At 32.4% G+C, this 57,671-nt stretch carries 48 protein-coding genes, 1 rRNA gene and 1 other RNA gene (1 of these 50 running past the window's edge); 14 read left to right on the plus strand and 36 right to left on the minus strand.

Annotated features, from left to right (window positions below):
• Positions 1 to 77 (plus strand): 5S ribosomal RNA (rrf, locus tag BC961_RS14995); the annotation flags it as partial.
• A 752-nt stretch (positions 78 to 829) separates the two neighbouring features.
• On the opposite strand, the gene BC961_RS13805 is transcribed toward rrf, so the two are convergent.
• The 6 genes from BC961_RS13805 to BC961_RS13830 form a co-directional block, all read right to left on the minus strand.
• The gene (locus tag BC961_RS13805) at positions 830 to 1,573 is read right to left on the minus strand and encodes an LOG family protein (protein WP_121926451.1); all 744 of its coding nucleotides are present in this window, start codon (positions 1,571 to 1,573) and stop codon (positions 830 to 832) included.
• Between the two features lie 125 nt (positions 1,574 to 1,698).
• Positions 1,699 to 2,001: a thioredoxin gene (gene trxA, locus BC961_RS13810; protein ID WP_121926452.1), complete on the minus strand. Its 303-nt coding sequence runs from the start codon at positions 1,999 to 2,001 to the stop codon at positions 1,699 to 1,701.
• The gene (locus BC961_RS13815) at positions 1,998 to 2,201 is read right to left on the minus strand and encodes a hypothetical protein (RefSeq protein WP_121926453.1); all 204 of its coding nucleotides are present in this window, start codon (positions 2,199 to 2,201) and stop codon (positions 1,998 to 2,000) included. Before BC961_RS13815 ends, trxA begins: the two co-directional genes overlap by 4 nt.
• Before the next feature lie 201 nt (positions 2,202 to 2,402).
• On the minus strand, positions 2,403 to 3,026 hold the full coding sequence (locus BC961_RS13820) for a methyltransferase domain-containing protein (protein ID WP_121926454.1): 624 nt from the start codon (positions 3,024 to 3,026) through the stop codon (positions 2,403 to 2,405).
• Between the two features lie 186 nt (positions 3,027 to 3,212).
• On the minus strand, positions 3,213 to 4,625 hold the full coding sequence (locus BC961_RS13825) for an MBL fold metallo-hydrolase (RefSeq protein ID WP_121926455.1): 1,413 nt from the start codon (positions 4,623 to 4,625) through the stop codon (positions 3,213 to 3,215).
• 356 nt (positions 4,626 to 4,981) lie between these two features.
• The gene (locus tag BC961_RS13830) at positions 4,982 to 5,608 is read right to left on the minus strand and encodes a Crp/Fnr family transcriptional regulator (RefSeq protein ID WP_121926456.1); all 627 of its coding nucleotides are present in this window, start codon (positions 5,606 to 5,608) and stop codon (positions 4,982 to 4,984) included.
• 287 nt (positions 5,609 to 5,895) lie between these two features.
• Between BC961_RS13830 and BC961_RS13835 the strand changes: the two genes are divergently transcribed.
• A complete protein-coding gene (locus BC961_RS13835) occupies positions 5,896 to 6,207 on the plus strand; it encodes a rhodanese-like domain-containing protein (protein WP_121926457.1) in 312 nt (103 codons plus the stop codon).
• Between the two features lie 58 nt (positions 6,208 to 6,265).
• Complete coding sequence (locus tag BC961_RS13840; RefSeq protein ID WP_121926458.1) at positions 6,266 to 7,846, plus strand: NADP-dependent glyceraldehyde-3-phosphate dehydrogenase; 1,581 nt, start codon at positions 6,266 to 6,268, stop codon at positions 7,844 to 7,846.
• 427 nt (positions 7,847 to 8,273) lie between these two features.
• On the opposite strand, the gene BC961_RS13845 is transcribed toward BC961_RS13840, so the two are convergent.
• The 15 genes from BC961_RS13845 to BC961_RS13915 form a co-directional block, all read right to left on the minus strand.
• Positions 8,274 to 8,837: a TlpA family protein disulfide reductase gene (locus BC961_RS13845; RefSeq protein ID WP_121926459.1), complete on the minus strand. Its 564-nt coding sequence runs from the start codon at positions 8,835 to 8,837 to the stop codon at positions 8,274 to 8,276.
• A 202-nt stretch (positions 8,838 to 9,039) separates the two neighbouring features.
• Positions 9,040 to 9,330, minus strand: a complete 291-nt coding sequence (locus BC961_RS13850; protein WP_121926460.1) for a DUF202 domain-containing protein — start codon at positions 9,328 to 9,330, stop codon at positions 9,040 to 9,042.
• Positions 9,331 to 9,399: 69 nt separating this feature from the next.
• Positions 9,400 to 9,672 carry a rhodanese-like domain-containing protein gene (locus tag BC961_RS13855; RefSeq protein ID WP_121926461.1) on the minus strand — a complete coding sequence of 91 codons (273 nt, stop codon included), beginning with the start codon at positions 9,670 to 9,672 and terminating at the stop codon, positions 9,400 to 9,402.
• A 65-nt stretch (positions 9,673 to 9,737) separates the two neighbouring features.
• On the minus strand, positions 9,738 to 11,138 hold the full coding sequence (locus BC961_RS13860) for an MBL fold metallo-hydrolase (protein ID WP_121926462.1): 1,401 nt from the start codon (positions 11,136 to 11,138) through the stop codon (positions 9,738 to 9,740).
• A gap of 186 nt (positions 11,139 to 11,324) precedes the next feature.
• The gene (locus tag BC961_RS13865) at positions 11,325 to 11,708 is read right to left on the minus strand and encodes a hypothetical protein (RefSeq protein WP_121926463.1); all 384 of its coding nucleotides are present in this window, start codon (positions 11,706 to 11,708) and stop codon (positions 11,325 to 11,327) included.
• Between the two features lie 475 nt (positions 11,709 to 12,183).
• A complete protein-coding gene (locus BC961_RS13870) occupies positions 12,184 to 12,978 on the minus strand; it encodes a sulfite exporter TauE/SafE family protein (RefSeq protein WP_121926464.1) in 795 nt (264 codons plus the stop codon).
• A gap of 176 nt (positions 12,979 to 13,154) precedes the next feature.
• Complete coding sequence (locus BC961_RS13875) at positions 13,155 to 14,276, minus strand: ABC transporter permease (RefSeq protein ID WP_121926465.1); 1,122 nt, start codon at positions 14,274 to 14,276, stop codon at positions 13,155 to 13,157.
• A 32-nt stretch (positions 14,277 to 14,308) separates the two neighbouring features.
• Positions 14,309 to 15,415 (minus strand): ABC transporter permease, encoded by a 1,107-nt coding sequence (locus tag BC961_RS13880; protein WP_121926466.1) that lies wholly within the window; start codon positions 15,413 to 15,415, stop codon positions 14,309 to 14,311.
• A gap of 166 nt (positions 15,416 to 15,581) precedes the next feature.
• Positions 15,582 to 16,370, minus strand: a complete 789-nt coding sequence (locus BC961_RS13885; protein WP_121926467.1) for an ABC transporter ATP-binding protein — start codon at positions 16,368 to 16,370, stop codon at positions 15,582 to 15,584.
• A 39-nt stretch (positions 16,371 to 16,409) separates the two neighbouring features.
• A complete protein-coding gene (locus tag BC961_RS13890) occupies positions 16,410 to 17,306 on the minus strand; it encodes an ABC transporter ATP-binding protein (RefSeq protein ID WP_121926468.1) in 897 nt (298 codons plus the stop codon).
• On the minus strand, positions 17,306 to 17,671 hold the full coding sequence (locus tag BC961_RS13895; RefSeq protein WP_245980958.1) for a cupin domain-containing protein: 366 nt from the start codon (positions 17,669 to 17,671) through the stop codon (positions 17,306 to 17,308). Before BC961_RS13895 ends, BC961_RS13890 begins: the two co-directional genes overlap by 1 nt.
• Positions 17,672 to 17,698: 27 nt before the next feature.
• On the minus strand, positions 17,699 to 18,577 hold the full coding sequence (locus tag BC961_RS13900; protein WP_121926469.1) for an HlyD family secretion protein: 879 nt from the start codon (positions 18,575 to 18,577) through the stop codon (positions 17,699 to 17,701).
• Positions 18,578 to 18,602: 25 nt separating this feature from the next.
• Entirely contained in the window at positions 18,603 to 19,853 is a 1,251-nt protein-coding gene (locus BC961_RS13905; RefSeq protein ID WP_121926470.1) for a TolC family protein, read from the minus strand.
• Between the two features lie 3 nt (positions 19,854 to 19,856).
• Positions 19,857 to 20,468, minus strand: a complete 612-nt coding sequence (locus BC961_RS13910; protein WP_121926471.1) for a TetR/AcrR family transcriptional regulator — start codon at positions 20,466 to 20,468, stop codon at positions 19,857 to 19,859.
• A 170-nt stretch (positions 20,469 to 20,638) separates the two neighbouring features.
• Positions 20,639 to 22,105: a glycoside hydrolase family 130 protein gene (locus BC961_RS13915; protein WP_121926472.1), complete on the minus strand. Its 1,467-nt coding sequence runs from the start codon at positions 22,103 to 22,105 to the stop codon at positions 20,639 to 20,641.
• Positions 22,106 to 22,915: 810 nt separating this feature from the next.
• Between BC961_RS13915 and BC961_RS13920 the strand changes: the two genes are divergently transcribed.
• Entirely contained in the window at positions 22,916 to 25,297 is a 2,382-nt protein-coding gene (locus BC961_RS13920) for a glycosyltransferase (protein ID WP_121926473.1), read from the plus strand.
• Positions 25,298 to 25,678: 381 nt separating this feature from the next.
• Here BC961_RS13920 and BC961_RS13925 read toward each other — a convergent pair whose 3' ends face one another.
• From BC961_RS13925 to BC961_RS13940, 4 genes are all read right to left on the minus strand, one after another.
• Positions 25,679 to 26,200, minus strand: coding sequence for a PRC-barrel domain-containing protein (locus tag BC961_RS13925; protein WP_121926474.1), 522 nt, complete (start codon positions 26,198 to 26,200; stop codon positions 25,679 to 25,681).
• Positions 26,201 to 26,223: 23 nt separating this feature from the next.
• On the minus strand, positions 26,224 to 26,802 hold the full coding sequence (locus BC961_RS13930) for a hypothetical protein (RefSeq protein ID WP_121926475.1): 579 nt from the start codon (positions 26,800 to 26,802) through the stop codon (positions 26,224 to 26,226).
• A gap of 530 nt (positions 26,803 to 27,332) precedes the next feature.
• Positions 27,333 to 27,729: a transfer-messenger RNA gene (gene ssrA, locus BC961_RS13935) on the minus strand.
• Between the two features lie 94 nt (positions 27,730 to 27,823).
• Positions 27,824 to 29,023 carry a serine hydrolase domain-containing protein gene (locus BC961_RS13940; RefSeq protein WP_121926476.1) on the minus strand — a complete coding sequence of 400 codons (1,200 nt, stop codon included), beginning with the start codon at positions 29,021 to 29,023 and terminating at the stop codon, positions 27,824 to 27,826.
• A 248-nt stretch (positions 29,024 to 29,271) separates the two neighbouring features.
• Here BC961_RS13940 and BC961_RS13945 point away from each other — a divergent pair, with 248 nt between their 5' ends.
• The 6 genes from BC961_RS13945 (at position 29,272) to BC961_RS13970 (ending at position 37,771) form a co-directional block, all read left to right on the plus strand.
• Positions 29,272 to 30,474 carry an NAD(P)-dependent oxidoreductase gene (locus BC961_RS13945; RefSeq protein WP_121926477.1) on the plus strand — a complete coding sequence of 401 codons (1,203 nt, stop codon included), beginning with the start codon at positions 29,272 to 29,274 and terminating at the stop codon, positions 30,472 to 30,474.
• A 280-nt stretch (positions 30,475 to 30,754) separates the two neighbouring features.
• Positions 30,755 to 31,753, plus strand: coding sequence for an LLM class flavin-dependent oxidoreductase (locus tag BC961_RS13950; protein WP_121926478.1), 999 nt, complete (start codon positions 30,755 to 30,757; stop codon positions 31,751 to 31,753).
• 138 nt (positions 31,754 to 31,891) lie between these two features.
• The gene (locus BC961_RS13955; RefSeq protein WP_121926479.1) at positions 31,892 to 33,181 is read left to right on the plus strand and encodes an anthranilate synthase component I family protein; all 1,290 of its coding nucleotides are present in this window, start codon (positions 31,892 to 31,894) and stop codon (positions 33,179 to 33,181) included.
• A gap of 240 nt (positions 33,182 to 33,421) precedes the next feature.
• Positions 33,422 to 34,732, plus strand: coding sequence for a tRNA lysidine(34) synthetase TilS (gene tilS, locus BC961_RS13960; RefSeq protein ID WP_121926480.1), 1,311 nt, complete (start codon positions 33,422 to 33,424; stop codon positions 34,730 to 34,732).
• Complete coding sequence (locus BC961_RS13965; RefSeq protein ID WP_121926481.1) at positions 34,732 to 36,768, plus strand: protein-disulfide reductase DsbD family protein; 2,037 nt, start codon at positions 34,732 to 34,734, stop codon at positions 36,766 to 36,768. Before tilS ends, BC961_RS13965 begins: the two co-directional genes overlap by 1 nt.
• An 88-nt stretch (positions 36,769 to 36,856) precedes the next feature.
• A complete protein-coding gene (locus tag BC961_RS13970; RefSeq protein WP_245980962.1) occupies positions 36,857 to 37,771 on the plus strand; it encodes an NAD(P)-dependent oxidoreductase in 915 nt (304 codons plus the stop codon).
• Here BC961_RS13970 and BC961_RS13975 read toward each other — a convergent pair.
• The 5 genes from BC961_RS13975 to BC961_RS13995 form a co-directional block, all read right to left on the minus strand.
• Complete coding sequence (locus BC961_RS13975; protein ID WP_121926483.1) at positions 37,758 to 38,558, minus strand: aspartate dehydrogenase domain-containing protein; 801 nt, start codon at positions 38,556 to 38,558, stop codon at positions 37,758 to 37,760. The two genes, BC961_RS13970 and BC961_RS13975, sit on opposite strands and share 14 nt — an antisense overlap.
• Before the next feature lie 136 nt (positions 38,559 to 38,694).
• A complete protein-coding gene (locus BC961_RS13980; protein WP_121926484.1) occupies positions 38,695 to 39,768 on the minus strand; it encodes an alanine racemase in 1,074 nt (357 codons plus the stop codon).
• Positions 39,768 to 40,919, minus strand: coding sequence for an alanine racemase (gene alr / locus BC961_RS13985; protein ID WP_121926485.1), 1,152 nt, complete (start codon positions 40,917 to 40,919; stop codon positions 39,768 to 39,770). The genes BC961_RS13980 and alr overlap by 1 nt, the downstream gene beginning before the upstream one ends.
• Positions 40,909 to 42,051: an amidohydrolase gene (locus BC961_RS13990; protein ID WP_121926486.1), complete on the minus strand. Its 1,143-nt coding sequence runs from the start codon at positions 42,049 to 42,051 to the stop codon at positions 40,909 to 40,911. Before BC961_RS13990 ends, alr begins: the two co-directional genes overlap by 11 nt.
• Positions 42,052 to 42,057: 6 nt before the next feature.
• Entirely contained in the window at positions 42,058 to 42,492 is a 435-nt protein-coding gene (locus BC961_RS13995; protein WP_121926487.1) for a GNAT family N-acetyltransferase, read from the minus strand.
• Positions 42,493 to 43,117: 625 nt separating this feature from the next.
• On the opposite strand from BC961_RS13995, the gene BC961_RS14000 reads away from it, so the two are divergent.
• Positions 43,118 to 44,965 carry a CocE/NonD family hydrolase gene (locus BC961_RS14000; protein ID WP_121926488.1) on the plus strand — a complete coding sequence of 616 codons (1,848 nt, stop codon included), beginning with the start codon at positions 43,118 to 43,120 and terminating at the stop codon, positions 44,963 to 44,965.
• Positions 44,966 to 45,047: 82 nt separating this feature from the next.
• Here BC961_RS14000 and BC961_RS14005 read toward each other — a convergent pair whose 3' ends face one another.
• From BC961_RS14005 to BC961_RS14015, 3 genes are all read right to left on the minus strand, one after another.
• Positions 45,048 to 45,425, minus strand: a complete 378-nt coding sequence (locus BC961_RS14005) for a PH domain-containing protein (RefSeq protein ID WP_121926489.1) — start codon at positions 45,423 to 45,425, stop codon at positions 45,048 to 45,050.
• Positions 45,426 to 45,434: 9 nt separating this feature from the next.
• Positions 45,435 to 46,742, minus strand: coding sequence for an amidohydrolase family protein (locus tag BC961_RS14010; protein WP_121926490.1), 1,308 nt, complete (start codon positions 46,740 to 46,742; stop codon positions 45,435 to 45,437).
• A gap of 128 nt (positions 46,743 to 46,870) precedes the next feature.
• On the minus strand, positions 46,871 to 49,861 hold the full coding sequence (locus tag BC961_RS14015; protein ID WP_121926491.1) for an amidohydrolase family protein: 2,991 nt from the start codon (positions 49,859 to 49,861) through the stop codon (positions 46,871 to 46,873).
• Positions 49,862 to 50,134: 273 nt separating this feature from the next.
• Here BC961_RS14015 and BC961_RS14020 point away from each other — a divergent pair, with 273 nt between their 5' ends.
• The 3 genes from BC961_RS14020 to BC961_RS14030 all read left to right on the plus strand — a co-directional run bounded on the left by BC961_RS14020 (position 50,135) and on the right by BC961_RS14030 (position 54,322).
• Positions 50,135 to 51,670 carry a YifB family Mg chelatase-like AAA ATPase gene (locus tag BC961_RS14020; protein ID WP_121926492.1) on the plus strand — a complete coding sequence of 512 codons (1,536 nt, stop codon included), beginning with the start codon at positions 50,135 to 50,137 and terminating at the stop codon, positions 51,668 to 51,670.
• A 1,040-nt stretch (positions 51,671 to 52,710) separates the two neighbouring features.
• Positions 52,711 to 53,535 (plus strand): hypothetical protein, encoded by an 825-nt coding sequence (locus BC961_RS14025; protein ID WP_121926493.1) that lies wholly within the window; start codon positions 52,711 to 52,713, stop codon positions 53,533 to 53,535.
• An 88-nt stretch (positions 53,536 to 53,623) separates the two neighbouring features.
• The gene (locus BC961_RS14030) at positions 53,624 to 54,322 is read left to right on the plus strand and encodes a hypothetical protein (protein ID WP_121926494.1); all 699 of its coding nucleotides are present in this window, start codon (positions 53,624 to 53,626) and stop codon (positions 54,320 to 54,322) included.
• Between the two features lie 361 nt (positions 54,323 to 54,683).
• Here BC961_RS14030 and BC961_RS14035 read toward each other — a convergent pair whose 3' ends face one another.
• The 3 genes from BC961_RS14035 to BC961_RS14045 form a co-directional block, all read right to left on the minus strand.
• The gene (locus BC961_RS14035; protein WP_121926495.1) at positions 54,684 to 55,988 is read right to left on the minus strand and encodes a DEAD/DEAH box helicase; all 1,305 of its coding nucleotides are present in this window, start codon (positions 55,986 to 55,988) and stop codon (positions 54,684 to 54,686) included.
• Between the two features lie 259 nt (positions 55,989 to 56,247).
• A complete protein-coding gene (gene ypfJ / locus BC961_RS14040) occupies positions 56,248 to 57,108 on the minus strand; it encodes a KPN_02809 family neutral zinc metallopeptidase (RefSeq protein ID WP_121926496.1) in 861 nt (286 codons plus the stop codon).
• 82 nt (positions 57,109 to 57,190) lie between these two features.
• Positions 57,191 to 57,671 carry the end of a PAS domain S-box protein gene (locus BC961_RS14045; RefSeq protein WP_121926497.1) on the minus strand. The gene runs 3,530 nt beyond the window's last position, so the window shows 481 of its 4,011 coding nt (coding positions 3,531-4,011); its start codon lies off the right edge, out of view; it ends in the stop codon at positions 57,191 to 57,193.

Genomic DNA, 57,671 nt, shown 5'->3' on the forward strand with positions numbered 1-57,671 from the left:
CCTTCCCGAACAGAGTAGTTAAGCCCGCCTGCGCAGATGGTACTGCAGTTATGTGGGAGAGTATGTCGTCGCCTTTCTTTAAAAACCCTATTCATTTATTTGAATAGGGTTTTTTGTTTTAAAATTTTTAGAAAAATTAAGTAAAGACTTTCCGAACAGAGAAGTTAATCCAGAAACTTCGGGACGACTGCGCAGATGGTACTGCAGTTATGTGGGAGAGTATGTCGTCGCCTTTCTTTAAAAACCCTATTCATGTATTTGAATAGGGTTTTTTGCTTTAAATTTTGTAGAAAAATTAATTAAAGACTTTCCGGACAGAGAAGTTAATCCAGAAACTTCGGGATGACTGCGCAGATGGTACTGCAATTATGTCGGAAAGCGCGTCGTCGCCTTTCTTTTAAAACCCTTCATCATAAAGATGAAGGGTTTTTTCTGTTCGAACTGGTTGGGACTTTAGAATCTAATAAAATTTTTATTAAATGTCTAGTTTCTATTTTTATTACTAAATGGCAATTTTAGTTTTTCCAAATTTTATAGATTATTTATCACTACATATATAACTGCAATTTTCAAGTTTACTATTCAATATGCGTCATCTTAAACTCAAAACTAATTAGATTGGGCAAAAGTTCCATAGCAATACATTATAAAATTCTTCAGTCTTCTTACTTTATTACTTTTGAATCGTCCACAGTAATAATTTAATAGGAATTTTTTTTTTAAAAAAAGTACTAAGCTCAATATATAGAAAAAATCATTTCTTAAAGTATTCAAGTTTTATGAATATAACTAAATGATTATAATTTTTATGACTGGTAAATTGATAATTTTATCTAGTCTTCTCTCCTAACCACCACTTTGGTTTATATTCTTTTCGCTTTAAACCAAATTGTTTGATTGCGTGATTTCTTAAATGATTAATGACCTCTTCTTCAGAATCTGTTACAAACAGTAAATTCATATCTTCTGGGCTGATACTTTCATCATCAACCATCTTTTGCATGTGATTAATAATATCCTCGTGATAAACTGAATTAAAAATAATTATAGGGAAATCGTCAATAATATTATTTTGAACCAAAGTAAGTGCTTCAAATAATTCATCCAAAGTTCCTATTCCGCCTGGCATCACTACAAAGGCATATGAATACTTTACTAATATTACTTTTCTAACAAAGAAGTAAGGGATATAAATCCATTTATGCACGTAAGGATTTGGTTTTTGTTCTCTAGGTAAAACAATATTTGTTCCAACAGAATAGCCACCATTTTCGTATGCTCCTTTATTTGCAGCCTCCATAATACCCGGACCTCCGCCAGTCATTATAGTAAATCCTAACTTTGCTATTCCTGCAGCAATTCTTTCAGTACTTTGGTAATGATCCGTCTCTGGGCCAAAGCGAGCAGAACCGAAAACGGTAACGCACGGGCCAATAAAATGCATCTTTTGAAATGATCTTATAAAGTGATATCCTACTTGGAACACAAACGAAAGATTTTTTAATCTAGAAAGAGGTTCTTTAACAAATAATGATTCCGTTTTTGAAAGACGGTATTGTTTTTCCTTTGCCATAAAAGATTATAGTAGTTTAAATAGTAAAGGTGAGTTTTAGAATTAAGTTTCTATAAACATCTTTATCCAATTAGAGTAATAGCTTTTTTAATAATGACTCTAGAACAGATTTTTTAATTAAAATTTTATTTATTGCTTTTCTCAAGAATATTCTTAATTATTTCTTGCTTAGTTAGTACGCCTGACTGTCTCCATAATTGTTGCCCTCTTTGATAAAGAATCATCGTTGGGACACCGCGAACTTGATACTTAGAAGCAATCTGTTGGTTTTTATCTACATCTACTTTAATTATGGATATTCTTTCGCCTAAACGATCTTTAACTTCTTTTAATATGGGTCCTAGCATTTTACAAGGTCCGCACCAAGTGGCGAAAAAGTCTATTAAAACTGGCTTTTCGGAATTAATAATTGTATCAAATTTACTCATCTTCTTTTATATTTTTTGTTTGGCACAGCGCATCCGTTCGCACCACATCCTGAGTTAAAAATTACTTGAATCAAGAAAAATAAACCAAAAGCTATAAAAAACCATTGATTTAAAATATATGCTTGAATAAATAAAAATATTGAAAATGCTAGGCGAGCGAATCGCATAGGATGCCAATTTCTTAAAAGTAAATCTTTCATCTTATTAGTATTTAAGTGTTCCGGTGTAAAAGTTAATAGTTCGTATTTGTTCCGGCATTTGTGATTTAAAAAATCGAACTCAATAGTTATTTGTATGCAATATGTACTCTATAAATCTTTAATAAGTTATTCTTTTCCTATTTACTCTTTATTTGTCTCTAAGCTTTGGATATTGCGAATCTGTTTATTTGTAAATTTTAACTAACGAATAACTCTTTTTTTAAATTCGAAAAATAACTCAGAATCAGTTCGTGGTCCGAAAGAGTTGTAACATTGATCGAAATTTAGAAACTCAAAATAGTACTTAAAAAGTTCGCGATATTCTTCTTTATTGCCACCGAAAGGAGGTCCAATTTCAAATGTTCTATTAAATAGCAATCCCGCTAATATACCTTGCTGCGATAGTAATTGATGCATTTTTAAAACATAATTTTCACGTAAATGTGGAGACAACGCACAAAAAAAAGTTTGTTCAATAATTAGATCGTATTTGCCATTATGTAAAAAGAAATCGCCTAATATTATTTTTATACTTTTATTGTTATCGAATTTATTTTTTAACTCTTGTACTAATGTTGGTGCAATATCAATGATAGTAATATTTGTAAAACCTTTATCAAGCAAATATTCTGCTTCATAAGTATTACCGCATCCAGGAATTAGAATTGCAATATTTTTGTCTTTTAAAGTATTAAAGTATGACTTAATGGGTGGTGAAACAGTTCCTAAATCCCATCCTGTATTTTTAGCTTTGTATTGATCATCCCAATAGTCTGCGTCTAATTTGTTTTCTTTAGAGTTAGTACAGCATTTGTTATTGTCCATTTAGTAAGTTTTTAATATTTTTTTACCACTAATATATTATATGTAAATAATACTTTGCTTTGTAAAAAAGGTCACATATTTATATTGCATCAAAGAAACATTTATTAATAAATGTAGCAATGCGATTATTTAAATTTATAAAAATCGCACTACTAATTTCTGCTATTTTAATAATAGAAATTTCATTTACAATACTTTACTTTGACAAACAAAGTCAGTTTTTGGTAAGGTAGTTTTAGAAATGGCATTAAAACCACCTTCAATCTCTGTGAAATTTCTATAACCACGCGCTTCTAAAATTGAGGCTGCAATCATGCTTCTATAACCACCTGCGCAGTGCATATAAAAATGTTCTTTCGAATCAATATCTTTTATCCAGTCATTTATTGTAGCAAGAGGTCTACTATACGATTCTTCAACGTGTTCTGCACTATATTCACTTTCTTTACGAATATCTATAATTTTGCTTTCGCCAACTTTTAGTTCTTTTGCAAATTGTTCCGCTGAAATTCTGTTTATTGTATCAATCTCTTTACCCGATTTTCTCCAACTTTCAAATCCACCTTTAAGATGGCCCATTAGATTATCGAACCCAACGCGACTTAATCTTGTCACAGTTTCTTCTTCTTGACCAACTTCGCAGATTATTAGAATTGGCTGTTTAACATCAGCAATCATAGCACCAACCCACGGAGCAAAATCACCATCTATTCCAATGTTAATAGACTGTGGAATAAAACCTTTTGCAAATACTCCATTTTTACGAGTGTCTAGCATTAATGCTCCAGTTTCTTCGGCAGCAGCTTCAAATTCTACTGCTGATAAAGCTCGCATACCTAAGTTTAAAACATTTTCAAAACTATCGTAACCTTTTTTATTCATCGCTACGTTCATGCCAAAATAAGCAGGTGGCGGTAGTAAACCATCGGTAACTTCTTTAATAAACTCTTGTTCAGTCATATCTGCTCGTAAGGCATAATTTGTCTTTTTTTGCTCACCTATTGTAGAAACCGTTTCTTTACTCATATTCTTACCGCAAGCACTTCCAGCACCGTGAGCTGGATAAACAATTACGTCATCAGCAAGCGTCATAACTTTCGACCTAAGAGAATGGAATAAAATTGCAGCTAGCTGCTCTTGTGTCATTGAAGCTGCTTTTTGAGCTAAATCTGGTCTTCCTACATCACCAATAAACAATGTATCTCCAGAGAAAATAGAATGATCTTTGCCATTCTCATCAATTAGTAAGAATGTTGTACTCTCCATAGTGTGTCCTGGAGTATGTATTACTTTTATTTTAATTTTACCCACATTAAATACTTGACCATCTACAGCAGAAATACAATCAAATTCACATGTTGCATTTGGACCATATATTATAGGCGCACCAGTTTCTTTACTAAGGTCAATATGGCCAGATACAAAGTCGGCATGAAAATGGGTTTCAAAAATATATTTTAAATTAACTCCGTCTCTCTCTAATCTTTCTAAATAGGGTTTGGTTTCGCGTAAGGGATCTATAATCGCAGCTTCTCCATTAGAAGTTATGTAATAAGCTCCTTGCGCTAGACATCCAGTATATATTTGCTCTATTTGCATGATAGTTTTCTTTTATATTTATAGTACAAATTTACCTCTAATTTTTTAGATATAAAGTGACAATTGTTACATTGGTACTTTTGAATCAGTAAGGGTTTTATAAGTTTTTTATTTTTTTCGTAGGAAGTTGAAAGGGTACTATTTTTTATTATCGGTAGGAATCCAAAATAAACAAATTGATTAATGCTATTTAAAAACAATCTTTAAAATTAAATAAATTGATTTAATTAAAGTCTAAAATCTACTTTTTAATTAGCTGCTTTGTGTGATATTTACTTATAATGGTAAATATTGAAATTCGAAAAAAATAGAGGATTTAGAGTAATAAAAGCTTAAGCTATTTTTCACTAATCAGTTTATTTCAAAAGTTCGATATTATTTCGGTATAAAGTTACTAGTCCGCGTTGTTCCATTTTTTTTAGTAAACGAGAAATAACTTCTCTAGAAGTATTCAATTCTGTTGCGATTTCTTGATGTGATAACTTTAATTCTTTGCATCCGCATACCTCCGCGTGACGTTTTAAGTAAAACTCAAGTCGCTCGTCCATCGCTCTAAAAGCTATATTATCAATCACTTCAAGAACTTCCTCAAATCTGCTTCTATACGTGTCAATTACAAATTCGTACCAGCTTCGATGTTGCATCATCCACTTATCCATTAATGGTAATGGCACCATGATTAACTCAACGTCCTCTACGACTTTTGCCATGATTTGGCTTTTTTCATTTTTGGTTGCACATATCATTGAAATTGCACACGCTTGACCTGGCTGGAGATGGTACATGAAAAATTCTCCTCCGTTTTCATCCTCTCGATATACTTTAATTTTTCCGCTGATAACTAAAACCGTATTTTTGATATATTGTCCTGTTCTAATTATTACAGTATCAGTTTCAAATGACTGAATAACTGCATTTGTCTCAATTTCTTTTACTAATTCTGTAGAAAAGGAAGGAAATATATTTTTTGTAGAAGTAAGCATTAAAATGTTTTTTTTCAATAGTTTGTTTTGTAAAAGTACGTTAATTTACGGTCAAAATCTCGATATTGAGTTCTCAAAAGGCTTACGAATATCTAATTGTGATTATAATTTTATAAATTAGCTAAGGCCTTGAGAATTTGCGATTTCGTAAAAAAGAACGAATTTCTGATCCTTAATTGATAGTTACTGTTTTGCGAAAACGTTTTCTTATAAATATTTTCCATTTAACTATGGGTGTTTGGCTTACTGCATAAAAACATTGTAATTTTACAAAAAAAAATATCATTATGAATTTAATACAAGAAGACTGGGTTTCAAAATATAAATCTGATGAAAAAGCAGTTGTTTTGGACGTAAGAACCGAGGATGAATTTAATGAAGGTTTTATTGCCAATGCAATAAATATCGATATTCATAGCGGACAGGAATTTATAGATGCTATCGAAAATTTAGATAAAAATAATAATTATTACGTCTACTGTCGTTCTGGAATGAGAAGTGCTAAAGCTTGCGAAATCATGAATCAATTGGGTTTTGAAAATGCGTACAATTTAGAAGGAGGCATTACTGAATGGGACGGAGAAATAATACAGCCATAAAAAAAGCCATAAAAAGCTTTTCTAAAACACCAAAATTATAACTATAACAAACCTTCAAATGAGTTTAATACCACAAGAATTTCAGATTACTACATTATTAAATCAAGATACTTACCTAGTTGATGGAGAATTGAAAAAATGGGAAGGCCAGACAACAGCTGTTTTTTCAACAATTTCTTCTACAGATGAATATGCGCCAACTATATTAGGTTCTATACCATTTATGGGAGAGAGTGAAGCTCTTGAGGCAGTGAATGCAGCAAGTAAAGCTTATGATAATGGTCAAGGATTATGGCCAACAATGAAAGTAGCGGATCGAATCAAGTGTATGTCGAATTTTGTTACTCAAATGAAAGCAACACGAAATGAGGTTGTTAAATTTTTAATGTGGGAAATTGGAAAATCTCTTCCTGACTCTGAAAAAGAATTCGATCGTACCGTAGAGTATATTTATGATACTATTGAAGATTATAAATTATTAGACAGGAATAGTTCCCGTTTTACAAAAAGCCAAGGAGTGAATGCTATGGTGCGCCGTGGACCACTGGGAGTAGTGTTGTGTCTTGGACCATACAATTATCCTTTAAACGAAACTTTCTCGCTTTTGATTCCTGCTTTGATAATGGGAAATACTGTAATTTTTAAACCAGCTAAGCATGGAGTTCTATTAATTTCTCCTTTATTAGAAGCTTTTAGAAGTAGTTTTCCAAGAGGTGCCATTAATATTGTTTACGGTAGAGGACGAGAAGTGGCTTCTCCAATAATGAAATCAGGAAAAGTTGATATTTTAGCTTTAATTGGTAACAGTAAATCGGCGATTGCTTTGCAAGACCAACATCCAAATAAGAACAGATTGCGTTTAATTCTAGGATTAGAAGCTAAAAATCCTGCTATTATTTTACCAGATGCTGATTTAGATTTAGCTATTCAAGAATGTATTTCTGGTAGTTTGTCTTTTAATGGTCAGCGTTGTACAGCTTTGAAGATTTTATATGTACATGAAACGATTGCTGATGAATTCAATAGACGTTTTGCTGAGAAAGTTGATGAATTAGTTTACGGAAACCCATGGGATAAATCAGTGACTTTGACACCACTTCCAGAAAAAGAGAAGCCTGCTTATATTCAAGAATTAATTGATGATGCGGTTAAAAAAGGTGCGAAAATACTAAATGAAAAGGGTGGAAAACACCTACCTAACTACATTTTCCCGGCAGTTTTGTTTCCTATAAATAAAGATATGCGCGTGTATCATGAAGAGCAATTTGGTCCAGTTGTACCGGTTATGACTTTCAAGAACATTCAAGAGCCATTAAATGATATGGCAGAATCAAATTACGGACAACAAGTAAGTTTGTTTGGAAGAGATATTAAAACAATTGCACCTTTAATTGATACTTTAGTGAATTTAGTTTGTCGAGTGAATTTAAACAGTTCATGTCAGCGTGGACCTGATGTGTATCCATTTACTGGACGCAAAGATTCAGCTGTAGGTACATTGAGTATACATGATGCACTGCGTTCTTTCTCAATAAGAACCTTTGTTGCTTCAAAGGACAATGATTATAATAATGGAATTCTCCAAGCTTTATTAGACAGTAAGGAATCTAATTTTATTAATACAGATTATACTTTATAGCAAAAGTTTAATATAATAGTAAAGCCGCCTCAATTTTTTGAGTCGGCTTTTTTTTTGACTATGTAATTACATTAATTATTGTTCTTTTTCTTAAATAATGTGTAACTTCGAATGTTAATATTGCACTTCCTAAAACTAAATTCAAGGACTAATTTATCTTAAACACAATAGTATCAAAAATAAAATTTTAATAGTCAAAGAAAATATTCACGAAAGACTTCGCAGAGAACCGATATTGACTCACCGTAGGTTGAAATTTATACCTAATGTGATGCTTAATTTAGTAAGTTGCTTTATTACACTTTTGATAGTTGGAATTGTGATGTATTTTTTAGTGCGCTATTTACTGCAAACATTTTATCATTTGAATTAATAAAAATGTTTGGTTTTTCACATGTAAAGCTTTCGAACATCTTCCAAGAAATTTTTACTTTTGAAGATATTCATCAATTTTTTTACGAAAAGAATCACTATTCCAGTCTGCCGTCCCAATTTTTGCTACAATGATGTTTCCTTCTTTATCAATAACGTACGTTGCAGGTATTGTAGATGATTCCATTTCCAATGGTGGATTTGATAGCGACTGAAAAATTGGTAAGCTTAATTTTTCTTTATCTAAAAACTTATTAGCTTTTTCGAAAGGGTCGGTGGTGACAAATAAAAACACAACCTTGTTTTGATAATCGTTGTATAATTTTTGTAAACTAGGCATTTCAGCGATACAAGGAGGACACCAAGTAGCCCAAAAATTAATGAATATTATTTTCCCCTTGAATTCCTCTAGTGATACATTTTTTCCTGTTGCATCCACGAGCTGCCATTGATAAGTAGAAAGTACTTTTTGATCTTGGACTTCAATAGTTTTTGGAGCGAATACAATTAATCGGTTTATTTGAACTTTTAGAAAGGTTCCCAAAGGAGTAAATAAAAAAAGTGCTATAAATACTAAAAAAGCAATATTTTTAAATATTTTATTTTTTGATGTTTTCAATTTTGTTTTTGTTTGGTAATTCTTTTCTAATGAATTACTTTAATAATTATCATTCAGTATTCTTGTTATAAATGATTGCACGAACTGCAAAAGCATTCATTATTTTACGGATTATACCCTGTTAGCAATTTTTCATCAGTCTTAATATCTTAGCTTAACGAACATTTTATCATTTAGATATCCTTAAAAATTCAAAATAATTTTACAATTTGTTGTATTCTAAGTGGTATTCACCGATATGTTTCCTATTGTTTATAATTGATTTTTTATGCTTCAGAAAATTAGCAATTCCAATTACAAAGATTGCAAAAGCCGCAATAAAAAGTGCTACTTCAATTACTAAGCTGTTTTCGACCTTAAGTAAATTTCTTAAACTTAAGCCAGCAATCAAAAAATACATGGATGTTCTTAAAAAGGATAGAAGGGTAGATTGATTTGCTAAAATAGTTCTTTGCAAAGCTAGTTTTTCCCTTAAAATTAAATCTTTGTTCATCGTTATTGTTGGATCTATAATTATTCAAACTCCCTACTTATTAAATCTTTATCAATTAAGTTGGATCAGTTATAATTTATTAATTGCATCATCTACTTCTTGCCACGTGCCTCCATTTATGACATTTTTGAAACCATTCTGCTCTAAAATCATCTTTGCATGTCCGCTGCGATTACCACTTCTACAAAAAACGACTATTTGCTCTTTTCCTTTAAATTCATCAATATGATCTAATAACTGATCTAAAGGAATGTTTATTGAGCTTGCGACATGCCCTTCTGAAAATTCTTCCACTGTCCGAACATCTACTAAAAATGCATGTTTCATTATCTTTTCTTCCATTTTATTTTAATTTTAAATCCTATTATTTCTCTCTTTTTAAAATATTTTTAATTTAAACAGTATTTTTATTGTACCACTAAATTGTTTTGACTTTTCCATTCGTTCATTCCAGGAGAGTAATTTACAATGTTTGTAAAACCATTTCTAACTAATAATGAATAGCCAATTGCTGCTCTATCGCCGCCCTGACAATGTATGACTACTTTTTTGTCTTTACTTATTTTATCTAAATTATCCATTAAAGTGCCTATGAAAATATTTTTAGCACCTTCTATATGGCCTTCATTATATTCAGTGGCGCTTCGTAAATCTATTATTTGAGAATCCTTGTCGGATATTAATTTTTTAAATTCTTCAATATTAATTTGATTTACTTTCTCAAGCTTTCCGCCATTGTCCTCCCATATTTTAGTTGATGGAATATAGCCTTGAATATTGTCTAATCCTATTCGCATTAGTTTTCTAGTAAGGTCTTCTAATTGCCTTTCCTCTGCGAGAATAATAAACGGCTCGTTATAACTTAAAAACCAACCCGCCCAAGTAGCAAAAGAATTGTTTCCTTGAATATTAATGCTTTTTGGAATAAATCCTTTAGAGAAAATTGTTTTGTCCCTAGCGTCAATTAATTTTACTCCTTCCTCTAAAGCCTTTACCAATTCTATAGAATCTATTTTTTTTAATTTTGGAACTGAAGTTAAAAGCGGTCGATCAACTTTGTTTAATTTTTTCATCATAGCAAAATATTTTGGTGGTTCTGGTTGATCCTCCAATAAATATTTTACAAATCCAGGTTCGTCGTCATCGTACTGAAAAGCCCAATTTCTAATAAGTTCGTAACCAACTGTAGAACTTGGAACAGCACCAAGAGCTTTTCCACATGCAGATCCTGCACCATGACCTGGCCATAACTGAATATAAGCAGCTAAAGATTCAAATTTTTTAATGGATTGGTACATTTGCTTAGCGCCAATTTCTTGCGTGCCTTTTAAACCTGCTGCTTTTTCAAGTAAATCTGGTCTTCCTACATCACCTACAAACACGAAATCTCCTGTAAACAACATTACTGGTTCTTCGCTCGCGGGAGAATCGGTTAATAAAAAGCTAATACTCTCAGGAGTGTGACCTGGCGTGTGTATTACTTCTATTTTCAGATTTCCTAAATTTAGAATACTACCATCTATAATATCTGTGTGAGGAAACTCATATTGCCAGTCAGGACCGCCTTCACTTGAAAGATACATTTCTGCACCGGTAAGAGCAGCTAGTTCTCTTGAACCAGCTAGAAAATCGGCGTGAATGTGTGTTTCTAAAATATGTGTAATCTTCATATTATTAGCTTTCGCAATTTCAAGGTACGTGTCTACGTCTCTTTTTGCATCTATAACTGCTGCAACGCCTGCTTTTTGGCATCCTATGAAATAGCTTGCTTGTGCAAGTGTCTTGTCGTAAACGTGTTGAAAAAACATATCTTTTATTTTAAAGTACTTTACAAATTTAGAATCTATTTTCGGTATTCAGCGTGACTAATGTTACAAAGTACTACTATTTTTAAGCGACCACTTATACTGTAATTTACAAAAGCGTAATAATTAATATATTGACGTCTATTTTAGACTTCAAATCTTTAAGTAGAATCCTTAAGAAATCTTAATCTACATCCATTTACTTAAAAACTCTATTAATTCCTCTCTTAGCTCTCTAAATAATTTTTCAAATATGGTAACGCTCTCTCTGTGCTTTTTATGATCTAAAAATTTATCATTTTGGATTGAATTATGGTTTTTGCGAAGTGCATCTTCTAAAAATGCCTCATGGCTGTTTATATCATGATTTATAAAATCAATTTCTTCTTTCTGAATACTTATTTGATTATAAAAATAATCTATTAATGTGCGAACTTCAGTAGATGTATTTTTCTCCGCAATCTCCGAGATTCTATTCTCCATTATAAATAGTTCATCTTTATAAAATAAAAGCTTGTTCAACCAAGTTTTATGCTCTTCGTGTAGTTCATAAATTGTTTTCGTTGTTTCCATAATGCTATTTTTTTTAATTAAAGTATACTGAATGGAGCTATAATTTTACCGATTTTAAAATAAATTAGAAGTCTACGATGAATATTAAAATCGTATTTTCTGTTTAATAAAATCTTGGAATTGAGTTTCATTTTATAACTCAAAGCTAATGATTTAAAAGTGCTTAACTTTTTAGTAGTTTTATAAAATGCTTGGATTAAAATCAATACTAAATTAAGAATATTTTAGCACAAACGTCTTATATTCAGTAAATTAAAAATTTATATTTTCTCGTCGAAAATAATAGTAACCATTATTTTTAAGATATTGTAAACGTAAATTGTTCTACGTTTATTGAAGATAAAGAGATTCATATATCTTTTAATCAAAAATTTGCTAGAGTAAATCTTGATTCAAAAAGTCATATTGATTTTAGTATTTTTAATAAATTTAGAAAATCCAGCTGTACTATCTTTTCAACTAATGAATATTCGGTTTAAAAGAAAAGTTCTTTAGTTATGATGTAGATTCCCATGACTAATACAAACCATCCGAATGCAGGTTTAAGTTTATTACCGTCAATTTTTTTACTAAGTGCTGTTCCAATAAAAATTCCAACAATTGCAAAAGCTGAAATCGTAAAGAGGAATTGCCAGTTGATTGCGTTCTCACTACTTTCTCCAAAAAAACCTATTAGTGATTTGGCCGCTATAATTGCAAGTGATGTTCCTATCGCTTCTTTCATTGGTAATTTACTTAAAATCACCAAAGCTGGAATTATTAAAAAACCACCTCCAGCACCCACGAGACCAGTAACAACACCAACAATAGCACCTTCTATTAAGATAATTGGATAATTGAACTTTTGTATTTCAGGTTCTATCTCTAACTTTATTTTATCTTTTTTAATCATGCTGTAAGAAGCAAAAATCATTATCAATGCAAAAAATAGCATTAAAAAAAGATCTTTTGTAAAAGTAAAATTTCCCGAAGAAAAAATGATGTCGGGAATTGCAGGCACGAGTAGGGCACGAGTTAGAAAAACAGAAATAATTGAAGGAATTCCAAAGACGATCGCTGTTTTTATATTAACTAATCCCTTTTTAAAATAATTTGCGCTTCCGACAGCGCTTGTAAGTCCTACGATAAATAAAGAATAAGCTGTAGCTACAACTGGTTCTATCGCAAAAAGATAGACCAAAACTGGTAAGGTTAATATGCTTCCGCCACCTCCAATTAAACCTAATGCTACGCCAATAAGTATTGACGCGAAATAACCAACATATTCCATAAATTTAATTTTAGTTTTTAATTAGTACTCCTCATAGTATAAGTAAAACTAGTGCCAAAGGTAATTTTTTTACTTAATTGGTTTTGAAATTTAAGTACTATTTATTTTCTTCATTGATGTATAGTACCGTTTTTTAATGCTTCACTTTTTGAAAAAGAGCAAACTATTATTAATGATTAATTACTTTTTTTATAACTCCAAACTGCCAATCCATTCATCACAAAAGCATATAAAGAAATAATAATAAATTGCGGAACAATATCTACAAAACTAGAACCTTTAAGCATTACCATTCGCATAACTTCTACAAAATATCGAATTGGATTTATCAATGTAACCCTCTGTGCCCATTCAGGCATACTTTCGATTGGAGTAAATAGACCGCTCATTAGAATAAAAATTACCATAAAAAACCAAGCAATAAACATAGCTTGTTGTTGGGTGTCAGTATGATTTGATATAAAAAGTCCGATTCCTAAAACTAACAGTAAATAAACCGATGTAAAAAGATAAATGAGTGTGATGCTACCTAACATTGGAACGTTAAATACTATTTTCGAAATAAGTAATCCAACGGTCAATACTATTAAACCTAATATCCAAAAAGGAAAAAGTTTACCAATGATGAATTGATGTTTTTTTATTGGTGTAACATTGATTTGTTCTAAGGTTCCTAATTCTTTTTCTTTAACAATGTTCATAGATGACAAAAACAAAGTCAGCATCGTTACTAATAAAACTAATATTCCTGGCACCATAAAAGTTTTATAATTAAGCGTATTGTTATACCAAAAAGAGGGAATAACAAGTATGTTTTCGGGCACTTCTTTATTGGTAGAAAAGTAATTAGATTTAGTTATAATGTTTCTACCGAAAGCATTTACAATTTGTGCAACATATACATTTTCAATACCGGCAGTTGCAGCATCAATGGCATTGATCGTCACTGAAATACTTGTTTGCTGTTCTTTTATTAAATCGCGACTAAAATTAATGGGGACATTAACAATTATATCTGTTTTTCCTTTTTGCATTTCTTCAATTGCTTGTTTTTCAGAAAAAAGTGGTGCTGTAAGGTTAAAATAAGAGGAAGCCTTGAATGAATTTATTAAAGCTCGTGACTCCGCACTTTGATCATTATCCACAAAAGTAATGTTGATATTTTTCACATCAAAAGTCGCTGCATTTGACAATATTAATAATTGTAAAATGGGCAAAATAAATATTAATTTAAGCATGTTTTTATCTCTAAAAATTTGCTTGAATTCTTTTTGTACAATAAATAGTATTGTTCTCATTTTAATAATAATAAGTATAAATAGGGGACCAATTATTCTAATCTAATTTTATATTTTTTAATACTCAAAGCAATAAAAAAGAGCGTCATTCCAATTAACACAAGAGTTTCTTTCCAGATATATTGTATCCCTACACCTTTAAGCATAATCGCTTTTACGATTATAATAAACCATTTCGCCGGAATAATATTGCTAATTACTTGCATGGGCACTGGCATACTATTTATAGGAAAAATAAAGCCAGAAAGTATTATTACGGGTAACATTAGTCCCATTAGAGATAACATCATTGCGGTCTGTTGCGAGTCTGAGATGGTAGAGATTAATATTCCTAATGACAAGGCTGATATGATGAAGAGAATACTTTCGAATAGTAGTAGAAATAGGCTTCCGTTAATTGGCATTTTAAATACGAAATATCCTAAAAGCAAAATTACAACTGCATTAATTATCGATAAGAAAACGTATGGAAATACTTTTCCAATGATAACTTGAAAGGGTTTCAAAGGTGAAACCAAAAGGATTTCCATTGTACCAAGTTCTTTCTCGCGGGTAATTGAGATCGATGTCATCATTGCAGATACTAACATTAGTATTACAGTCATAACGCCTGGAACAAAATTGAAAACACTTTTTAATTCTGGGTTGTAGAACATTCGTGATTGCACTTCTACGGAAGCAGGACTGCCACTCGAACTATTTTTTTGGGACTGATAATTTTGAACTACAGCCGAAGTATAATTTGCTATTGTATTCGCTACATTTGGTTCAGTGGCATCTGTTACAGTCTGAATGGTTGCTGCTTTTTTATTTACTAAATTTTGACTAAAATTAGGTTCAAAAATTAGGACTGCTTTAACCTTACCTTTTTTGAATTCTGATTCAATCTCTTTTTCGCTATCAAGTTGATTTTCGATGCTAAAATAAGGCGATGACTTTAATTTATTTATTATTTTCTGTGTTTCGAAGTCTTTTGAATGATCTAAAACTGCAATATCGACGTTGTTAATTTCATTAGTAATTGCAAAACCAAAAAGTAATATTTGAGCTATAGGCATACCAAATAGAATAAACAGCGAGCGTTTATCTCTAAAAATATGGTAAAATTCTTTTTTTATAAAACCTATAAATCGTTTCATTTTATGAAGTTTTTAATCGCAAACTTGACGAGCATAAAGCATAGTTTGAGAAGTTTTTTAATTTAAAAACAGATTCTAAAGATTATTACCTGTTTTTTAGTGCTGCTAATCCGCAAATTTTATTTTTTAAATCTTAATTATCGGCTGTTCGACTTTCGGTATACTGCTATTCTATATTTCTAGCTAATTTCAAAAACACATCGTTCATTGTTTCTACATTAAACTGCTTCTTTAAATTCTTTGGTGTGTCTAATGCTTCAATTTTTCCTGCTACCATTATCGAAACTCTATCACAATATTCGGCTTCATCCATATAATGTGTTGTTACAAAAATCGTAGTTCCTTTATAAGCTTGAGTGTAAATCATTTCCCAAAATTGTCTCCTAGTTATAGGATCAACCCCTCCTGTAGGCTCATCTAAAAAAACTATTTTAGGTTCGTGCAGCAATGCAACAGAAAAAGATAGTTTTTGTTTCCAACCCAAAGGCAAGGAGCCGACCAAGTTATTTATGATGGCTTCTATTTGTAATTCCTTGACAAGTGCTGCAGTTTTAATTTTAATTTCTGCTCGAGATAGTCCATAGATTCCTCCAAAAAAAACAATATTTTCTTTAACGGTTAAATCATCATACAATGAAAATTTTTGACTCATGTAGCCAATATTTTTTTTAACCATTTCAGCATTAGTCAAAACATCAAATCCTGCAACTTGAGCTTCTCCTGCAGTGGGAATTGAAATTCCAATCAGCATTTTCATTGCTGTTGTTTTCCCGGCGCCATTCGCTCCTAAAAAGCCAAATATTTCACCTTTGTAAACATCAAAAGAGATAGCATCGACTGCGGCAAAGTCACCAAATTTTTTAGTCAAATTTTGAACAGAGATAATTTTCTCTTTTGCGTCATCGATAACGCGAGAACTAAATTCTGATTGCGGTTTTATTTCTTGATTATTCATACTCAGTAAATAACAATTTTATGAAATTTTGATTTACAATTACAAATCCATAAATACATCTTCGATCGTAATATTCGCCTTTTTAATCTCTATTTCGGTATGATTTTTATCTTCCAGATATTTCCTGAGATTAGTACTGTCAAAATCACTATTCTTATCTATATAATGAATGTATTCTCCAAAAGCGTAAACACTATAATGACTAGCATAATTTTTTAAATCATGTATTAATGAATGCGTATTTCTTGTGGAAACATCATAAATAATTTTTTCGTAATTTTTTATAATATTCTCAGGCGAATCTATTTTTAAAATTTTTCCATTTTGAATCAAGGCAATTCGATCACAAAGCGACGTCTCATCCATATAAGGCGTTGATACTAAAATAGTAATTCCTTTTTGCTGTAATCGCTTTAACATCTCCCAAAATTCTTTTCTAGAAATAGGATCCACTCCAGTTGTAGGTTCGTCGAGGAACAATACTCTTGGAGCATGAATTAATGCACAGCATAAAGCTAATTTTTGCTTCATTCCACCTGACAATGCTCCAGCTCTTCGATTTTTAAATGGTTCTATTTGAACGTAAATATCTTTTATCAAGTCGTAATTTGCGTCGATAGTTGTTCCAAAAATAGTAGCGAAAAAAGTTAGATTTTCTTCAACTGTCAAATCTTGATATAGAGAAAATTTGCCAGGCATGTAGCCTACAGAATTTCTAATTGATTTAAAGTCCTTTGCAACATCAAAACCAGAGACGGAGGCATTTCCTTCATTTGCAATTAAGAGCGTGGTTAATATGCGGAAAATAGTTGTTTTTCCTGCTCCGTCAGGACCTATTAAACCAAATAATTCTCCTTCTTCCACGTTGAAAGAAACAGCATCAATGGCTTTAACAGCTTTGTATGATTTTGATATGTTATGAACTATAATACTCATTACTTTATCAATAGAAAATTGCTGTTTTCATACGCATCCACCCAGTGCTTAATATTTGGCTCAATTTTTACGTAATCACCTGATTTTAATGACAATTTTCTGCCGCTTTCATCTCCGTAGTTACCGCTCCCTGATACACAAACTAAAAGTGCTGGAACTTTAGTTACATGTTCTGCTAATTGCTTTCCTTTTTCTATTTGTAGAGACATCACTTTATTTTCTGATGGAGCAAATAGAAGCGCAGTTTGTACGTCTTTCTGTTCCGTATGCAAATCTTTTAAATTCATTGTTCTTACAGGCTCTACAGGAACTGATTTACAACTGAATAATGCGAAGATTGATAGTAATACGATTGTTTTTTTCATGATATTAAATTTTATTATTTGTCTTTTTTATTTGATCCACATTTCAGCTGGCATTCCTATTTTTAGGCTTCCATCATTTTTTACTTTGACCTTGACGGCGTAAACTAAATTTATTCTTTCTTCTTTAGTTTGTATAATTTTAGGCGTAAATTCTGCTTGTGACGCAATCCAAGAAATAGTTCCTTTAAAAGATTTCATTTCATTTACTGCATCAATTTTTATTGCTACTTCTTGCCCTATTTTTATTTGCGGTAGCTGAGTTTCGCTAACAAATATGCGCAAAGTCATGTCTGAAATGTTGGCAATTTTATATAATGGTTTTCCAAAAGCGGTTACTTCGCCAGATTCAGCGTATTTGGACAATATGGTGCCCGGAATTGGATTTATAATTTTACTCTTTTGAATTTGGTCGTTTATTTTCTCAATTTGGACATCGATAGATTTTAAATCGCTAATTATTGGCGCATTTTGAGTGCCAACAGCATTTACCTGAGCCTCAATTACAGCTACTTTTCCATCTATCTCATCAACTTGACGCTTCGTCGCAGCGTTCTCATCATACATGCCTCTTATTCTCTCTTTCTCTAATTTTACAGTTTTAAGTTGTTGTAGCAGAACACTTTTTTGAGATAACACATTTGCTGATTTTGATGAGACTGTATTTTTGGAAGCAAGTAATTGCTGCTTTGTTAAATGAAGTTGGATGGTATCAATTAAACCAACTTGTTTTTTTGCTTCTACGAGATCGCCTTCTTGGATGTCAAGAAACTCTATTTTCCCATTCGCTTCCGCAGAAACTGTAACTTCTGTGGCTTCAAAATTGCCGTAACCATCCGCTTTTTCACTATTTTTGCTACAGGAAAATAATCCTATTGCGAGTGCTATTATTAAACTGATATTTTTCATTTATAAATATGTATTTGCTACTTTCTTAATTTCCTTTAATGAGTTCAAAGTTTGATTTGGCTGCAGCCAATTGTACTTCATGTGTTTTCAGAAAACTTTTTGCCTCGAATAAATTAGTTAATTCCGTAAGGTATTCTGATGTGGTAATTACTCCATTTTTCATCTGAGCATTTGCTGATTTGACTATTTTTTCTCGAACTTCAATTACTTCCTCATCCGTTTTAAGTAATTCAATAGTTTTATTAATTTCTGATTGCATTTCTTGTAATTGCATTTTTGTATTTAATTCGAATGTTTCTCTCTCTGACAGGACAATTTCTTTAGCGATTTGAATAACTTTTTGATCCGTTTTGTTTTTTCCCCAATCAAAAACATTCCAATTTGCTTTTAATCCTACTACATAAAAAGGTTGAAACGTATTATCCAACATGTTTAAACCTGGATTTCCATAACCTGCTTGACCGAATGCGTTTATTCTTGGCAGAACTGATTTCGCTATTGAATTTTTCGAAAATTCTAATTGTTCATTTTGTAATTCGAAAAATTCAAGCTCCGGTCTAATATTGTTACTGGTAGTCGCAGAAATTTGTGGTTGTACAAATGTTGTTTGTAAATCTATATTTGAAAAAGTTAGCTCAGAAAGGTTTTTTATCATCTTTTCATTTTCAAACTTTATTTCCGTTAATTGCTGTTTGATCTTTAACGTTTCCGCTTCTAAGATTAATTCAGACGCAGGGAGAATAGCACCAAATTTCACTCCTGATTTTACTTCTTTAACTTTCGATAATAGCAATTCATTTTTCGAAATTAATAACGACTTTTTTTCTTGAAGTAGTAAAACAGCAAAGTAATATTGATTGATTCGGCTTTTCAATTGATAGAGCGTGATCTCAATTTGTTGCTGTTGTGTTTTAATTTGTGACTCTTTTAGTTTTGAATTTGCATCAATGATTCCACCATTATAAATTAATTGATTGATATCTAATGTGGCTCTGTACTGATCTTTATTTATCGGAGTTAAATTAGGCATCGACAAAGGAAAACCTATAACATCAGATTGATACGTGGCTTGCGCATTAAGGTCAATTTTTGGAAGTTTTCCTTTGCTTATACTCTCTGTTTCAAATTTTGATTTTTGATCTAATAGAGTTGTTTGCTTTGCTATTGGATAATTTTTTGCCGCCATTGTATAGCAGTCCTGCAAAGTCAAGATGTTTTGTGAGCTCGAAAGCAGTGGTAGCAGAAATAGAAATACTATTATTAACTTCTTTTTCATCTTCTAAATTTTTATCGCGTCAATTATAAATGTTGCCACTTCAGTTTTGCGTTTCTGTACTATTCGATCATATTCTTTTTTATCTGTATTAGTTAAAGCCATTAATAACGGTTTACCTATAAAAGGAAAAACATTCATTGAAATTATATTAATAAATAATTGTTCCGCTTCTATAGGTTTAATAACTCCATTTTTAATTGCGTCGTTTACCTGAGTTTTAAAAGTATCAATGGTGGGAAAGTTTTTTTGCTCCCGTAATTTTAAAACGAATTCTGGATTTTTATTTAATTCTTGAATAACAAAATTGGGTAAATACGGATGCTTAATAACAAACGAAATATAACTATTAGTAAAGTTCCTTATTTTTTCGAATAAATCGCTGTCATCATTAAGCACGCTATTAAGCTGAGGAGCGAGTAGGGAAAATGCATTTTTAAATACGGCTTCAAAAAGGAGTTGTTTACTTCGATAGTAATAGTGTAGGAGGGCTTTATTAATTTTGGCTTTATCTGCAATTTCTTGCATTCTAGCACCATCCATTCCTTTTTGCTGAAATATTTCTTTAGCAGCATTAAGTATTTCTATTTCCGTATTTTCTGATTTCTCCTTAGTCATATGATTTAATTATATGGTTTAACCATTCGGTTAACAAATGTAGATAAAAAAAACCATCAAATGACGGTTTCTTTCTTTTATATATTTCTTTAGAAAATAGAGCTTTCCAGCAGTTTCGCTGAATTAAAGTTTATAAAATAAAATTGGGTCAATGTAACTTCTATAAAATCTTACTTACTATTCTTTAAAGCTGTTAGCAATTCGGCAAGTTCAACAACTCCGTAAGTCGAGGAATAGTCTGATACTGCATAAGGTAAGATAAGGTTATTGTTGTGAATAATTGATCCACAAGAGTAAACAACATTAGGAACATATCCTTCGCGCTCATCTTCAAGAGGAGATAATAAAGGCTCTTTAAGACGCCCAATTTCAATTGAAGGATTATCCAAGTCAAATAGTGAGGCACCTATGCAATATCGTCTCATAGCACCGACACCGTGCGTGATAACTAGCCAACCTTCAGTAGTCCATAGTGGTGAACCACAGTTTCCAATTTGCGTAAATTCCCAGCAGTATTTGGGCTCTTGAAGTAATACAGGATTATTCCATTGTGTTGGTCTATCCGAATACATCAAATAATTATTGACACCATCAATTCGCGAAAGCATTGCGTATTTCCCTTTAATTTTTCGAGGAAATAATGCTAAGTTTTTATTTTTAGCTCCTGTTCCATAAAGCGGCATTACTCTAAAAGAGTAAAAGTCTTCAGTAGAAATAAGTTTAGGTAAAATTACGTGGCCATTGTATGCAGTATACGTTGCCATTACTTTTACTGTGTTGTCATCATCTGTAAAACGAACGAAACGTGCATCCTCTATACCGCGACTTTCTGAATCTGATACTGGAAAAATAACGCGTTCCGTTAAATCAGAATCGTGCTTGAATTGGATGTCATAAAAAGAATCTGATAACCAAATTATTTCTTCTAGCGCAGTTTTTCTATTATGACCAATTAATGGATCTCTTAGTGCATTATTTAGTAAATCATGTAAAACTGAGTATTCAAATTCCTCAGGCAAATTTTGCATAATGTCGTGTGAATATTTTTGAGGAATATTCATTTCAACAAGCTTGTTGAGAAAACGTTCTTTGTTATACAAAGTTTTGTGTTGGATTTCAGCCTTATCTATATGATTTCCAATTTTCATTACTCGGAGATCGTTATTCTTGTCTAAAATTCCCCTTCTAAAAACGATGGAAGAAATATGCCCTTCACCGGTTGCCCGGAAAGAAATTATTACTCGCGTTTCACCTTCTTCTAAATCAGATTGGTCCAAATCCTCGACAATTGAAGGATTAAAAAATGCTGCCGATTCTATTGCGTACTCCATAGTGCAATAGGAACCAATTAACATTTTACGTTCATCAGTCAATTCGTTATAGTTAATCTGCATTCCTTCGATAATACCTCTTATTTTTTCACAATGGGAGAAAAATATTTTAGAAATGTTTCGATGTCTTCTCGCAAATTCCCTTAACGTATGTTCTAGACTTACTGCGACTTGCTTTTCATCTAACATCATAATGCGACTCACTAAATTTTGCGTACGTTCATCACCATTCATAAAATATCTCGCAACTACTCTTTTAGCATCTGGATAAAAAACTGTATTTTTTCTTATTACGGGAACTCGCATAAAATGTATTTTAATTAATAATATGATTGGGGTTTATTACAATTTCGGTGATTGTTTTTCGCTTGAATGATGCGAACTTTTGTTTTATTAAATTTATTAGAAATAACTACTAAGAACTTTTCTATTGCAAATCACCTTGCAATTTTTTTAAGTTAATTGATGCCTTATGTATTACAACTTATGCTTAAGTCTATAAAAAATTATTAATTCATTCACACTTTTTTAAAGAGTTAGATAGCATTACTGAATTAGTATTAATTACTATTACTCTAAATCATTTACTATTTAATAGCAACTTATAAATGGTACTAACTCAAAGCTACAAAAAAATAGTATAAAATTATTCCCATGTTACAATTTTCATTCTTTTTAAGTTTTGTTTAAGACAAATATGTAAATAGTATAAGGATTTGAAATAATTGTATAACTAGCAATCAGTGAACTATTTATAGCTTTACAATACATTTAAAAACAATTTTTTTAATTTATTTTTATTGATTTAGAAATAAAAATAAAAAAAGATTTGACTACATATTTATTGTTTTAAAATATGATAATAAAATTGATTCGATGTTTGATTAAACGAAGAACACGGGTGTCAGGTTGCTGAAGTAGCTGTAATGGCGCATGTCCTTTCCATCCGTTCGGGCATGTACAAAAAGCTTACGTCTCTATTAATTAAGGGGAATCAGTCACACAGCAATAAAACAAGCATCAATCAATTTTTACAATATCCAACTGATTTAGATAGTAATCTAATATTAGACGATGTAAATAGAAGTACCGTATTAATATAATTTTCCAATACAGATGAAAACGCTCTCAAAAAATTCAAAAATAGTTTTTCTTTCTACTTTTCCTCCTACGCATTGTGGTATAGCCACTTTTACGGAGGATACTATTAATGCAATTAATAAAATTTATGGGAAAAGTATAATTAGTGAAGTTTGCGAAATAACTATTTCTGGTGAGGCAAGCGCTTCATCTACATATCATTTGCCTTCTAAGGAAAAAGAAGCTTATGTAAAAGTTGCTTCTCAAATAAATAGTGATCCTGATGTTAAATTAGTGCACATTCAGCATGAGTTTGGTTTGTTTGGTGGTCAGTACGGAGATTATATTTTAGATTTTTTGAAGGAGTTAAAAAAACCAGTAGCATACACTTTTCATACTGTGCTTCCTAATCCTAAGCCTGATTTAAAGGCAGTTGTACAATTGCTTTGCAGTTATTCGAAAGCGATTTTTGTAATGACTAATAAATCAAAAAGCATACTAATAGAGGGTTACAATATCGAAGAGAATGATATCGCATTAGTCCCTCATGGAACACACTTGGTAGACTATGAGACTACTGAGAAAGCTAAGAAAAAATTTGATTTTGAAGATAGAATCGTTCTTTCAACTTTTGGATTACTTGGTGAAGGAAAAAGTATCGAAACTGGTTTGAGAGCGCTTCCAAAAATTGTAGAAAAATTTCCAAATGTTCTCTATTTAATTTTAGGAAAAACGCATCCCAATACTATTGTCAATAACGTAGACGTTTATAGAAATTCTCTCGAAGCAATAGTAGCAGAATTAAATTTAGAAAACAATGTTCGATTTGTGAATGAATATCTCGAGGTGAATCAGCTTTTAGATTATTTAAAAGCTACTGATGTGTATTTATTTACATCTAAGGATCCAAATCAGGCGGTTAGCGGAACATTCTCTTACGCAATGAGTTGTTCTTGCCCAATTGTTGCTAGTAAAATTCCTCATACAATGGAAAGTTTGACTTCTGATGTTGGTATTTTAGCTGATATTCAAAATGTCGAACAATTTGCAGATGCAACTTTGAAATTATTAAGTGATTCAAGTTTAAGAGATGCAATGTCCATAAATGCTTATGCAAAAACTACTAAGACTTCTTGGGAGAACACTGCTATTAAACATATCAACGTGTATCAAAAAATTGCAGAAGGACTTAGCGACATAAAAATTTCATATCCAAAAATAAAAATGGATCATCAGAAAACGATGACTACCGAAATGGGTATGATTCAATTTTCAAAGATATCAGAACCTGATTTAGATTCAGGCTATACTTTAGATGATAACGCTAGAGCATTAATAACTATCTGCAAACATTATCAGTTAAGTGGAGATCGTTCTGATATTCCTTATATGAATACTTATCTTAATTTTATTAGTAGGTGTCAGTTGGAAAATGGAACATTTATAAATTATGTAGATAAAAACAATACTGTTGAAGATCGTAACAGCAATGAAAACCTGGATGACTCCAATGGTCGGGCGATTTGGGCTTTGGGGTATTTTTTAAGATTAAGTGGAAAAACTATTCCATACGACATGACACACAAAGCAAATTCATCTTTAAACTTGGCTATGAACTGTGTTAGTGAGATGCATTCTCCTCGAGCGATTGGTTTTGCGATTAAAGGTTTTTATCATGCTTATAATGTTGTACCGACAGAGAATTTAAAAAATAAAATTATATTTCTTTCGCACAAGTTACAAGCAATGTATGAACATACAAGTTCTGCAAACTGGAATTGGTTTGAAGATAAATTAACGTATGCTAATAGTATTCTTCCAGAAGCTTTGTTATTGTCTTTTCTTATTACGGGAGAAGAACGTACAAAAGAGATAGCAGTAGAATCCATGGATTTTTTAATTTCGAAAATGTTCATAGATGGCCGATTCAAAATTATTAGTAATAATGGTTGGCATGAAAAAGGAGCTATTCCTCATAATTACGGTGAGCAGCCGATAGAAGCAAGTTATATGATGCATGCTTTAGATATATTTTATAGAGCATTAGGCAAATCAGAGTATAAAAAATATTTAAAAAAAGCGTTTAACTGGTTTTTAGGAGATAATCATTTAAGTCATATTATGTACAATCCTATTACCGGAGGTTGCTATGATGGCCTAGAGAAAGAGAATGTAAATTTAAATCAAGGTGCAGAATCAACACTTTGTTATCTATCAGCTAGATTGCTTATTGAGACGTATACCTCTAGAGCGAAAGGGAATAAGTTATTCAAGGTAAAAACGGACGAGCATTATCATTTCTCCTTATCAAATTTAAAAGAGAGTAATACTAATGACTGTAAGGAAAACATTCTTCCAGTTCAACTTAATAAAAACTATAAAACGAAATCGGCGAGGAGCTTAATTGTGATTAAATAATTATCGAAGATTTTCAAATTCGAAAATTTTTGATGAACAAGAAATAGTCTAATTGATTGACAAAATTTTATTAAAACCCATTAAAAACTAATTAGATAGTTTTTGATGGGTTTTTTATTGGAACAATAAGTCTTACTTACTTTTATAATTATAGTAGAGATGGTTGCTGTAGTTGATGAAATATTTCTTACCGATAATAATTAAACTCTTCAAAGATTTAAGTGCGATTAAAGAGTTTTCTATTCTCGCATTAAATCATAAATGTCGATAGGTACGATAAAATATTTAAAAAGTAAAGCCCTTACTAATCATTGCAAGGGCTTTACTACTGATGAATTAAAATTTTACTCTAACTCATTATAAAACTAGAATTGTTGAAATTTATTCTTCATTTATTTTACGAGGGAAAAACTCCTGACGATTATAAAATGAACTATCTGTCTGATTTGCTACATCATTTCCTTTTTCATTTTGCGTATTTGGTAAAACCATTAATTCATAAGAGCGATTTATTTCAGTTCCTTTTTTGAATCTTTTAGTTTTTGCAAACATAGAATAACTGATTCCATTGCAATGAACTTTTGACAAACTCTCATCAAGCGTTACAACACCAATTGGAATAATTAAATGGTTTTCACCATCTGCATTTAAAAACTCGTGTATGCCTTCACTTGTAGGTTTGCTATACGTTTCGTGACCTTCTTCAATGACAGCGCTATCGACTTCGACATCTAAGTAAACAACGCGTTCCGCTTGCTTACTAACTAGTAGACTATCTACTTTTCCAATAAATCTTCCATCTGAATCTACTACTTGCCAATCACGTACATCAGCATAATTATCAGCTACTTTATAATCAGATAATTCGTGCAAATAATATAAATCTTTATTTTCGTTTTTCATAATATTAATTTTTAGTAATTATATTAATTCATTTTCTTTAATAATTCTGCTGACGTTCTAAAAAACGATTTTACAGCATCTTTTTGATCTAATGTTAAAGTCGCTGGGTCAATAGATTCAGCAGCAGTTTTAACAGCATTTCCTTCAGCAGTTAAATTAGAGAATTTTTCTTTCTGCATATTATGCATTGACGAGCTTAAGATATCGGCGGCACTTCTAATTTTATTAGCGTGATCTTTAGACATTGGATCTTTGGTAATTTCTTCAGCAATCTGCTTTGCCTTCATAATATTATCTGAAACGTCAAAATTTGTTTCACTCGCCTTAGCTTCAACTGCATTTGTAAGTTTCATTAATGCATCATTGGTATATTCGTGATCTAAACCCATATCAGCCTCCGTATCTTCAATAAACATTAAGTATGCATTAACTGCGCCATTACTTTCTGGTACTTGAGTGTTTTCTCTTGTTGTTTCCGTTTCCATAGGTTCTACTACTTCTTGATTTCTAAAAAATAGGAACCAAATTGCAGCTATAATACCAAGTGCCAATAATATCCATGGGAAAATCGACTTTTTCTTTTCAATTTTAATTTCTGTCATAATAAATAATTTAAAGGTTAATTCTTAAGATTTAAATAAATTAGATTAATTGAGTTCGTTTATTAGACGACATTCATTTATTTTTTTACAGTTTATAAGTAAACCATATCAATAATGTAAATGTAGGAATTGATGTTAAAGTGACGGTTACATCATTTTTGATGATTGTTACAGCATTTTAAGTATGCTTTGAAGTTGCTACTTTTCTAAAAACTATCACTCCTTGTAAGATGTTTTGATTTAAATGGATTCAAAATAGCATTCGTTTTTCATTTAATTTACGAAGGAAAGGTGAAGTATGTGGTTGCGAAGCAATTCCATTCGAATTAAAAATGAAAAGGTTTCTTTGTGGCCAACTCAAAGAACGGTTAAACTAAATAGGATACTTAAGAGGGAATAAAAAAATATTTAATTCTGTGCGATTTCTAGTTTGATAAATAAAAGGAATTTAATCAAGTGTTTAGAAATTAAAGGAAAGTTTACTAATCATAAGATAAAAAAAAAGGGATGATTCTAAAATCATCCCTTTTTTGTGGAGTCGCCGAGAATCGAACTCGGGTCCAAACAAGCAACTAAAAAGCTTTCTACACGTTTATTTTCTGATTGAGTTTTCGATAGTGTGCTAGGCCAGAAACAGCCACACGCTACTTATCTTCTTAATTTCGAAATCCACCCGAAGCTTATGGAAATCTAGGTTTATTTTTACGGTTCCCCTAAATTGACCGCCACAAACCAAGGCTTTCAAGGAGAATCCAGCTTTCCTATCTGATAGGAACGTGGCTTAATCGTACTATAATTCGGATTATGCAGCTAAAGCGTAGTTATTTTCGCCGTGTAAAATTGTAAGATCTTGGATTTACGAGCAAGGTCTCAATGCTCGACGTGCTTACTAATCAATTCGACTTGCTGTCAAAACCAGTCGACCCCTTTTTTATTTCAAAACTGAAATGCAAATTTTGAGTGTGCAAATATAAGCTTTTAAACTGTAATTAATAATTAGTATTTCAAAAACCATTCCTTTTTATTCGTCTTTTAATTTGAACGGATAATCGCCAAACAATGGTGCTAATTTTCTAATATCATAGGTTTTTCTTGTAAATTTATTCGAAAGAGCGATAATAGTTACACCTTCTTTTGGCAACGTTATATAAGATGACGTATTTCCATGCCACCATCCGTTATGGAAGTAGAAATTTTGTCCTGTTTCCCAGTTTACCATTCGAATACCAAGTCCGTAATTTTTGGTTCCTTTTCGTTCATTACTATAGGGAGTGTACACCATCGCATTCAACTCCGGTGTTAAAAAATTAGGGCTGTTTCTAGCTCTATCAAATTTCAACAAATCTCTAGGCGTAGAATAGATGTTCTTATCTCCATAAACCGCATCTAAATAATCTGTGCCTATTTCCACTTTATTCGCTTTATAGGAGGTAACAGCGGTGTCTTTATCTCTTTTATAATTGAATACGTACGTGTTTTTCATTCCTAAAGGCTCAAAAATAATTTGCTTCATTGCTGTTTCGTATGGCAGCTTTGTAATTTTTTCAATGACTAAAGCGAGCATAGCATAATTAGTGTTACAATAGCTGAAGCGAGTATCCGTTTTGAACTCAAGCCCGATATTCTTTGTAGCCATGATATTCAAAATATCCTGATTGGTTAAAATATCACGTCGATTCCACACAGTTTTATCACGGTCTGTAAAATAGGCGTAGTTACGCATTCCACTTCTATGATTCAATAACGTTTTTATAGTCACTTCCGGATAAGGAAAATCTTTTAAAATGGTATTGACTTTCTGATCTAATTCTATTTTTTTAGCGTTAATTAATTTTAGAATCGCTGTAGCTGTAATCACTTTACCTACTGAAGCAACATGTATTGGAGTTGACTTGGTAATTAAAGTTTTAGCTCTAAAATTAGAGTATCCTTCATATTTCTCATAGATAATTTGGCCGTCTTTTGCGACTAAAAAACCTCCATTTGCGCTATTATTAGGCCAATTTTTTTTGTAAAAAGAATCAATTTCCTGTTTTTTTGCTTCAATGTAATCTGCCGTTAGTTTATTCTGTGATTTTCCTAAAGGCTTCATTTTAGGCATTGTACTCTTTGGAAGTTCGCTATCACTCAATTCAACTTTCTTTTTGTCTTGTGCGCAAGAACTAAAAACTAAAAAGAGGAGCGATATATGTAGTATATTTGTTTTTTTTATGAAATTCATTTTTGTAGTGCTAGAAAAGCAAATATATAGAATCAATGCCTTTTGATTCGTTGTTTTTTTAAACCTTAACACTATTTTATCAGTAGATTTGTTACGGTTTTTCTGTATCATTTTGTCAGTCAGCGGGTAATAGATTGCAATCCATCAATTTTATTTAGAAAATAAATAGTATTTAGTATATAATGTTATATTTGTAACAAACGAATACTATAAAGTTATATTACATTAATTTTAAAGCCCTTGATACCATGAAATTTGGAATTATTAAAGAAAGAAAAAATCCACCTGATAGAAGAGTTATATTTTCTCCAAACGAATTAACACTTTTAAAGCAGAAATACCAACAAGTTAGTGTGAAAGTAGAAACTTCAGATATTAGAATATTTGAAGATGCTCAATATATAAATTTAGGTATTGACGTGGTTGATGATGTTAGTGATTGCGATATTTTATTTGGTGTAAAAGAGGTTCCAATAGAAAATTTAATTGCTAATAAATCCTATTTCTTCTTTTCACATACAATAAAAAAACAGCCGTATAATAGAAATTTATTAAAAGCTGTTTTAGAGAAAAACATTGATTTATATGACTATGAAACAATCGTTGACGCTGAGAACCGCAGACTAATAGGTTTCGGGAGATATGCAGGAATTGTGGGAGCTTATAACGGTATTCGCGCATTCGGAATCAAATTTGAATTGTTTAAATTGCCAAAAGCGGAGACATTAGCGGGTAAAGAAGCTTTAATAAGTCATTTAAAGCGAATTGTGCTACCACCTTTAAAATTTGTAATTACAGGTACTGGAAAAGTTGGTAACGGAGCTAAGGAAGTTTTAGATGCCATTAAAATTAAAGAAGTTTCTGTAGAAAATTATTTAACTAAGAATTACACGCAAGCTGTATATACTCAAATTGACGTATTAGAATATAATAAGCGCAAAGATGGTCAGGTTTTAGACTTCACTGATTTTTATCAAAACCCAAAAGAATATGATTCTGACTTTGAGAAGTTTACTAAAGTAACTGATATTTATATTACCGGCCATTTTTATGGTAATGATGCTCCAGTTATACTTACAAGAGAAATGCTTAAAGCTAATGACTGTAAAATAAAAGTCGTTGCTGACGTCTCCTGTGATGTAAATGGTCCCATTGCATGTACGTTGAGGTCTTCGACTATTGCAGAACCTTTATATGGATATTTGCCGGAAGAGAATATAGAAGTAGACGTTTTTCATCCTGCAGCAATTGTTGTTATGGCAGTAGATAATTTGCCTTGTGAATTGCCTAAAGATGCTAGTGAAGGATTTGGGGAAATGTTTTTAGAGCATGTAATCCCCGCCTTTTTTAACGATGATAAAGATGGAATTCTTAATAGAGCCAAAATTACTGAAAAAGGAAAATTGACTGAAAGATTTAGCTATTTACAAGATTATGTAGATGGTAAATAAATTACTTTAATAAAATAAAAACTAAGCCTGCACTTTATAATTGCAGGTTTTTTTTATGCCGATTCTAGAAGGTTTCAAGCGTCAAAAACAATAATTTAATTGTCTTTTATTAAGACTTGACTAACTTGACTTTGAAAGGAATTGACTTGCAGAATTCAACTAGCTTTTTTATAAATGCAAAAGATCTCATTTGTATACACAAACATTACAAATCTCTTAACACCACTTAATTTCAAGGCTGATTCTAAAAGCGTAATTTTGTACCAAATAAGAAATGATAATGAAAAAGAATATTCCCATATCGATTTTAGAGTTAGCAATAATTACCCAAGATAGTGACGCCAAGCAAACATTTGAAAAAACCAAAGCGCTTGCACAATTAGCAGACAACTTAGGTTATAAAAGATTTTGGTTAGCTGAACACCATAATATGGCTCATGTGGCCAGTACTGCGACCGTTGTTCTTATTGGTTACATTGCCAGTCAGACTAAAACTATTCGCGTTGGTTCTGGTGGTATTATGTTACCTAATCACGCGCCACTAATTGTAGCGGAACAATTTGGGACACTTGAGATTTTATATCCTAATCGTATTGACTTAGGCTTAGGACGAGCACCTGGGACTGACGGATTGACGGCACAAGCAATTAGAAAAGATTTTTACGAGCAATCGCAACGTTTTCCGCAAAACGTAGCTTCATTACAAGATTTTTTCTCCGCAGATAATGCTGCTGCAAATGTGAGAGCGTTTCCTGCTGAAGGGACGAATGTCCCTATTTGGATTTTAGGTTCGAGTATGGATAGTGCGGCTTTGGCTGCAGCCAATGGATTACCGTATGCTTTTGCTGGTCATTTTGCACCGAAACAAATGTACCAAGCTTTCCAATTTTATCGCGAAAATTTTGAACCTTCAAAGTATTTAGATAAACCGAAAACAATGGCCTGTGTAAATGCTGTCGTAGCAGATACTGATGAGGAAGCAGAAATCCTTTCCACTAGTTTGACAATGATGTTTCTAAATTTAATTCGCAATGACAGGAAACCTTTGCAACCGGCTGTTAATTCTTTGGATGGAATTATGTCAGAAGAAGAACATTTTCATGTAAAGCAAATGACTGCTTGTTCGTTTATCGGTAGTAAAAGCAAGGTAGAAGCAGAGCTTAGACAATTTATAGATTATACTAAAGTGAACGAATTGATGATGACGAGCCCAATTTATGACCACGATTTGAAGTTGAAAAGTGTTCAGCTAATGAAAGAGGTCATTGATTCATTATAATTAGTAAACGGAATAAAATATTTGCATGTTATCACTTGCCTTCTAAACAGAATCGCATTCTAATTATATTTTTTTGATCGAATCAGTAATCTAAGGTTTGATTTTTATCGTAATTTTGAATTTTAAACATAATTATTTTTGAGAACCTCAATACATAAATCGATCGGTAATTCAAAACTGTTTAAGAAACAGTTATTGACTTGGTCACAGCAATTTCGCGAAATCATTTATTTAGATAGCAATGATTATCCTCAAGAATATTCAAGCTACGACTGCATAATTGCACTTGATGCTTTTACCTCGATTAAAACAGATTTTAACAACGCTTTTGATGATTTAAAACAGTACCAACAAATTACCAAAGATTGGCTTTTTGGTTATCTGTCGTATGATTTAAAAAACAATACTGAAGTTTTAGTTTCTAAAAATTATGACGGATTAGATTTTCCCGATTTATTTTTCTTCCAACCTAAGAAACTCTTTTTTTTAAAGGGTAATGATGTCGAAATTCAATATCTTAATTTTTGTGACGATGAGGTCGAGGAGGATTTTGAAGAAATATGTTCGGGTGATGATTTCCAAGATGTATCAGATGAAAAACTTCTTATTCAGCAACGAATTGCCAAAGAAGATTATCTTACCAAGGTTTCAAAAGTTTTAGAACACATTCATCGAGGAGATATTTATGAAGCTAACTTCTGTATGGAGTTTTTTGCTGAAAATGCATGTATTAATCCTACCGAAAAGTTCTTAAAGCTTAACGAAATATCAAAACCGCCATTTGCTGTTTTTTTTAAGAACAATAAACATTTTTTACTTTCTGCCACGCCAGAGCGTTATTTAAGAAAAGAAGGAGAAAGTATAATTTCGCAGCCCATAAAGGGAACATCAAAACGGTACTCAGATTCGATCGAAGATGAAAAATCTAAAAATGACTTAATTTCAGATCCTAAAGAACGTTCTGAAAATATCATGATTACTGATCTTGTACGTAACGATTTATCAAAAACAGCACAAAAAGGAAGCGTAAAGGTTACAGAGTTGTGTGGTATTTATTCCTTTTTGCAAGTACACCAAATGATTACTACTATAACTTCTAAGTTGGATGCGCAGTACGCTGCAGTTGATGTGATCAAAACTACTTTTCCGATGGGAAGTATGACTGGTGCTCCGAAGATTGAGGCTATGAAAATTATTGAAGAGCTCGAAGAAACTAAACGTGGATTGTATAGCGGTGCTGTAGGTTATTTTACACCAAATGGTGATTTCGATTTTAACGTAGTTATTCGTAGTATTTTATATAACCAAGAAAAAAAATATGTTTCGTTTTCTGTAGGAAGTGCGATTACATCGCAATCTGTTCCAGAAAAAGAGTATGAAGAATGTTTGCTTAAAGCAAAAGCAATGCGAGAAGTGTTAGTAGGTTAAATAAAACACCTTGAAAAGTAGACACGAATTAACACAAACCATGGTGCGTGATTATTCCACAAATCTCTGTAAAAATAGAAATACATAGTGTGATTTTTTTAGAATTGCTGAAATCAAAGTGCATTTTTTTCAAAAATAAAAATTCAACTAAACTTAATCTCCTTAATTGTGTACAAGAGATTAGTTGTTGAGATTACATTCACAATTCATCATTTTAAATAAAATCAATTAAATTTGAAAATGTTACAAAAATTCCAAAATCATTTGAGTCATAATTTTCAGTTTTTAACTGGTAAAAAACTATTGCTTGCCACAAGTGGCGGTATTGACAGTATGGTTATGCTTTCCTTATTTCAGCAATTAGACTACAAAATAGCAATTGCCCATTGCAATTTTCAATTGCGTGGAGTGGATAGTTTTAGTGATCAAAATTTTGTTAAAGATTACGCTACTGAAAATGAAATACCAGTTTTTATAACTCAATTTGATACAACTGCTTTTGCAGAGGATTACAAAGTTTCTACGCAAGTTGCAGCACGCGAATTGCGTTACAATTGGTTTTACGAATTAGCAGAAACAGAAGATTACGATTATATTTTGACAGCGCATCATGCTGATGATAATTTGGAGACTTTTTTGATAAATTTATCACGTGGAACGGGCTTAGATGGATTAACGGGGATACCCGAACAAAATGAGAAAGTAGTTCGTCCACTTTTGGCGTTCAGCCAGAAAGAATTGGCAGATTATGCTGAATTGCACAATGTTCAATGGCGTGAGGATAGCAGCAATGCTTCAGATAAATACCTTCGGAATAAAATTAGGCATCATCTTGTTCCTATGTTAAAAGAACTAAATCCTAATTTTCTGTCTTCGTTTACCACAACACAAACCTATTTACAAGATGCAAAAGATATGGTTGAAGATGCGACAATAATGGTTTATCAACAGGTAGCGAGTCAAGAAGAAGATAAAATAACTTTTGATTTAAAAAAGCTTTTAAAACTTCCAAATTACAAGTCTTATTTATATCAATGGTTGAATGAATTTGGATTTTCAGCTTGGGAAGATATCTATGACTTGGTTAACAGTCAGTCAGGGAAATTTGTATACGCACCAGAATATAGATTGTTAAAAGATCGTGAAACTTTAATCTTAAGTCCTTTCTATTACGTAAATGAAAAAGAAGAGTTTTTAATCACCGCAGACCAGAAAGTAGTTAATGTTCCCTTAAATATGACTTTTTCGTCAGCAGCTGAGATGACTATCGTTTCAAATAAAACTATATTTGTAGATTCTGATAAATTGGATTATCCACTTGTTTTACGACGGTGGAATGAAGGTGATCAATTTCAACCTTTTGGAATGGATGGTAAGTCAAAAAAGTTAAGTAAGTTTTTCAAAGACGAAAAATTATCCTTGCTCGAAAAAGAAAAAATTTGGCTTTTATGTTCAAATGACAACATTGTTTGGGTAATTGGTTTACGTCAGGATGAACGGTTTAAAATTAAAAATACAACTAAGAATATAATTAAAATAGAATTGGACTAATGAAGAAAATATTATTTTTACTTATTGCTTTTGTGGCTTTTGCCAATGTAAATGCACAGATTTTAGATCCTGCAAAATGGACTACGAAAATCGAAAAAAAATCGGATACTAATTACGTTTTGATATTTGATACGGTTATAGAAAACGATTGGCATTTATACTCTCAAACCACTCCAGATGGTGGACCGCTTCCATTAGAAATCACTTTTAAAAATCAAAAAGGGAATTTTAATTTAGTTGGAAAGGCAGTAGAAAGCAAAACTCGAACTGCTTACAATGATATATTCGAAGTCAATGAAAAGTTCTTTGAGAAGAAAGGACAAGTTCGACAAGAGATTTCGATCACGAATCCAAATTTGACTGAAATTAAAGTCGATTTTAATTACCAAGTTTGTAAAGAGGTTTGCATCAACGTAGAGAAAAATTTCACTTTTAAAATTCCTGCTTCTGCAAAAAGTATTGTAGTTGTTCCAGCAGATATTACAACTGTAGTTCCACCAGATACTGCAGTAGTTGATACAGTTGCTCAAGGTTCAGAAGTGAAAAATTCTGCAGTAGTGACAACTGAAAAAGTTCCAGTTTTGGATGATAAAAAATCAGAAAAGAAAGGATTATGGTCTATTTTCTTTATCGCTTTTCTTTCAGGATTTGCCGCATTGCTTACACCTTGTGTGTTCCCAATGATTCCTATGACTGTTAGTTTTTTTACAAAACAAAGTAAAACAAAAGCGAAAGGAATTCGTAACGCCATTATTTACGGAATTTCAATAATAGGGATTTATCTTATTTTAGGACTTGTAGTAACTTGGATTTTTGGTGCTGATGCGTTAAATGCCTTATCTACGAATGTATGGTTCAACGTGATTTTCTTTATAATTTTAGTAACGTTTGCTGCTTCGTTCTTAGGCGCATTTGAAATTATGTTGCCTAATTCATGGGCGAATAAAGTAGATAGTCAAGCAGATAGAGGAGGAATAATAGGAATTCTATTCATGGCTTTAGCTTTAGCAATTGTATCTTTTTCATGTACAGGACCTATTGTAGGAACACTATTAGTTGAAGCAGCTTCCAAAGGTGGAATTGCACCTATTGTAGGTATGTTTGGATTCTCATTGGCTCTAGCCTTACCATTTATGTTGTTTGCAATGTTCCCAGGTTGGTTAAACTCATTACCTAAATCAGGTGGATGGTTGAATACAGTTAAAGTAGTTTTAGGATTTTTAGAATTAGCTTTAGCTTTCAAATTTTTATCGAATGCTGATTTAGTTTTACAATTGCATTTCTTAGAAAGAGAAGTTTTTCTAGCGATTTGGATTGCGATTTTCGGAACATTAGCGTTCTATTTATTTGGAAAAATTACATTGCCACACGATAGTCCGATGCCACATATATCTGTAGGAAGATTATCATTTGGATTAGTGGTTTTAGCATTTACTATTTATTTAATTCCAGGACTTTGGGGAGCACCATTAAAAGTGATCTCAGGTTTTCCACCACCAATGACTTATAGTGAAAGTCCTTATGGAGTGGGAGGTTCAAAAGGAGGTTCAGCTGCAACAGCGCAAGTGCTGCCAGAAGGAGCACATTTAGGACCTCACGACTTAGTTGCTTTTGACGATTACGATAAAGGAGTTGCTTACGCAAAATCGATTAACAAACCAATCTTACTTGACTTTACAGGTTTTGCTTGTGTTAACTGTAGAAAAATGGAAGATTACGTTTGGTCTGATACTGAAATTCTTAAGATCTTACAAGGTGAGGTAGTTTTGATTTCTTTATATGTAGATGATAAAAAAGATTTACCTAAAAACGAACAATACGTTTCTAAAGAAACTGGTAAAGAAATTACAAGTATAGGAAATAAATGGAGTGATTTCCAAATCACTAAATTTAAAGCCAATGCGCAACCCTATTATATAATATTAGATACGGATGGTAATATGCTTTCTGATAAACCAGAGAGCTACAATTCAAACATTGAATCTTATAAAGGATGGTTAAGAGAAGGAATTGATCGTTTTAAAAAGGCCGAATAGGCCTTTTTTTTATACACTAAGAATTGTAAATACAACTGCGTATTTATAAACCAAAGTTATATTTTATTTATATTTTACAAACATGATAATGATGTTCAAGAAACTTGTTGGAATAGAGCCGTTAGAGTTGATCCCTTCGGCAAATAAAGAATTAGAATCTTTTGCAGAGATTGTCATTTTGCATGAAAACCAACCTGCAGATTCAGCCGAAATTGTCGCACGAATTGGTGATGCAGATGCGGTTTTATTAAGTTTTAGAAGTACATTGGGAAAAGAAATTTTAGAACAATGTCCGAATCTCAAGTATATTGGAATGTGTTGCTCGTTGTACACGCCAGAAAGCGCTAACGTCGACATTAACTATGCTAATTCTCGAGGTATTACAGTTAAAGGTGTACTTGATTATGGAGACGAAGGTGTCGTTGAATATGTAGTCAGCGAATTAGTACGCTGTTTACATGGTTTTGGAACTACCTCTGACGGAAAACCAAGGAAAGCTTGGAGTATTGTTCCAAGGGAAATTACTGGCTTAAAAGTGGGTATTGTAGGTTTAGGAAAATCGGGAGGAATGGTTGCTGATGCACTTCGATTTTTTGGTGCAGAAATCTCCTATTTCGCTCGCAGCGAAAAAGAAGACGCTAAAACGAAAGGCTATTCTTTTTTACCTTTACAACAATTACTGGCTGAAAACGAAGTTATCATTTGTTGTTTGAATAAAAATACTGTCTTATTGCATGAAGCTGAATTTAAAGCTTTGGGAAATAGCAAAATCTTATTCAATACTGGACTTTCTCCCGCTTGGGATTTGACAGCTTTTGAAAGTTGGATTCAGGATGATAATCTCGTTTACACAGATACATTAGGAGCTTTAGGAATTGAAAGTTTACTAAAATATACAAATGTCAATTGTATGCAAATATCATCTGGTAGAACGCAACAAGCATTTGTACGCTTAAGCGAAAAAGTATTGGCTAATTTAACTGCATTTTCTAAAAAGCAATAGGTGAAACAATGTTCCGAAGTGTATTTACAACGCTCCAACCTGCAATTTGCGCGTTTTTGCTGTAAATATCTATTACGGCGTGAATATGTTCGCTCTTTATTTCGATACGGTGATCATCACCTATAAAATCTGGCACAGAGTTTATAGAAACTTTTACGTTTTCAGGGCCCACTGACGCTAATGAAGCAGCAACCGCAACATTAACGCGCGTTGGGAAAAGAGCGATAGCTTCTTTTGCATCTCCCGTAAACACTTCGCGCTTCACCGTTTGCAAAGAATCATCATAAACACTTGTATTTTTTAAAGAATTTGGGCCTTTTTCAGTTCGAAAAGTAACCTCACAATCTTCCATTAGTGCAACAGTTCTCATCACGTCAAAACCACCAATAGCTCCTGAAGCTAAATGCACACGAGTGTTATTTTCTAAAGCAGTTTCCTGAACCAATTTGTAGAAATCCGCATCAGCAAGTGCCCCAATAGATAAAGTAACTAATGATGATCCATTTTTTAAAGCTGGAATCGCTATTTCACGAAATGCGGTTGGAGAAGCCGTCTCGACAATATAATCAGGTTTAAGTTGCTGAATTTCTTCAAAACTTTGGCAGGGTTTACAAATATATCCGGTTTCGCTACGCTCTACTTTATTTGCAATTTCAACTGCTTTTTCAAAAGATCTTGAGAAGCATCCAACCAGTTTGAAGTTTGGTAGCAATCCTTTTAATGAGGCGTCAACAATAATATGAGCCAGTTTTCCACAACCGACAATAGCAAATGTGTATGTTTTCATTTATTCAAGTTTAATGATTTGGATTGATAATTTTTTAATTTTACTAATTCGTTTAAAATCTCAATTAATTTTTTAATTGATGTAGGTAATCATAAAGTACAAACAATAATAAAATCAAGCTGTCTTAGTTAAAAAACTACTCAATAGTTTTCTCAATATAATCAGAGTTTAAGAGATATAATGCTCCCATATATCTTATTTTAAAAGCGACTAAATCACCAATCTTATATTTCTTTTTTGATTCAGAGATGTCAATAACTAACATGTCAGAACTAGCATCAACAATTGATATATCAGCGTCATCAGATTCAATATATTGCGGTTGCATGTCTAATAGACCAATGTCTAATATTGCTCTCAACGAAGTAACTCCTAAATCATCTACATCGTTCATCGAAAAAGAATTACCAGCTACATTTTCTCCTAATTCACCAGTTGGTGTTTTTGGCTTCTCTGTTATTTCGATTATTTCAGCATATAATTTAAATACATCATTATGCATTCCTTCAATCGTGTCTCCAGTAAATAAGTCTTTTCCAAAAAATAGTGCTTCTCCTATTCGAAAATGATTCACAGCCATAGGACGAGCATTTTTTAATATCAACGGAATCGCTACTGAAGTTCCACCCGAAACATAGGGAATGCTTATATTAAATTTTGCTTCAATTAATTGTTTATAAAGGCTAAGTTGAATCAGTTTGTCCTGAGTTGGCATAACACCACTTAAACAATTTAAATTTGTTCCAATACCTGAAATTTCGATATTCGGCATTTTTAATATTGTGCCGTAAAAAGCTATTAGTTCTTCGCCCATAACACCTTCACGTAAATCACCCATTTCAATCATGATGATCACTTTGTGCACTTTGTTTTGCTTCACCGCTTCATCTGAAAGGAGTTGGATCGTATAAATTTCAGTGTTAAAACTGATGTCAGCGTATCTAACAATACTTTCTATACTTCTTTTAGCTGGAGGTTTGATATAGACCGTTTGTATTCCTGGGTCTAAAGCTTTTACTTTTCTTAAATTACTGACTCTTGAATCATGAATTTCTCTTACGCCTAGCGCAATTATTTCTTTTAAATATATTTTATTTCCACATAAAAGTTTGGAAACAACGCCCCATTCAATATTTCTTGATTTGAAAATATTGTCTAAGAAGGCATAATTCTCTTCCAATTTTTTTCTGTATAATTTTATAAAGGCCATTATTCTTTAATTTTTCTTGGAATCGCTGTTGAAATCCGTGTTAATAATTCGTAGTTGAGTTGGTTACTGAAATCACTAAATGAAGCAACCGAAACTGCTAGTGTTTTTTGAGTACCAATCAATACTACTTCATCTTCTTTTTTTGCTACATCAACATCAGTAACATCGACAGTCATCATATTCATATTCACTGATCCTACGACGGTACATCGCTGTCCGTGTATAAGCACGCGGCCTTGATTACTTAAAGACCGACTGTAACCGTGGCAGTACCCAATAGGTATTACAGCAATTTTCATATTACGCTTAGCCATGAAACTTGTTCCATAACCAATGAAGTCACCCATTTTTACATTTTTCACACTCATGATGTTGCTTTTCCAACTAATAACACGATGTAAAGGATCGATTTTATTTTTTTTAGAATGCAAATAGGTTACAAATACTTCTGGGCTTGGCCACATTCCATATTGCATTATTCCTATTCGAACTAAATCCATTCTTGTTTCGGGGAACATAATTGATGCAGCAGAACAAGCAGAATGTCTAATGTCCGGTTTCAAATCATTGTTACAAAACAGTTCATATATTTCTTCAAATTTCTTTATTTGATTACTAACTCTGTAATAATTAGCAACGCTTTCAGCTCCAGCGTAGTGCGCACAAAGTCCTTTTAGATATAGATGTTCTTTCTCTTTTTTAAGGATCGAAATAACCGAATTCAAATCTTTTTTATCAAACCCAGTCCGGTTCATTCCCGTTTCCACTTCGATATGGATCACCGCTTTTTTATTAATTTTCTTTGAAATCTTTATGGCTTGGTTCAGTCGGCTTTTGTCAAAAACGAAAAATTCGACATTATTTTCAATAGCCCACTGCATATCTTGATCAGTGACTAAACCCATAACCATTATAGTAACTTTGTCCTGCAATGCCTCTTTTACTGCTTTTGCTTCGTGAACATCAAAAACAGAAAAGTGATTGATTCCACAATTAAAAGCCATAGTCGTAAATTCTGCAATACCGTGACCGTATGCATTTCCTTTGACAACAGAGGAAATAGTGACTTTCTTTCCAAAAGTTTTCTTTAGAAAATCGAAATTTTTTTGATAAGCTGTTTCGCTCAGCTCTATTATTGAATTAGTATGCATCTGTAATTTGTTTGCTGATTTGATAAAACATCGACACTCCAGTTTGTATAATTCCATCTGGAAAATCGTAATCAGGATTGTGTAGGGCAGGAGTATCAACTCCAGATCCAAGTCCGAACATCGCTCCAGCATAATGTTGTGTCAATAAACCGAAATCTTCACCCCAAGTAAAAGGATGTTCCTTTTCGATCAAATCAAATGAATTATAATGTGCAGCGGCTCTAGTTAGTTCTACAGCCTCTCTATTATTAGTGTTTGCCTTAAAACTTTGAGTCCATTTAACTTTGCATTTTAAATGGTATTTTTTAGCGATTGATTTGGCTAGTTTCTCTAAAGTACTTTCTACGTCTTGCATACGTGAATTACTATTACTTCGTACCGTAAAATGTATTTCGCCTGCACCTGCAGAAACACCATATGCTTTTTTACCCAATTTGCTATAAATCGGCGTAATCAAACAGTAATTTTCAAGATCAATATCACTTTGAATCAGTTCATTAAATGCATTGGTAATAGCAGCGATGGCCAAGGCTGGATTAACGCCTTTTTCAGGTTCACCTGCGTGTGCTGTTTTTCCTTTCAACTGAATGATAATACTATTTACTGCGCAGGAAAAAGAGTGATCTTTAACTACGATTTCGTGCATTTTATAACCAGGTAAATTATGAAGAGCAAAAACATAATTAGGTTTTAAAATTTGAAAACGTTTATCTTCTAATACTTTTTTTGCACCGCTACCGTCTTCTTCAGCAGGTTGAAATAATAAAACAACATTGCCAAACTCCGGTCTCTCTATGTGCAATTTTTGTGCTAATCCACATAAAATTGCCATATGACCATCGTGGCCGCATTTATGAGAAACTCCCTTAAAGATAGATTTATGCTGAAATGTATTTATCTCATCAATAGGTAATGCATCTAGTTCACATCTAAAAAGCACCGTTTTTCCTGCATTTCTACCCTTATAAGTTGCTACAATTCCCGTAATTCCTACTTCAGTTAATATATCATCTGGTGGATAATTTTCTAAGAATGAATATATACGCTGTGATGTAGTAAATTCGTTTCCTGAAACTTCAGGATGTTGATGTAACTCTTTGCGTAAAATTGTAAGTGCGTTTAAATTTTCCATATGGATTTATTTGATGAGACGCATTTCTAGGTATTTATTAGTAAAACCTAATTTTTCGTATAGTTTTTTAGCTGGATTATCGGGTTCCACATGTAGTGCGATATTGCCCTCAGCAATAGAAATTGCCTTTTCCATTAATTTTTTTCCATACCCTTTTCCACGTTGCGTATTATCTACTGCGATATAAACTAAAATGTTCTCAGGTATAAAATCTTTCATTCCTGTATTATTTAAGATTACAACACCTACAATCTTTTGATCGTCGATTCCCACAATGATATTTCCTCCCTTGCTAGGATTCATAACATAGTCTATACATTTTTTTATATCCTCAACTGTATCTCCGTACTGCTCTAAATGTGCATATAAAAAGAGTGCGATTATTGGGTTTGTATAAATGATGTCTTCTCCAGTGGTATCGTTGATTTGTTTGAATTCCATTTTATTGCGTATTTTATTTTTTAATTAGATGCAAATGATCAATCATCTTCTCGTGAGAAAATTGATTTATGCTACTTATTAGTGATTATTTATTAGCCTGAATATGGAATTTTTCCAAAGGCAAAAGATGCAGTGAATGCAAATTGAAAGATGTTTTTTTTCAGAGACTATTCCGAAATAAGCAATCTTAGTTTTGTGTCTTATTTATGCTAAATGAGCATTCGAAGACAACAAAACATAACTTAGTATTTTACAAAGATAAGCTAAAATGAAGGAAAAAGAGCTATAAAACCCAGATTTTAGTTTGTTTTCTGACTTTTCTGCAAAGTTTTGTTTCAAATTTGACTAGTAAGTGATGCATTAATTTAGTGGGGGAAGATTCTTTATCAAGTCTTTTAGTTACGGCCGAATTAGAGAAAGATTGTAAAGTGCTTACCAACCTTTGACACTTATAAATATGTAATTAGTATTTTATTATTGAATAAAGTTAAAATCATTTTATTAGAATATTTGATCTTATTGATCCAAAACTAAATCCATCATTATTAAAGAAATAAGGTGCTATAATTTTCAATTTCGCTGATATTTTTTACCTTTAAACTCTATATTAATTGAAAAAGAATTTATGAAAAAACTACTAAGTCTTAGCCTATTGTTTTTTGGTGTAATTGTTTTTGCTCAAAACAGTACAAGCAATTATGTCGCGGATAATTACACTAAAAAAGAAGTGCACATTAAGATGCGTGATGGTGTTGAACTATTTACTGCTATTTACTCTCCGAAAGATGTTAGCAAAAAGTTTCCTATCATTATGCAAAGAACGCCTTACAACTCTGGTCCTTATGGAGAAGGACAGTTCAAAAAAGGAATATCACCTAGTGAAACAATGATGAAAGAAGGTTACATTGTCGTCTATCAAGATGTGCGTGGAAGATACATGAGTGATGGCTTATATGATAACATGCGTGGCTTTATTCCAAATAAAAAAGGTAAAAACGAAATTGATGAAGCGTCAGATACTTATGACACTATTGATTGGCTCGTTAAAAATGTGGCAAATAATAATGGAAATGTTGGGACTTGGGGAATTTCTTATCCTGGGTTTTACGCGACTTACTCCTTATTGAGCAATCATCCAGCATTGAAAGCTGTTTCGCCTCAAGCATCTATTTCAGATTTCTTTTTTGATGATTTTCATCATAATGGAGCTTACTTATTGAGCTATTGGAAGGTAACGCCTTTATTTGGACCTCAAAAAACTAAGCGTACAACTGAATCTTGGTTCAAGTTTCCAGAAATAGGAACTAATGATGACTACCAATTCTTCTTAGATGCTGGTCCCTTATCAAATTTGGATAAATTTTATGGAAAGGATAATGAATTTTGGCAGCAGCTAAAAGATCATTCTAGTTATGATGATTTTTGGCAGAAACGTGGAATTCTTCAACATTTAAAAAATATAAAGCCAGCTGTAATGACAGTAGGAGGTTGGTTTGATGCCGAAGATCTATACGGCCCACTAAATACTTATTCAACAATTGAAAAAACGAGTAAGAATTACAATACGCTAGTGATGGGTCCATGGAGTCATGGTGATTGGGCAAGGAATTCAGCTAAACAAGTTATAGGTAATATTAATTTTGGTGATAGTATTTCTAATTTTTATCAAAAAAATATAGAAGCTAATTTCTTTCGTCATTTCTTGAAAAATAATGGTAAGGGAGAAAATAAATTACCTGAAGCTTATGTTTTTGACTCTGGTTCGAAAGAATGGAAGACCTACGATGCTTGGCCTCCAAAAAATAGTGTGAAGCAAGATTTCTATTTGCAAGAAAATCATTTGACTACAATGGCAAAGCGAAATATTTCGTTTGAAGAATTTATAAGTGATCCAAAGAAACCGGTGCCGTATTCAGAGGACATTAAGCAACAAGGAATGACGCCACGAAAATACATGACAGATGATCAACGATTTGCTGCCAGACGTCCTGATGTAATTGTTTTTGAAACTGATGTTTTAACAGATGATACAACTTTAGCAGGTTCGATTTTGGCTAAGCTTCAAGTTTCAACTACGGGAACGGATGCCGACTGGATTGTGAAAGTTATAGATGTTTTTCCAAATGATGAACCAGAAACTAAAGAAGTTAGTCCCTATTTAAAAATGAGCAATTATCACATGATGGTGAGAAGTGAAGTGATGAGAGGTCGTTTTAGAAATAGTTTTATAAAACCGGAAGCATTTGTTCCAAATGAAAAAACTGAAGTTAATGTGAAATTACAAGATGTATTTCACACTTTCAAAAAAGGGCATAAAATCCAGATTCAAGTTCAAAGTACTTGGTTTCCATTGATAGATTTAAATCCACAGACTTTTGTTGAGAATATTTTTTATGCTAAACCAGAGGATTTCAAAAAACAAACACACAGAATATACAACGATTCAAAAATTGAATTTACAGTTTTAAAGTAAACTAGAGTTTGTTCTAATCAAAAAGCACCAATTGTAATAATTACAGTTGGTGCTTTTTTTATTATGGATTTTAGTTCTTTTTTTACTTTAAAGTATGTTGACTTAAAATCTGGTATACTTCGTTAATGTTATTACCACTTTTTCCGAATTGTTTCACAATTGGAGCATTGTCATGATTCAGCCAAATTTTTAATTCTGCATCCATATCTAAAATTCCTGCACTCTCTTTCGAAAATTTCTTAATGCTCGAGTAGGGAATAGACATGTATTCTACTTTAGTGCCCACCAACTGCTTTTCAGCCAGAATTAATCTTTTATTTGTAAAGATAAACATATCTCTAATTAGCTTATAAGCCTTTTCAATTATTTCACCATCTATAAGAAGTGGTTCAAATTCGCTAGCAACATTTTGAGTGTTAACCTCTGATGCGTTCCCTAATATGGCATTAAATAGTCCCATGTGATATTTTTATTTTTGATTATACTTCGCTTTGTACTTATCATTCAGTTTTGTTTGATGCGTTTCTAAACTGATCATTCTACCTTGAATAAAAGCATTAGTCAATTTATTTGTACGCATGTCTAGCGCATCTCCTTCTGATATGAAAAGCGTTGCGTCTTTTCCTTGCTCTAAGGTACCACATTGCGCATCAATTCCTAAGATTTTTGCAGTATTTGAAGTTATTAATTTTAAAGCTTCTTCTTTTTCCATGCCGTAAGCAGCACAAGTACCCGCTAAAAATGGTAAGTTTCTAGTATTCATTCTCTCATGAGAACCACTATTTTCTAAACCTACTAAAACGCCTTTATCAGTTAATAATTTGGCCGCTTTGTATGGTAAATCAATATCATGATCTTCGTTCAAAGGCATGTCATGAACACGTCGCAGTAAAACTCCAACATTATTTTTTTGTAATAATTCTGCCGTTTTGTGTGCTTCGTAGCCACCTACAATTACCATCTTTTTAATATCATTCTCTTTTGCAAATTGAACAGCGTCTGTAATTTGCTTTTCTTCATTGGCATTGATATATAAAGTCTGAGTACCATCAAATAAACCTTTAGTAGATTCTAAAACTAAATTTCTATCTTTTGAAGAAGCTCCTAAATAGGCTTTAGCGCTTGTTAAAAAAGCAGCTAATTCTGAGATTTGCTTCGAGTATTCTTTGTTTGCTTCTATTCCTCCTGGTTCAAACCATGAACCGCTTCTTCTAAAAGTAGATGGAAAGTTCACATGAATACCATCATTCTCTTTTATGATAGCATCATTCCAATGCCATGCATCTAATTGAACGATTGAAGAAGTTCCCGCAATTCTACCCCCACGAGGCGTTATTTGCGCCATTAAAATTCCGTTTGGTCTTACTGTCTCAATTACTTTAGAATCGGCAGTGTAAGCGATTATACTACGTACGTGAGGTTTCATCATTCCAATTTCGCCTTCGTCGTTAGATGATTTTACAGCGTCTATTTCCACCAAACCTAAAGTAGAATTAGGAGCTATAAATCCTGGATAGACATGTTTTCCACCGGCTTCAATTGTTATATCATAAGCATCCTTCGCTAAACGGATTACGCGAGCGTCGGCAACTAAATTTATTTTTCCGTCCACAAATCCTATAGCGCTGTTTTCTATAATTTGGCCGTTTCCTAAATGCGCGGTTGCATTAAGAATTAGCACAGATTTAGATTGTTTAGAAGCGGGTATTTGTTGTGCAATGGTCACTATCGATGCACCAAAGACTAATAGTAAAAGATATATTTTTTTATTCATCATGTTTGTTTTTTAAAATGGCTTTAATTATCTAAAAGCACTTCTTTTGAAGTATAGAATGTAATAACGATCAAATTTATAGTAGTTACAACCACCATATGTTTTTTCATTTTATAAAATTCTAATTTGATTTATTCCTCCATTGTGTCACAGTGATATTCAACCTTCTCTGTTTTCTTTGGCTGCTGCATGATCATTCCTTTATTCTTTTCTTGAAGTAATTGTCCAATTAATTCATTTCTTTCTTTTGCAATAGCTACTCTATTTTCCTCATCTTTTTTGCTATCATAATAAACAACACCCTCGATAATCGTTTTTTCAGCTTTTGCGTAAATTGATAAAGGATTTGTGTTCCATAAAACTATATCAGCATCTTTACCCACTTTTACACTTCCTACTTTATTATCAATATGCAGTAATTTTGCTGGATTCAATGTTACGAATTTCCAAGCTTCTTCTTCAGTTACATTACCGTATTTTACTGCTTTTGCAGCTTCTTGATTCAATCTTCTTGACATTTCAGCATCATCAGAGTTGTAAGCAACTACAATTCCAGCATTGTGCATAATAGGTCCATTGAAAGGTATTGCATCATTTACTTCAAATTTGTAAGCCCACCAGTCAGAGAAAGTAGAAGCTCCTACACCATGCTGTTTCATTTTATCAGCTACTTTGTAACCTTCTAATATGTGAGTAAATGTATTCACCTTAAAGTTAAATTTATCTGCAACGTTCATCAACATTAAAATCTCAGATTGAACGTAAGAGTGACAAGAGATAAAACGCTCACTGTTCAAGATTTCTGCTAATGTTTGTAATTCTAAATCAACTCTCGGTGCTTTTTCTTTTCCTTTTTTACCGCTAGAATTGTATTTTTTCCAAGCTAAATCATATTCCTTTGCGCGTTGAAAATAATCAGTAAAGACTTGTTCAACTCCCATTCTTGTTTGTGGAAAACGCGTAGGATTAGTAATTCCCCAGTTAGCTTGTTTTACATTTTCACCTAAAGCAAACTTGATAAATCCAGGCTGATCTTTGTATAGCATTTCTTCTGCAGAAGCACCCCATTTCCATTTAACAATTGCAGATCGTCCTCCAATAGGATTTGCCGAACCATGTAATAATTGCGAAATCGTAACTCCACCCGCTAAATCTCTATAGATATTAATGTCTTCAGAATTAACTACATCTTGGATAGTTACTTCCGCGCTTGAATTATGTCCGCCTTCATTAACTCCGTTCGAAATAGCAATATGTGAATGCTCATCAATAATTCCACTCGTTAAATGTTTTCCTTTTGCATCTACTATTGTTGCAGAAGCATCTGAAATATTTTTACCTATTGAAGCAATTTTACCATTTTTAATTAAAACGTCTGTCTCTTCTAAAATTCCTTCTTTTTCATTGGTCCAAACCGTAGCATTTTTGAAAAGTAAAGTTTCAGCTTCTGGCTTTTTCACGTTACCATAAGCTACGTTCGGGAACGTAATTGGCATTACTTTATTATTCTTTTCTGCTTTAGTAGAATCAACTGCTTTTGTAAATGCTGCCGTTTTTACAGCTGACCATTTAACTTCGCTACCATTAAATAAAACTGCTTTACCGGAAAGATCTTGTGTATTTTCAATGTATCCAATAAGTCTCGTGAAACTAGTTTTAGTAGTATCATTAGGTTTTACTATTGTTGAAATCCAATTGTTAGCAATTGATAGTTTTGACTTTAATTTTTTAGAATCAGCTGTTGTGATTTCAGATTTTGGTGCAGAAACTTCACCGTCAATTTTCCATTTAAACTTTTCGTTGTTGATTGTTAGATCATAACTTCCACGAATATCCTTTGCAGTCATATCGGCTACAACATATTTGTTTCCTTGCACCCAGTTTTCATATAGTGTAGTTTTTTCGTCGAATATTTCGCCAGAAGTAATTACAAAATTAGCTAAGCTACCAGTTTTTAAAGTTCCTATTTCATTGCTTTTCCCCAAAAGTGCAGCAGGAATAGTAGTTAATGCCTCAAGTGCTTTTGTTTTGTCAAAGCCATATTTTATTGCTCTTAAAAGATTTGGTCTAAAATCTTCCATTTTCTTTAGTTTATCAGTCGTCAATGCGAATACGATTCCGTTTTCTGATAATACTTTTAAGTTGGTCGGCGCTTGGTTCCAGAAGCGCAAGTCTTTTAGTTCCATTTGGTCTGCTTGATTTGGGTCAGCAACATCATAAGCAGCTGGAAAATCAATCGGAATTATGAATTTAGAGTTTGTTTTTTTTATTTCTTGAATTCTTTCAAATTCATTTCCATTTCCTTTTAGAACATAATTTAAACCAAATTCCTTTGCAATTTTTGCAGCTCTCAAACTATTGAGTTTGTCTTCTGATGCAAAAATTTGAACTAGTTTTTCATTGTTCGTTAGTGCTTCTAGTGATAAATCTTTATTTGCTGCATTACCTTTTTTATACCAGTCTAAATCATGGTACATCTGGCGCAACAATGCCATCATTCCCATTAGTGAACTTGGATAAGCCTGATTTGTGGTAACACTTTTAGTAAAGCCAAAATGATTTGTCACTTTATCAGCAATAAGTTGACTGCTTTTATCAAAGTTGTTCAATGCAATTAAAGTTCCAGAGCCGCGCGCAATTCCGTCAACTACGTGCGTTCCTACAACTCCAAAACCTGCTTTTAACAATTCCTCAGCTTTCGCTTGATCATAAGAAAAGCTTTCGTAGGCGTTAACTTCTGAGCGAATACTTTCATTCCAGTAATATCCAATTCTTTTAGTGTCATAAAGTGGAGTTCTATCTGTATTTCTTTTTGGTTTTTCAATTCCGAAAGAGGTGTACATATCGATAAATGATGGATATATCGATTTTCCAGCAAGATCTATTGTAGTACTATTTTTTGGAATAGTTACATTAGTTCCAGTTGCAATCACTTTACCGTTTTGTACTAGCAAAGTACCTTTTTCAATAATTTGTGTTGGAGTAACATAAATTTTAGCATTTGTAAAAGCGGTAAAATTCATTGTTTTATTTGGTACACTTTCATTATTGGGAAAGTATTCCTGCGCGTAGAGTTGTACGGCTAAAAAACTGAAAATCAGTAGGAGTAGGTTTTTTTTCATAATATGGTCTTGTAATTAAGTTCTAAAAGTATTAAAATGTTAATGTTTAAGCAATTTTATTTTAGAATTGTTTTAAATATTTGTTTAAAAATTTACATAATGTATTTTTTATAGCGATTAGGCTGTGTTTTTTATGAAAATGCTTGAAAATTGATTTTTTATCGTCCCAAATTTATTCATTTGTTTTCCAATGATTTAGATTTTTTAAATTTTGACCAATTAGTCTTAATTAGTAGATTTTTTTTATCTAATTTTAGCTACAAATAAATAAAGATGTTAATAAAAGTTTTTGGAAGTGCAGTTTTTGGAGTAGAAGCTACGACAATCACAGTAGAGGTAAATATCGACAAAGGAATTGGTTATCATTTAGTTGGCTTGCCAGATAATGCAATTAAAGAAAGTAGTTACCGAATTGCGGCTGCGCTTAAAAATAATGGCTACGCCATGCCTGGAAAAAAAATTACCATAAATATGGCTCCTGCCGATTTACGAAAAGAAGGATCTGCCTACGACTTAACCTTAACAATTGGAATTCTAGTTGCATCTGGACAAATTAAAGCCGATGAAGTTGACAAATATATAATTATGGGCGAACTTTCACTTGATGGAAGTTTACAGCCTATACGTGGCGCTTTACCAATTGCTATAAAAGCCAAAGAAGAGGGTTTTAAAGGTTTTTTTCTTCCCAAGCAAAATGTAAAAGAAGCAGCTATAGTCGCTGGTCTTGATGTTTACGGTATAGAAAATGTGCAAGAGGTAATTAACTTTTTAGAAGGAAAAGGAAATATTGAACCCACAACAATAGATACGCGCGCGGAGTTTTACAAGACTTTAGATTTTCCTGAATTTGATTTCTCGGATGTGAAAGGACAGGAAAGTATTAAACGATGTATGGAAATTGCGGCAGCAGGAGGCCATAACATTATTTTGATTGGTCCACCCGGAGCTGGAAAAACAATGTTGGCTAAACGATTGCCAAGTATTTTACCACCGATGACTTTACGAGAGGCTTTAGAAACAACAAAAATACATAGTGTTGCGGGCAAGTTAAAAGAAGTAGGATTGATGAATCAACGACCTTTTAGAAGTCCACATCACACGATTTCAAATGTAGCATTAGTTGGAGGAGGTAGCTATCCTCAACCCGGAGAAATTTCGATGGCTCATAACGGCGTTTTATTTTTAGATGAACTACCTGAATTTAAAAGGGATGTTCTGGAAGTAATGCGACAACCATTAGAAGATCGAGAAGTAACGATCTCACGAGCTAAATTTACAGTAACTTATCCTTCTTCTTTCATGTTGGTTGCGAGTATGAATCCAAGTCCAAGTGGTTTTTTTAATGATCCTGATTCTCCGCAAACTTCATCACCTCATGAAATGCAACGGTATTTGAGTAAAATATCTGGACCATTATTAGATAGAATAGATATTCATATCGAAGTAACGCCAGTTCCTTTTGAAAAATTATCAGACGATCAAAAAGCAGAAAGTAGTGTTTCTATTCGAGAGCGAGTGACTGCTGCAAGAGAAATCCAAACGGCCCGCTTTGAACAAATGGATCATATTCATTATAACGCTCAAATGAATACAAAGCACATTAGGGAATATTGCGCGCTCGACGATGTGTCAAAACAATTATTGAAAACAGCAATGGAACGACTCAATCTCTCCGCAAGAGCTTACGATAGAATTTTAAAGGTAGCAAGAACGATTGCTGACCTCGATGCCGCGCCAACCGTAATCTCAAGTCATATAGCAGAAGCGATTCAATACAGAAGTTTAGATCGTGATGGTTGGTTGGGGTAGTTCGTGTGTAACGGTATTATTCCATAATTTTTTAAAACCTTTTAGATGTTTTTTTAACATTTAGTATAACTACAAGATTTTTTTTTCATCTTTTAGGAGCAATAACGACATTTGTATTTCTGGTTGCAATGGGCACAGTTTCCAAAACCGCACTATTCGTTAAGGTTCTAATTTATTTATTTATTCACGGGATTTTGGTTATGTAACTCGACTGGACTTTTTTGTGCTATTTACATTGTTTGTTCAATTTTGTAGGCACAGTTTGAAAAACTGCGCGAACGATTGTGGAATATTAGCGAGATCGGGTAATCTCCAACATAAAATTACATGACCTTTATCTTATAAAATTAAATTGCGTAAAACAATTTCCCCTGTAAGAGACATATTACGTCATTAACTCCAATAATAAAAAAAACATTAGAAATATCTACTAAAGTAAGTATTATTTTATAAATTTTTAATCTATATATTTGATTAACTTCTTACGATAGAATCCTAATAACTTTAACCAAATAATTATGAAAAAAACATTTTTTTTGCTATCATCCTTATGAATATCAGCGCTTTGTTTTTCTTAAATTCCTGTTCAAATGAAGATTTATTTACTTAAGGCAAATCGGATTTAATCAATATCAATCAGGTTAGAGAACAATTTAATAGCAATCCAATTAAGTTAAAAAATAATATTTATTTTTAGAATGAATGAGATTGGGAAAGTTGTCGTTTTGAAAATTACACATTATCTATTCCTATTTTATCAAACAAGCCCATTTTAATTAAGAGATTAAAAAATCCAAATTCATCAAAATATTTATATTAATTTTTTCTTGTAACCAAAAATAAGTTAAACAATACTTTAGATTATAATTTAAAGGTATTTATTGCTTCAAATAGTAAGAACTATGATAGAGATAGCTATCGTTTATATAACATAAATAATAAATTAATTCAAAATAAAGAAAAATCAGCCTTTAAAAATATTTCAAAAACATCAAAAATTAGTGATTTTGATTGTGAATTGTGGGGTTATTTCTTAACTAATGAATAATGGTGAAAGAAAGCTTATCTATACATGGTATGTATGTTCTGGTTCTGGTCAATCAGCACAAGCACCCCCAGGGGATGGATGTGGCGGTGTAGATGGCACATCAAATGATCAAGATGCTGAAGAAAATATAGATGATTCCCAATTAGAAACATGCTTACAAAAAATTTTGGCTTTACTCAAAGATACCTCAAATATTGATGTCTCAAATGTTCTAAAAAAAATGGGATTAAATAACACTAATTATGTAAAGATGAAAATGGGGAATATGGAAAAACCAGGTAATTATGCAGAGAGAAAAAAGATTTCAAATTACCACTATTCGGTAACATTTACGCAAAATATTTATACGAGCGTTACAAAATTGTATAAAGCCGCAGCTTTGGTGCACGAAATGATACAGGCTTATATGTTAAGTGTCGTTGATAATAACACTACTGTCATCAATGATAACAATTCATATCCTACTAATGCTCCTTTTAAAGACTTTACGGAATTATTTAAAATATATGTAAACAAAGCAAGTCCTATCGGAAATGCTAGTTATTCACAGCACGAGGATATGGTAAATAAATATGTTGATGCAATTGCATCTGCTTTAGAAGAATATCAACGGAATGAAACTGTAATTCCAAGTTCTCTGGCAGATAAACAAGTTTTTTTAGATATGGCCTGGAATAGTTTGCAAAATATAGAAGTATTTAAAAATAAATTCCCTCCAGGGAGCGTAGACAACACAAGAATAATTAATAGAATTACCGCTGAAAGTAACGGGGTTTACTACCAAGGACAATGGGCGGTTGGAAAACCTTTTAATTAAATTGGAATGCCAACAATTTCATTTTCGTCAAATTTGACAATAATTATTGGAATTCATTATAAAAATATAATACGTAAACATAAACCAGATGAAAAATATAAACATTATATTCATTGTTGTAATTCTTATGGCAGGATGTGCAACTAGATCTGACAAAGTTATAGTAGCTGCTATTAATCCAATACCTAAGAATAATGATACATTAATAGAGAAATATGCAGTCATAAATGATTATTTAGACTCACAGATTAGAGATCGATCTAAAAAGATCATGATTTTAAGTAAAAAAACCAATACAAATGTGACCTTAAAGATTCTTAGGCTAAATGATATTTATGTTAGAGATTCAATAACTTTGAATTACAGTGAAGATAAAACATTCTATAAAGAGTCAGAGTGGGAAATAGCGAGAAAAAAATACAGTAAAAATTCTATAGCAGAAATAGAAAATGCTACTGATAGAGCAGGTGAATGTTGTTGGGTTGCTGAAAATTTTAATTATAAAAATGTAATTTTTGAAGAATTACAACCTGGCTCAACAGCTTTTATGGAAAAGTACATGTCTAGCAAAATAGTACCAATTGTACAAAATGTTGATAGCATAGCTCATTATAAATTATACTCATTTTCGGAGCCTATATATTATCAAAATAGAGAATGTCTGATTTTTACTTTTTATAAAGGCGATCTTTTAGGTTTGGGTGGCAGTTCAGTGATTGTCATATATAAAAAGAAAAATGGCAAATGGATTCAAACACATATTGGCAATCCAAATTGGATTAGTTGAATTGAATTTAGTATTCAAAAATATTCTTGCATAACTATTCTAATGACAATCGTGCATAGGTACTGTAATTTGGCTCATAAAAAGCTGGAGCTTTGCCATTGGGGTTTTAGATAGAGTAAGAGTATGGGCAAGAATGATAGTTCTGCGCTATCGGGTTTCAACTAATGCAGCGCAAAGTTGTCGAAGTTTAGCTAGCAATAGTTACTTTTAAACCGACATTGAGTTGCTATAATATATCAGTCAAAGGCGGAGTGCTGCCTATTTAAATTAAGAGGCTCTATGAAGCAGCAAGCAATAATCAAAACAAAAAGCCCACGGTTTAAACCGTGGGCTTCAATTACGAGCTTGAACTTTTAATTATCTATTTACTAAATCTTCTTTCGTTATTAGCATTAGGTCTTCTTGGACCAAAACTATTATTACTTCTAGCAGTATTCTCTGTCTTTGGAGTGTTTGTAGACTTCGGAGTTCTAGGAGTTGAATTGCGTTGCTGTCTTCCTTGACCTTGCTTGATTGGTTCTTTTGAGGCATTAGGATCTGGCTTAAAACCTGCAATTTGTTCTACTGGCAATCTCAACCCTACTAACTTTTCAATGTCTCTTAAAAATACTGTTTCGTCTGGACTAAAAAGAGAAACTGCTTCTCCGCTAGCTCCAGCTCTTCCTGTTCTACCGATACGGTGAACATAATCTTCTGGAATATTTGGCAATTCAAAATTCACAACGTGTGGTAATAAAGGGATGTCTAAACCTCGTGCGGCAATATCTGTTGCTACTAATGCCGTTAAACTCCCATCTTTAAAACCTGCTAAAGCTTTAGTTCTTGCACCTTGGCCTTTATTTCCGTGAATCGCAGCAGCTTTAATACCAGCAGCAATCATGCTTTCACATAATTTGTTTGCTCCTTGTTTAGTACGTGTAAAAACAAGAATCTGTTTCCAGTTTCCTTCTGTAATAAGTTTAATAACTAACTCTGTTTTTTTCTCTTTTGCGACAGGATATATTTTTTGTATGATAGCGTCAACTGTAGTGTTTTCTGGAGTAGCTTCAACTTGTACAGGATTGTTTAAAATTCCCATTGCAAGTTTCTTAATATCTCTAGAAAATGTAGCTGAGAATAACAAGTTTTGTCTTTTAGCAGGTAACACTTTTAAGATACGTTCGATATCTCTAAGAAATCCCATGTCTAGCATACGATCTGCTTCATCTAATACTAAAATTTCTACTTTTGCAAGTGATATCAAACCTTGATTTTGTAAATCAATTAATCTTCCCGGTGTCGCTACTAAAATATCAACTCCTTGACGCAGTTGTGTAACTTGTGGATTTTGGTTAACACCACCAAAAATCACAGTACTTTTCATATCTAAGAATATACTGTATTCTTTTATATTGGCTAATATCTGAGCCGCTAATTCTCTTGTTGGTGTTAATATCAACGCGCGAATTGGTCTGTTTCGCAATTGTTGTCCTTGTGATAATAATTGTAATATAGGTAATGTAAAACCTGCTGTTTTACCTGTTCCTGTTTGCGCTGATGCTAAAACATCTTTTCCTTCTAAAATGGGTGGAATTGCTTTTTGTTGTATTGGAGAAGGTGTTGTGTATCCTTTTTTGCTGATGGCTTTTAATAAAGCATCAGATAATCCTAATGAGCTAAATGACATAAATGGTGTTTATGAAGTAAGATAATTATTTCTTTTACTTCCTTAATTTGCTGCAAAGATACTGCTAATTTTTTGATGTGTTTTTTATTGGTGTTTTTTGTTTGCGTAAAGCACAATTTTGCTCGTTTAGGCTACAGCATTCTAATTTTTACAATCACGAATTTCGACACTTTTCAAAGCTTTAAACTTTATGTAAAAAAAATTCGCAAAAAAAAATCAGGCATGATAGCCTGATTTTTTTTAAAAATATGAAAACTAATTATCTGATTTCTGCAAATGTGTCTCCTTGCGTAATATCGCCTGTCTTGTAGCCTTTCATGAACCAAGCTTTACGTTGAGCTGAAGTTCCATGAGTAAAAGATTCTGGAACAATGCGTCCTTGTATTTTTGATTGAATAGCATCGTCACCCACAGCGTGTGCTGCACTAAGCGCTTCGTCAATATCTCCTTCTTCTAAGAAGTTTTTCATTTGTTGGTTGTGATATGTCCATACACCTGCATAGAAATCTGCTTGAAGTTCTAACGCTACTGATAATTTATTTGCTTCAGCTTGACTTTTTCCTTCTTGCATCTTTCTCATTTTAGAGGAAGTTCCCAGTAATGTTTGAACGTGATGTCCTATTTCGTGAGCAATTACGTAAGCTGTTGCAAAATCGCCTCCTTTTGCACCAAATTTAGTTTCTAACTCATCAAAAAAAGCCAAATCCATATAGACTTTTTGATCGCCAGGACAATAAAACGGACCTGAATCAGAAGTTGCGTTTCCACATGCCGTTTCTACATTTCTTGTAAATAGTACTAAATTAGGTCTTTCATAATTTAGATTATTTTCTTGAAATATTTTTGTCCAAACGTCTTCTGTGTCTACTAATATTGCTTCTATAAATTTCCCTTCCTCTTTCTCCTTAGCAGTTAAATCTCTTTGCTCTGTTGGTGCGCCTTGATTTCCTTGCGTTTGTTCTAAAATATTACCGACCATCTGACCATTTTCACCACCAAAAACGTTGAGTAGTAAAATAACAATTCCTATTAATCCACCACCTACGATTGTTTTTCCTCCAGAAGACATTCCTCTTCGGTCTTCAAAATTATCACTACTACGTCTGCCGCTCCATTTCATATGCTGTTGTTTTATATTTTAGTTATTCGCAATCCTATAAAATTACACAATTTAATAGAATTAATTTGTTTTTGTTTAATCGTTATTTTACCCATTTCACGAAAGTTTCTTCGATGATTCCCTTGATTATTGGTTTAGGAATGTAGTCATTCATTCCTGCTTGTAAACATTTTTCTTTCTCTTCTCTTTCTGTTCCAGCAGTTATGGCAATTATTGAAACTTCTTTTCCGGAAACCATTTCTCTGATGATTTTTGTTGCTTCGTAACCATTCATTACTGGCATTTGTATGTCCATAAATATTATATCTGGAACTACTTCTTCAAATTGTATTACCGCTTCTTCTCCATTAACAGCAGTGCTAATAGTAGTTTTTATTGGTAGATTTTTTATAATGGTCTTTAGCAACAACATGTTTACTTTATTATCTTCAACAATTAAAACTTTAACTTCTTTAGTTAATTCGCTGATATCACAAAGCTCTTTTTCAATAATCTCTACAGTATCATTCTGTGTGCTATCATCATCTGTATTTTTATTACTAGTTTCAAGCGCTATGTCAAAA

Origin of the sequence: Flavobacterium weaverense (assembly GCF_003688495.1) — a bacterium.
GTDB classification, from domain to species: domain Bacteria; phylum Bacteroidota; class Bacteroidia; order Flavobacteriales; family Flavobacteriaceae; genus Flavobacterium; species Flavobacterium weaverense.

What these genes read in the sequence shown, in the direction of transcription:
- BC961_RS13860 (WP_121926462.1), bottom strand. Translation starts at nt 11,138, where the DNA reads ATGTTTTTTCAACACGTTTACGACAAGACACTTGCACAAGCAAGCTAT.
- ypfJ (WP_121926496.1), bottom strand. Translation starts at nt 57,108, where the DNA reads ATGAAATGGAGCGGCAGACGTAGTAGTGATAATTTTGAAGACCGAAGA.
- BC961_RS13895 (WP_245980958.1), bottom strand. Translation starts at nt 17,671, where the DNA reads ATGAAAAAAACAATCGTATTACTATCAATCTTCGCATTATTCAGTTGT.
- BC961_RS13910 (WP_121926471.1), bottom strand. Translation starts at nt 20,468, where the DNA reads ATGACTAAGGAGAAATCAGAAAATACGGAAATAGAAATACTTAATGCT.
- tilS (WP_121926480.1), top strand. Translation starts at nt 33,422, where the DNA reads ATGTTACAAAAATTCCAAAATCATTTGAGTCATAATTTTCAGTTTTTA.
- BC961_RS13875 (WP_121926465.1), bottom strand. Translation starts at nt 14,276, where the DNA reads ATGAGAACAATACTATTTATTGTACAAAAAGAATTCAAGCAAATTTTT.
- BC961_RS13815 (WP_121926453.1), bottom strand. Translation starts at nt 2,201, where the DNA reads ATGAAAGATTTACTTTTAAGAAATTGGCATCCTATGCGATTCGCTCGC.
- BC961_RS13975 (WP_121926483.1), bottom strand. Translation starts at nt 38,558, where the DNA reads ATGAAAACATACACATTTGCTATTGTCGGTTGTGGAAAACTGGCTCAT.
- BC961_RS13850 (WP_121926460.1), bottom strand. Translation starts at nt 9,330, where the DNA reads ATGAACAAAGATTTAATTTTAAGGGAAAAACTAGCTTTGCAAAGAACT.
- BC961_RS13945 (WP_121926477.1), top strand. Translation starts at nt 29,272, where the DNA reads ATGAAATTTGGAATTATTAAAGAAAGAAAAAATCCACCTGATAGAAGA.
- BC961_RS14020 (WP_121926492.1), top strand. Translation starts at nt 50,135, where the DNA reads ATGTTAATAAAAGTTTTTGGAAGTGCAGTTTTTGGAGTAGAAGCTACG.
- BC961_RS13965 (WP_121926481.1), top strand. Translation starts at nt 34,732, where the DNA reads ATGAAGAAAATATTATTTTTACTTATTGCTTTTGTGGCTTTTGCCAAT.
- BC961_RS13950 (WP_121926478.1), top strand. Translation starts at nt 30,755, where the DNA reads ATGAAAAAGAATATTCCCATATCGATTTTAGAGTTAGCAATAATTACC.
- BC961_RS13825 (WP_121926455.1), bottom strand. Translation starts at nt 4,625, where the DNA reads ATGCAAATAGAGCAAATATATACTGGATGTCTAGCGCAAGGAGCTTAT.
- BC961_RS13835 (WP_121926457.1), top strand. Translation starts at nt 5,896, where the DNA reads ATGAATTTAATACAAGAAGACTGGGTTTCAAAATATAAATCTGATGAA.
- BC961_RS13925 (WP_121926474.1), bottom strand. Translation starts at nt 26,200, where the DNA reads ATGAAAAACGAAAATAAAGATTTATATTATTTGCACGAATTATCTGAT.
- BC961_RS13865 (WP_121926463.1), bottom strand. Translation starts at nt 11,708, where the DNA reads ATGGAAACAACGAAAACAATTTATGAACTACACGAAGAGCATAAAACT.
- BC961_RS14015 (WP_121926491.1), bottom strand. Translation starts at nt 49,861, where the DNA reads ATGAAAAAAAACCTACTCCTACTGATTTTCAGTTTTTTAGCCGTACAA.
- BC961_RS13840 (WP_121926458.1), top strand. Translation starts at nt 6,266, where the DNA reads ATGAGTTTAATACCACAAGAATTTCAGATTACTACATTATTAAATCAA.
- alr (WP_121926485.1), bottom strand. Translation starts at nt 40,919, where the DNA reads ATGCATACTAATTCAATAATAGAGCTGAGCGAAACAGCTTATCAAAAA.
- BC961_RS13880 (WP_121926466.1), bottom strand. Translation starts at nt 15,415, where the DNA reads ATGAAACGATTTATAGGTTTTATAAAAAAAGAATTTTACCATATTTTT.
- BC961_RS13830 (WP_121926456.1), bottom strand. Translation starts at nt 5,608, where the DNA reads ATGCTTACTTCTACAAAAAATATATTTCCTTCCTTTTCTACAGAATTA.
- BC961_RS13930 (WP_121926475.1), bottom strand. Translation starts at nt 26,802, where the DNA reads ATGACAGAAATTAAAATTGAAAAGAAAAAGTCGATTTTCCCATGGATA.
- BC961_RS13920 (WP_121926473.1), top strand. Translation starts at nt 22,916, where the DNA reads ATGAAAACGCTCTCAAAAAATTCAAAAATAGTTTTTCTTTCTACTTTT.
- trxA (WP_121926452.1), bottom strand. Translation starts at nt 2,001, where the DNA reads ATGAGTAAATTTGATACAATTATTAATTCCGAAAAGCCAGTTTTAATA.
- BC961_RS13900 (WP_121926469.1), bottom strand. Translation starts at nt 18,577, where the DNA reads ATGAAAAATATCAGTTTAATAATAGCACTCGCAATAGGATTATTTTCC.
- BC961_RS13870 (WP_121926464.1), bottom strand. Translation starts at nt 12,978, where the DNA reads ATGGAATATGTTGGTTATTTCGCGTCAATACTTATTGGCGTAGCATTA.
- BC961_RS14000 (WP_121926488.1), top strand. Translation starts at nt 43,118, where the DNA reads ATGAAAAAACTACTAAGTCTTAGCCTATTGTTTTTTGGTGTAATTGTT.
- BC961_RS13940 (WP_121926476.1), bottom strand. Translation starts at nt 29,023, where the DNA reads ATGAATTTCATAAAAAAAACAAATATACTACATATATCGCTCCTCTTT.
- BC961_RS14035 (WP_121926495.1), bottom strand. Translation starts at nt 55,988, where the DNA reads ATGTCATTTAGCTCATTAGGATTATCTGATGCTTTATTAAAAGCCATC.
- BC961_RS13915 (WP_121926472.1), bottom strand. Translation starts at nt 22,105, where the DNA reads ATGCGAGTTCCCGTAATAAGAAAAAATACAGTTTTTTATCCAGATGCT.
- BC961_RS14005 (WP_121926489.1), bottom strand. Translation starts at nt 45,425, where the DNA reads ATGGGACTATTTAATGCCATATTAGGGAACGCATCAGAGGTTAACACT.
- BC961_RS13905 (WP_121926470.1), bottom strand. Translation starts at nt 19,853, where the DNA reads ATGAAAAAGAAGTTAATAATAGTATTTCTATTTCTGCTACCACTGCTT.
- BC961_RS14030 (WP_121926494.1), top strand. Translation starts at nt 53,624, where the DNA reads ATGAAAAATATAAACATTATATTCATTGTTGTAATTCTTATGGCAGGA.
- BC961_RS14010 (WP_121926490.1), bottom strand. Translation starts at nt 46,742, where the DNA reads ATGATGAATAAAAAAATATATCTTTTACTATTAGTCTTTGGTGCATCG.
- BC961_RS13805 (WP_121926451.1), bottom strand. Translation starts at nt 1,573, where the DNA reads ATGGCAAAGGAAAAACAATACCGTCTTTCAAAAACGGAATCATTATTT.
- BC961_RS13990 (WP_121926486.1), bottom strand. Translation starts at nt 42,051, where the DNA reads ATGGAAAATTTAAACGCACTTACAATTTTACGCAAAGAGTTACATCAA.
- BC961_RS14025 (WP_121926493.1), top strand. Translation starts at nt 52,711, where the DNA reads ATGAATAATGGTGAAAGAAAGCTTATCTATACATGGTATGTATGTTCT.
- BC961_RS13980 (WP_121926484.1), bottom strand. Translation starts at nt 39,768, where the DNA reads ATGGCCTTTATAAAATTATACAGAAAAAAATTGGAAGAGAATTATGCC.
- BC961_RS13820 (WP_121926454.1), bottom strand. Translation starts at nt 3,026, where the DNA reads ATGGACAATAACAAATGCTGTACTAACTCTAAAGAAAACAAATTAGAC.
- BC961_RS13995 (WP_121926487.1), bottom strand. Translation starts at nt 42,492, where the DNA reads ATGGAATTCAAACAAATCAACGATACCACTGGAGAAGACATCATTTAT.
- BC961_RS13855 (WP_121926461.1), bottom strand. Translation starts at nt 9,672, where the DNA reads ATGGAAGAAAAGATAATGAAACATGCATTTTTAGTAGATGTTCGGACA.
- BC961_RS13890 (WP_121926468.1), bottom strand. Translation starts at nt 17,306, where the DNA reads ATGAGTATTATAGTTCATAACATATCAAAATCATACAAAGCTGTTAAA.
- BC961_RS13970 (WP_245980962.1), top strand. Translation starts at nt 36,857, where the DNA reads ATGATGTTCAAGAAACTTGTTGGAATAGAGCCGTTAGAGTTGATCCCT.
- BC961_RS13885 (WP_121926467.1), bottom strand. Translation starts at nt 16,370, where the DNA reads ATGAATAATCAAGAAATAAAACCGCAATCAGAATTTAGTTCTCGCGTT.